Raw genomic sequence first — 53,701 nt, 5'->3', positions numbered from 1 at the left:
GCCTCGCACCCGCCGCGCAGGGCAGCGACGGCGCCGGCTCCATCCGCATCCCCGCCTCCGTCTGCGGCCTGTACGGCATCAAGCCGACGCGCGGGCGCATCAGCTTCGCGCCGATCATCCCGGACCTCGCGGGCCTGTCCACGAACGGGCCCATCGCGAGGACCGTCGCCGACGCCGCCGCGCTGCTCGACGTCATGGCCCACAACACGCCCGGCGACCACTACCTCCCGCCGCCGCACGAGGGCACGTTCCTGGAGGCCGCCCGCAGGGAGTCCGGCCGCCTGCGCATCGCCCGCCACGCCGACCCCGTCGTGCCCGGCGCCGTCGTGGAGCCCGAGGTGCTCGCCGCGTACGAGGAGGCCGGCGCCACGCTCGCGGCTTTGGGCCACGAGGTCGTCGACATCGTGCCGCCGTACGGGGCCGACCTGGTGCCGCACTTCGTCACCCTGTGGTGCTCCTTCGCCTGCATGCACCCGGTCGCCGACGAGCAGACCGCACTGCTGCGCCCGCTGACCGCCTGGCTGCGCGAGCGCGGCTTCGCCACCCCCGCGCCCGCCTTCCTGCAGGCGCAGGCGACGCTCCAGCTCGCCACCCGAGCGGCCCTGGCCGCCACGGCCGGCTACGACGCGATCCTCACGCCGACGGTCACGCAGCCGCCCCGGCCGGTGGGCTGGTTCGAGGACGTGGACGGGCCCGAGGAGACGTTCGAGCGGATGACCCGGTTCGCGGCGTTCCCGGCCATCTACAACGTCAGCGGGCAGCCGGCGGTCAACCTGCCGCTGCACTGGACGGACGCCGGGCTGCCGATCGGCGTCATGCTGGCCGGCCGCGTCGGCGGCGAGGACACCCTGATCTCCCTGTCGGCCCAGGTCGAGGCCGCGCGCGGCGGCTTCTGGGGAGAGCGCCGCCCGGCCGTCTGGTAGGGGTCTGGCCGGAGCCGGGAAGCCGGTCTACGTTCGTGGTGTGAACAGCGCGCTGGGAAGCATGGGCGCACTCCTCGGGGTGTCGCTGGGGCTGTTCGTCCTGATCAGCCTGATCGTGATGGCGGCGGGACGCGGCGCGCCGCGCAGGGAGGAGCCCGGGCCCGTGTGGCTCGGCGGCCCAGGGCGCGGCGAGCACGGCGTGAGCACCTCCGGCCTGGTGCTCGCCGACCGGACGCCCGCCTGGGCGCCCGGCACCGAGGCCGACTGGGTGGCGGCGGCCGAGACCGCCGAGCCGGGCAGGCGCACCGGCGGCGCCTCGGCGGGGTGGTGACGGCGATGCGCGGGCTCAGCACGGCCCAGGCCGACGACCTCAGGAAGGCCCTGCGCGCCGCCGAGCGGCGCAGCGGACTGCGCTTCGGCCTCTTCCTCGGCCCGCCCGCGGGCGGCCGGCGGCACTTCGCCGAGCGCCTCCACGCCGCTCTCGCCGACGAGGCCCCCGACGCGGTCGTCGTCCTCGTGGACGTCACCGGGCGGGCGCTGGAGATCGTCACGGGTGAACGCGCCCGGCGGCGGCTGCCCGACGGCGCCTGCCGGCTGACCGCCATGTCGATGGCCACCGCCTTCGGCGCGGGCGACCTGGTGGGCGGCCTGCTGTACGGCATCGCCGCGCTGGGGGAGCAGGCCGCGGTCCGCAGCTAGCGGCAGGTCCAGCGGTACGTCCTCAGAGGGCGTCCAGGAGCCGCCGGCCTCTCCGGTCTCCCAGACGGCTCCCTCAGGCGGCTCTCTCAGGCGGCGTCCGGGGGCAGCCGGTCGAGCAGGCCGACGACGTGCTCGCTCACCCCGGCCAGCAGCGTCGAGGGCTCGATGGGCGCCTCGGCCACGGCCGCGAACAGCGAGGGCAGCCCCGGCAGGGGGAACCCGTCGTCCTTCGAGGCGGCCGCGCCGATCGCGTTCTTGTCCAGGGCCGCGCGACTGCGCTCCCAGGCCTCCAGAACCTCCTCGGGCGACGGCACGCCGAACCCGTGGCCGACCGGGGCCGCGTGACGCAGCCGTACCAGCGGGGTGTCGGCGAACGCCAGCGCGGTGCGGGCCCGCACGGACAGGCCGGCGCGCGGCTCCGGCGGGATCCAGTGCATCGCCGTGCACGGGTTGCGGCAGGTGGCGACGCACACGGCCAGCGCGCCGGCCACCTGGCTGTGCTGCCGGTCGAAGTACGCGCGCCAGCCCTCGGCGGGCTCGACCGAGACCCGCAGGGTCCGGTTGGTGCCCGACTGCTCGGACTTGGTGTGGTCGCAGTCGCGGTCGCCGATCACACCGAACCGGCTGCCCGGGGCGCTCAGCCCGTCCGGCCAGCGCGCCGGGTCGCCCGCGTGGCCGAGGTGCGGCTCGAAGGCCAGCAGCGGGAGGTACTCGCTGGCGATGTGCACGGCGGCGATCATCGGGCTGAGCTCGCGGCGCTGCCAGCGCACGGCGATGACCTCCAGCAGCAGCCCGTACGCGGGGCGCAGCGACTCCAGCGCGCCCCGCGGCTGCTCGCGCGGGGTCTGCGGCATGTGGCAGGCCCGCGCCCGCCGCCTCAGCTCCGCCGGGACCGATCTGGCCTCGGCCGCGAAGTCCTCGGCGTCGAGGGAGAGCAGCCGGTGCCCGAACTCGCACACGTCCGCCACCTCCGCCGACGGGGCGAGCGCCCCGAGGTCGGCGAACGCGTGACGGCGGGCCAGGGTGACAAGCAGGTCGTGCGCGGACTTCACCCGATCACCCTCTCACGGGCCGGCCCGTAGCCCGGCAAAGCGGACGTCACCGTCCCGGACGTCTTCCCGTCGCGCCCTCAGGGACAGGGGGAGCGGACGCACTGGATCTCGCCCGGCTCGCGGGTCTGCGTCGGATCCGGGCTCGGCTCCTGCGGATCGGGCGTCGTCGGCTCCTGACTGGGCTCCGGCTCGCGCGTCGTGGGCGTCGCCGAGGGCGGCGTCGTGCTGGGGCTCGCCGTGGGCGTGGCCGCCGTCGGCGAGACCGTGGGCGTGACGGCCGAGTGCGTGCCGCTCGGCCGCGGGCCGGCGCTCGCCTTGACCGGGGGCGCAGAGTGCCGCCGGGTCGCGGGCGGCTCGGCGGCGCTCGTCGTACGGCTCTGCGTGGTGGGCGCCGGCAGGACCGCGCCCGGGTCGGCGGCGCTCTCCTGACGCGTCAAGACGGACCCGGCGACGGCCACGGTGACCGTGACGGCCGCGGCCACCGACGCCAGCGCGCTCAGCAGCCCGCGCCGGCGCCGCGACGAGGGCCGCGAGGACGGCTCGGCCAGCGCGCGGCGCGCCGCCGCGGCCAGCTCGGCGGCCGACCGCCAGCGCATGTCGGGCGCCTTCTCCAGCGCCCGCTGCACCACCTGCCGGGGCCCCGCGGGCACCTCCGGCGGCAGCGCGGGGACGGGCGCGTGGAGGTGCTTGTAGATGATCTGCACGGGCGTGTCGCCCTCGTACGGCAGGCGCCCGGTCAGGCACTCGTACGCCACCACGCCCAGCGCGTAGACGTCGACCGAGGGCGTGACCTCGCTCGCGGTGGCCAGCTCGGGGGCGCAGTAGCCGGCCGAGCAGAGCATCGCGCCGGTGGCGGTGAGCTGCCCGGCCGAGACGGAGTGGGCGATGCCGAAGTCGGTCAGCGCGACCCGCCCGTCGGGCCTGACCATGAGGTTGGCCGGCTTCACGTCGCGGTGGACGATGCCCTGCTCGTGGGCCGCGGCGAGGGCGTCGGCCACCTCGGCGACCAGCCGCATGGTCTCGGCCGGTGACAGCGCCCTCGCGCGCAGCATCCGGTCGAGCGACTCGCCCTCGACGAACTCCATCACCAGGAAGCTGACCCGCCGCCCGTCGACCTCGCACGTGCCGTAGTCGTAGACGTCGACCACGCCCGGATGCCGCAGCGTGGCCATGGCGCGGGCCTCGTTCTGGAACCGGCGGGCGAACGCCGGGTTCTCGGCCAGCGCGGGCATCATCACCTTGACGGCGACGGTGCGGCCGAGAACCGTGTCGGCGGCACGCCAGACCTCGCCCATGCCGCCACCGCCGACGCGGTCGGCCAGCACGTAGCGGTCGTTGAGCGTGGTCCCGGAGCCGAGCACGCCATCGAGGCTAACACCGGCAGGCCCATGACCTGGCCGGAATCCGCGACGGACAGCCCCGCCCCCAGGGGAAAGCCGAGGGCCCCGGCGCGAGACGCGCCGGGGCCTCGGACGGCCGGGAACACCACTACCTGGATGCGGCGGGGTCCGCGTCGAACGCTACGACGCCGTGTCCACGTCCTTGGCGCGGTTGCGCAGGGCGCGGCTGACGCCGTCGGCGCCCTCCAGGATCAGGCGGCGCAGCGCCTGCGGCGGCTGGTGCTCGGCGAGGTAGCGCTCGGCCGCCTCCACCGTCTCCGGCTCGATGAGCAGCGCCGGGAAGCACCCCACCGCGAACGTCGACGCCTGGTCGAAGGTCCACTCCTTGTAGATCCGCCCGACCTCGGCGAAGTACTTGTCGCGGTACGGCGCCAGCAGCTCGACGTGGTTCGCGTCCTGGAAGCCGTTGATCGTGGTGCGGGCGATGTGGTTGGCCAGCTTGCCCTCCACGATCCGCTCCCACGCGGCCGCCTTCGCCTCGGCCGTCGGCACGGCGGCCCGGCACATCGCCGCCGAGCGCTCGCCGGTGGCCGTCGGGTCGCGGCGCAGCTCGGCCTCGATGTCGGCCTCGCCCAGCACGCCGCCCGACACCAGCGCGTGGACGAGGGTCCAGCGCAGGTCGGTGTCGACGGTCACCCCCTCGGGCACCGCCGAGCCGTCCAGGATGCCCCCGAGCATGGCGAGGTCGCCCTCGGAGGTGGCCACCGGCGCGAACGCCTGCAGGAACGCGAGCTGCTGGTCCGAGCCCGGCTCGGCGCCCTCCAGCAGCGACCGCAGCTCGGTGGCGAGCACGGCCAGGCCCTTCGCCCGCCAGGCGGGGTCGGCGTACTGCTGCACGGCGAGGCGCGCCTGCCGCAGCACGGCCTGCAGGACCGTGATGTCCTTGACCGTGCCCACGCCCGACACCACGAGCCGCACGTAGTCGCGGGTGGACATCTCACCGTCGCGCGTCATGTCCCAGGCCGCCGACCAGCACAGCGCGCGCGGCAGCGACTCGGTGAAGCGGGCGATGCCGCCGTCGACCAGCGTGCGCAGCGACCGCTCGTCCAGGCGGATCTTGGCGTACGTCAGGTCGTCGTCGTTGATGAGCACCAGGTCGGGCTGCTCCTCGCCGACCAGGTCCGGGACGGCCGTGCGCGCGCCCACGACGTCGAGCTCGACCCGCTTGACCCGGGTGAGCGCGTCGCCGTCCAGCTTGTACAGGCCGATCGCGACGCGGTGGGAGCGCAGCGTCGGGTAGTCGGCCGGGGCCTCCTGGAGCACCTCGAAGCTCTCGTACCGGCCGTCCTCGGTCAGCGTGAAGGAGGGGCGCAGGGTGTTGACCCACGCCGTCTCCAGCCACTCCTTCGACCAGGACGACAGGTCACGGCCGGAGGTCCGCTCCAGGGCGTTGAGCAGGTCCTTCAGCTCGGTGTTGCCCCAGGCGTGCTCGTTGAAGTAGTCGCGCACGCCGGCCAGGAAGTTGTCCAGCCCCACGTAGGCGACGAGCTGCTTGAGCACCGAGGCGCCCTTGGCGTACGTGATGCCGTCGAAGTTGACCTCGACCGCCTGCATGTCGGGGATGTCGGCGGAGATGGGGTGCGTGGAGGGGAGCTGGTCCTGGCGGTAGGCCCAGGACTTCTCCACGTTGGCGAACGTGGTCCACGCGCCCTTGCCCCAGCGCGTGGCCTCGGCCTGCGCGAGCACCGACATGTACGTGGCGAACGACTCGTTCAGCCACAGGTCGTCCCACCAGCGCATGGTGACGAGGTCGCCGAACCACATGTGCGCCATCTCGTGCAGGATCGTCTCGGCGCGCCGCTCGACCACCGCGTCGGTGACGCGGGAACGGAAGACGTAGTCCTCCAGGAAGGTGACGCATCCGGCGTTCTCCATCGCGCCGGCGTTGAACTCCGGCACGAAGAGCTGGTCGTACTTGCCGAACGGGTAGCGGACGCCGAACACCTTGTGGAAGAAGTCGAAGCCCTGCCGGGTGACCTCCAGGATGTTGTCGGCGTCGAGGTGCTCGGCGAGCGAGGCGCGGCAGTAGACGCCGAGCGGGATGCCGTCGTGCTCGGAGGTCACCTTGTGGTACGGCCCGGCCACGAGCGCGGTGATGTACGTGGACATGACCGGCGTGGGCGGGAACTCCCACCGCTTGGCGGCCTGCACGTGGCCGTGCCTGCCGTGCTCCTCCGCCAGGTCCTCCACGGTGGAGGCGGCGGCGTTGGAGACGACCTCCCAGTCGGCCGGGGCCAGCACGGTGAGCTGGAAGGTGGCCTTGAGGTCGGGCTGGTCGAAGCACGCGTACATGCGGTGCGCGTCGGCCGTCTCGAACTGGCTGTGCAGGTAGACCTTCTGGTCGACCGGGTCGACGAAGCGGTGCAGGCCCTCGCCGGTGCGCATGTAGGCGCAGTCGGCGTCGACGCGCAGCTCGTTGGAGGCGGCCAGGGAGGGCAGCGGGAAGCGGCCCTTCTCGGCGTCGTAGGTGGATACGTCGAGGTCCTCGCCGTTGAGGGTGACGCGGCGTACCCGGGCGCCGTGCAGGTCGATGAAGGTGGACGCGCCAGGTTGCGTGCCGGCGAAACGGACGGTGGTGATGCTCTCGAACCGCTCGTCGCCCTCGGTCAGGTCGAGGGCGACCTCGTATGACTCGACATTCAGCAGCCGGGCGCGCTCGCGAGCCTCGTCCCGAGTCAGGTTGCCTGCCAAGTTGTGCTCCTTTTCACCACTCCGTCGGGGTCGTCGGTACCCAGTCGCACTGGAATAGGCACCGACTCACCCAGGTTATGGCCCCACATGACTACCAGGACTCCTGTCGATCTGTGGTTCGATCCTTCCTGTCCGTTCGCCTGGGCCACGTCGCGCTGGCTGATCGAGGTCGAGCACGTCCGCTCGATCGAGCCGCGCTGGCGCCTCATGAGCCTGAAGCTGCTCAATCAGGACAAGGACGTCCCCCAGGACTACAAGGACCGCACCGTCCGCGCCATGGGCCTGGTCCGCGTGATCGCCGCCGCCCAGGAGAAGTACGGCGACCACGTCACCGGCACGCTCTACACCGAGATGGGCACTCGGCTGCACAACCAGGGCCGCTCCAAGCAGCCCGACTCCTACCGTGAGATCGCCGAGGAGTCCCTGGTGGCCGCCGGTCTCGACGCGGAGCTCGTCTCCGCGATGGACTCCGAGGAGCACGACGAGGCCATCGCCGTCTCGCACGACGAGGGCCTCACCCTGGTCGGCGACGACGTCGGCACCCCGATCATCCGCGTCGGCGCCAACGCCTTCTTCGGCCCCGTCATCACCCGCGTCCCGCGCGGCGAGGAGGCGGGCCGGCTGTGGGACGGCGTGCTCCTGGTGACCGCGTTCGAGGACTTCTTCGAGCTCAAGCGCACCCGTACGCGCTCGCCCCGCTTCGACTGAGTCCCGCCCGACGGCATCCCCGCGTGGTGCCTGGGGCAGGGTTCTTACCTCCCGGGCACAACCCTGTACGCCTTTGACGAACCCCTGTCATGCGCGCGGCCTCGCAAAGTCGGGGCCGGCGCGCGAACATGGGGTCATGCGCAAGCTCTACATCGGCGGTGACTGGACCGCGTCGGTCTCGGGCGAGGCGATCGAGGTCGTCAACCCGGCCACGGAAGAGATCATCGACCGGGTGCCCGCGGGCGCGCCCGCCGACGTGGAGGCCGCGGTCCTGGCGGCACGCGGAGCCTTCCCCGCGTGGTCGGCCGCCGCGCCCGAGGACCGCGCCAAGCTCCTCGCCGCCGCGGCCGAGCTGCTCGAACGGCGCTCCGCGGACATCGCCCAGGCCATCGCGACCGACATGGGCGCCCCGCTGCGCTTCGCGCTCAAGGTGCAGACGCTGATGCCCGCCGGCGTGCTCGCCTCCTACGCCCGGATGGCCGCGAGCCACCCGCGCGAGTCGCGCGTCGGCAACTCCCTGGTGCTCAGGGAACCGGTCGGGGTCGTGGCCGCGATCACCCCGTGGAACTACCCGCTGCACCAGATCGTCTGCAAGGTCGCCCCGGCGCTCGCGGCGGGCTGCACGGTCGTGCTCAAGCCGAGCGAGGTGGCGCCGCTGGCCGCGTACGCGCTGGCCGAGATCTTCGACGAGGTCGGGCTGCCGCCCGGGGTGTTCAACCTGGTCAGCGGGCGCGGTCCGGTCGTGGGCGAGGCCATGGCGGCGCACCCCGAGGTGGACATGGTGTCGTTCACCGGCTCGACCGCCGCGGGCCGCAGGGTCGCCGCCCTCGCGGCGGAGGGCGTCAAGCGCGTCGCGCTGGAACTGGGCGGCAAGTCGGCCAACATCATCCTGCCCGACGCCGACCTGCCCAAGGCCGTCACCGCGGGCGTCGCCCACTGCTTCGTCAACTCCGGCCAGACCTGCACCGCCTGGACCCGCATGATCGTCCACCGCGACCAGTACGACGAGGCGGTCGGCCTGGCCGTCGAGGCGGCCCGTACGTACACGGTCGGCGACCCCTTCGACGACGCCACGCGCCTCGGCCCGCTCGTCTCGGCCGCCCAGCGCGACCGCGTCATCCGCTACATCAACCGCGGCCAGGAGGAGGGCGCCCGGCTCGTCACGGGCGGCACCGACCGGCCGCTGCCCCGCGGCTACTACGTCGAGCCGACCGTCTTCGCCGGGGTCGAGCCGGGCATGGCCATCGAGCAGGAGGAGATCTTCGGCCCGGTGCTGTCGGTCATCCCGTACACCACCGAGGACCAGGCCGTCCGCATCGCCGACGGCACCCCCTACGGCCTGTCGGGGGCGGTGTGGGCGGGCACGGAGGAGCGCGCCGTCGCCGTCGCCCGCCGCCTGCGCACGGGCCAGGTCACGATCAACGGCGGCCGCTTCAACCCCGGTGCCCCCTTCGGCGGCTACAAGCAGTCCGGCCTCGGCCGCGAGCTGGGCGAGGCCGGGCTCGAGGAGTACTTCGAACTCAAGAGCCTCCAGCTCTGACCCGTGCGTGAAAGGTGGAGGCGCCCGTGGTGGGGGTGCCGTGGTGGGTGCCCGTGGGGTGACCGTCAGAGCATCAGGCCGCCGGTGGCCAGGAGGTTCTGGCCGGTGATCCAGCCGCCGTCCGGCCCGGCCAGGAACGCGACCACCGAGGCGATGTCCTGCGGCCGGCCCAGCCGTCCCAGCGCCGTGAACGCCGTCGCCCGGGACAGCGCCTCCGGCGGGTTGCTCGCGCGGAGCAGGTCGGTGTCGGTGGCGCCGGGCGAGACGGTGTTGGCGGTGATCCCGCGCGGGCCCAGCTCGCGCGCGGCCACCTTGGCGAACTGCTCGACCGCCGCCTTGCTGGCCGCGTAGAGGCCGACGCCGGGGGCGGCCATCGCGGTGTTGAGGGTGGAGATGTTGATGATCCGGCCGCCGTCGCGCATGACCCGGGCGGCCCACCGGACGGCCAGGAACGTGGCGCGGGTGTTGACGGCGAACACCCGCTCGTACGTCTCGTCCGTCACCTCCGCGAGGAGTCCCTGACCGGTCCCGGCCGCGTTGTTGACGACGATGTCCACGCCGGGCAGCAGCTTCTCGGCCTCGGCGAACAGCCTCTCCAGGTCGGCGCCGCTGCCCTGGTCGGCCCGTACGGCGTGCGCCCCCGTCTCCTCGGCGACCCGGGCCGCCGCCTCCACGTTGCTGTGGTAGATGAAGACCACCTCGGCGCCGTCGGCGCGCAGCCGCTCGACGATCGCCCTGCCGATGCCACGGGAACCACCCGTGACCAGTGCGCCCTTACCGGAAAGCAGGCTCATGCCGCCAATCTATGCCTTCGACATGATCTTGCGTGCCTCGTTCTTCGGCAGCCGGTCGACGTACAGCCTGCCGTCGAGGTGGTCGGTCTCGTGCTGGAAGCAGCGGGCCAGCGAACCCCGGGCCTTGACCTTCAGCGGGCGGCCGAGCCGGTCGAGACCCTCGACCGTGACCCCGGCGGCCCGGGGGACCGGCGCGTAGATGGGCTTGCCGCTCTGCCGGTCGGGCACCGACAGGCAGCCCTCCTGGTCGAGGATCTCCTCGGCGTCGTCCACGGTCAGCACCGGGTTGATCACGTGCCCCTTGCGCCCGCTGATGTCGTAGACGAACAACCGCCGCGACACGCCGATCTGGGGGCCGGCCAGGCCGACGCCGTCCACCGCGTACATCGCCTGGAACATCTCGTCGATCAGGCGGCGCAGCTCCTTGTCGAAGCCCTCGACGGTCTCGGCGGGCGTACGCAGGACCGGGTCGCCGATCGCGCGGATCTCACGCATGGATGCTCAACTTCCGTAAGGGGCGGTCATGGTTGGCAGTCCTTACTGTAGCGAGTGGCCGCGCCGCCCACATCTCCTCGCGGTGGCCTGTGGAAGACTGTTCGCGTGCGTGTCTACATCGGTGCCGACCATGCCGGCTATGAGCTCAAGAACCATCTCGTGTCGTGGCTGAAGGACCATGGTCACGAGGTGACCGACTGCGGTCCCTTCGTCTACGACGCCGAGGACGACTATCCGGCGTTCTGCCTGCGGGCGGCCGAGGGCGTCGCGGGCGACCCGGCGAGCCTCGGCGTGGTGATCGGCGGATCGGGCAACGGTGAGCAGATCGCCGCCAACAAGGTGCGCGGCATCCGCGCGGCGCTCGCGTGGAGCGAGGAGACGGCCAGGCTCGCCCGCGAGCACAACGACGCCAACGTGGTCAGCGTCGGCGCCCGCATGCACTCCACCGAGGAGGCGACCAGGTTCGTCGAGGTCTTCCTGGCCACGCCGTTCTCCGGCGCCGAGCGGCACAGCCGCCGCATCGCCCAGGTCGAGAGCTACGAGACGATCGGCCAGCTCCCCTCGCTGCCGTAGCGCTCATCCGGCGGTCCGGGCGCAGCCCCCGACGGCTACGTCCGGCGCCGGGGCTCGCGCCTCGGCATCTCGTCACGCAGGGGCCGCCGGTCGGCGGTCTCCTGCTGCTCCTTCGACGGCCGCGACACGTCGCGGGCGCGCATCGCGGTGACCGCCGTGATCTGCAAGCTCTGCAGTGCCATGCCGTCGAGCCTACGTCAGAAGGTCAGCCCCGCCCACGGCCTAGGGCTCCAGGACATGGCCGTGGCCAGCTCCCGCACCGCGCCGGGCGTGCGCTCCTTCAGCAGCCCGGCGTCGAGCTGCGCCATGAGCAGCCCGTCGCCCAGGTACGCCGAGCCCAGCGCCGCGACCGGCAGCGACACGTCCGGCTCCTCCTCGACCGGCTTGCACTCCGCGCCGGCCGGGTCGGCGGTGAGCCGCCAGCGGCGCGCGTTCCAGGGGCACACCTCGTCCTCGACCTCGACGACGAGGTCGACCGGCGCAGCGTAGGAGCGCGCCGACAGCGCCTTGTCCACCTCGACCACGCGTACCCACAGCTCGTCGCTCCAGCGGGCGCGGAGCTGACGCGCGTTGGCGAGCAGCGCGACGATCGGGTCGTCCACCGGACGGCCCTCGGTCTCGACGCGGGTGACCAGGTCGCGGTCGAGCACGCCCCGCCACAGCAGCGCGTACGCGGCCGGGTCGGCGGCGAACAGCTCCCGCAGCAGCAGCTCGCCGTCGGGCACCCCGTCCTCGTCCCACGACGGCTTCAGCCGGAACAGCGCGTACCCGCGCACGCCCCCGTCGTCCTCGGCCACGATCGCGCGCAGCGGCCCGGAGCCGCGCTGGTCGGCGTCGGTGTCGGCCAGCACGTTGTCCCAGGTCTGCTTCCTGCGCGCGTACAACCCGGGGCGCCGGGTCACGACGGTGGCGAAAACCCGCTCGAAGTCGGCGCGGCGCGCCTCCGGCGTCACCACCCGCATCCGGAGCGACGGGTCGTACGGCGCCCCCGGGACGAAGGCCGTGTCGTGGGTGCGGATGCGGAACCTCAGCTCGCTCGCGGCCCTGCCGTACCCGTACCGGCCGTAGATCGCGGCCTCGGAGGCGTAAAGAGCGGCGACGCTCTCCCCGCGCTCGCGCACGTCGGCGAGCTGGCGGCGCATCAGCGAGGACAGGATCCCGCGCCGGCGATGGGAGGGCAGCACGCTCACGGCGGTGACGCCGGCGACAGGGAGCTGCCGGCCGCCCGGGACCGTCATGGCGAGGCTGAAGACGGCGGTGATGCCGGCGATGGCGTCGCCGTCGAAGGCGGCCAGTGTCCGGTCGAACTCCGTCTCGGCCCGGAACCGCTCCTGCTGCGGAGGGGCGGGCCTCCAGCCGAACGCCTCCTCCAGCACCGCGGCGGCCTTGGCCCACTCGGCTTCGCCGATCGGACGGATGGGGTAGGTCATCTTTCCACGGTAGGAGCGGCCGGAGGGGACGGCCACCCAATATCCGCTGGCTGATGATCAAGGCGTTGGTCAAGTGGGCTGCCCAAACCGGGGTCAGACCGATACAGTCACACGCATCATGAGTTCCCGACCGGCGCCGCTGATCCCGCCACGGCTCCGCGCGCTCCTGGTGCGGGTGCCGCTTCTGGTGCCTGCCGTCCGGTTCGTTCGCCGAAGCCTGTCCCGTGACCGCAACCTGCTGGTCACGCTCATCATGCTGACGCTCCTCGTCGGCCTGCTGGCGGCGCGCGTGTCCACCGAGTGGTTCTCACCGTCGCTGCTCATCCTCATCACCCTCGTCGGCGGTCTCCAGCTGCGGCTGGCGAGCCTGGCCAAGCTGCTGGGCGCCGTCGCGGTCGCCCTCGGCTACATCGCCCTCACCCTGGGCGTGGGCCGCATCGGGCTCGGGCTCATGGTGACGATCGGGTTCACGACCGTTCTGGCCGTTCTCATGGCGCGCACCCGCGGCAAGCTCGGCGTGCAGGGGCTGCGCGGCGACGCGATGCTGCTGGAGCTGCGCGACCGGCTGCGCGGCCAGGGCGAGCTGCCGCCCCTGCCCAAGGACTGGGGCGCCCGGGTGGTGCTCAAGCAGGCGGGCGGCTCCTCCTTCGGGGGCGACTTCCTCGTCTCCAAGCGCGACGGCGACCAGGTCGACATCGCCCTGGTCGACGTCTCCGGCAAGGGCGTCGACGCGGGCACCAGAGCGCTGCTGCTGTCCGGAACGTTCGGCGGCCTGCTCGGCTCGGCCGACGACTTCCTGCCCGCCTGCAACGCCTACCTGCACCGGCAGCGTGGCGACGAGGGCTTCGTGACCGCCGTCCACGTACGCCTCGACCTCGCCACGGGCGACTACACGATCACCTCGGCCGGGCACCCGCCCGTGGTGAAGTTCGACGCGGGCACCGGCAACTGGCAGGTCGCCTCGGCCAAGGGCGTGGTCCTCGGCGTGGTGCCCGACCTGCACTGCGAACCCGACAGCGGCACGCTGCGCAAGGGCGACGCCCTGATGTTCTTCACCGACGGGCTGATCGAGCAGCCCGGGCGCGACATCGACGCGGGCCTGGACAAGCTGCTCGGCGAGGCGGAGCGGCTGCTCACCTCCGGCTTCCACGACGGAGCGCGGGCGCTGGTCAACGCCATGGCCTCCGGTCACAACGACGACTGCGCGCTGGTGCTCATCTGGCGGCCGTGACCGCCGCGACCCCGGCTCCGCGACCGCCCGACCATGACGAACCACATGGGTGAATGGTGAACGCCGTCACTGGCCGCCGGATCTCCGTCCTGAGATCGTCGTACTGCTTGCCCATGAGCCCGGACCCCGGGGGAGCGGCGCGGCTTCTTCCGGGGTCCGGCTTCCCCTCCCGAGGATGGCTCCAGGGGGACGGGCGCCGGGTCAGAGCCAGCCGGAGTCGCTGGCGATGCGGATGGCGTCGACGCGGTTGCGGGCCCCGGTCTTGCAGATGACCCGCGACAGGTGGTTGCGGACGGTTCCGACCGACAGGCAGAGCTGATCGGCGATCTCCGCCGAGGGGGCTCCGCCGGCCGCGGCGCGCAGCACGTCCAGCTCGCGCCGGGTCAGCGGGTTGGCCGCCGACTGCAGCGCGGCGGCGGCCAGTTCGGAGTCGACCGCCCGCCGGCCCGCCGCGACCTGCCGCAGCCCGTCGGCCAGCCGCTCGGGCGCCACGTCCAGGCTCATGAACCCGAGCGCGTGCGCGGCGAACGCCCGGCGCACCTGCCCGGGACTGGGCTGGGCGGACAGCACCAGCGCCCGGCAGCCGGGGGCCTTGTCGTGCAGCGCCGCCACCACTGGGAGGCCGCCCGCGCCGGGCAGGTCCAGGTCGACGACCGCCGTGTCGGCCCCGGACGCCAGCGCCGCCGGCACCACGTCCTCGGCGCCGCAGACCTCGGCCACGACCCGCATCCCGGGCTCGGCGCCGAGGGCGGCGACCAGGCCTCGCCGTACCAGAGGCAGATGCTCGGCGACCAGGATCCGGATCAAGGCGCTCCCTTCGTCATACCCCAGGGTGATCGTATGATCGCATACTGTCAACGAAGTCTCTCGGTTCCCCAAAGGGGGCGCAAGCCATTCAGGTGCGGAGAGTTCGACTAGTCTTGGGCTGTCGGGACCTTCCGTTTACCTGGAGAGCGCCTAGATGAACTGGCTGTTCGTGGCCGGGATCGTCATCTTCCTTCTCGGACTGATGGCCTCCATCGCGCTGCACGAGCTGGGACACCTCGTCCCGGCCAAGATCTTCGGCGTGCGGGTGCCCCAGTACATGGTCGGCTTCGGCACGACCGCCTGGTCGATCCGCCGGGGCGAGACCGAGTACGGCATCAAGTGGATCCCGCTGGGCGGCTACATCCGCATGATCGGCATGCTGCCGCCGCGGCCGGGCGACAGCCCGGGCAAGCTGCGGGGCACCTCGACCGGGCCGTTCCAGGGCCTCATCGAGACCGCCCGCGAGGCGTCCATGGAGGAGGTCCGTCCGGGCGACGAGGACCGGGTGTTCTACCGGAAGAAGTGGTGGCAGAAGGTCATCATCATGTCCGGCGGCCCGGCCATGAACTTCGTGCTGTCGTTCATCCTGTTCTCGATCCTGCTCGTCGGCATCGGTACGCCCACCGCGGCCCCGATCGTCTCCCCGAAGACCAACGCCTGCGTCATCCCGGCCAGCGAGAAGCGCGCCGACTGCCGTCCCACCGACCAGCAGACCCCCGCCGCCAAGGCCGGTCTCAAGGCGGGCGACAAGATCGTCTCCCTCGACGGCCAGAAGATCGTCACCTGGGACGACGCCACCCGCCTCATCCGGGGGCACGGCGCCGGCACCGTCGCGCTGGGCATCGTACGCGACGGCAAGCCGATGACGCTGCCCGTCACGCTCATCGCCCAGGACCGGCCGTCGCTGACCGACCCGAAGAAGGTCGAGAAGAACGTCGGCTTCCTCGGCGTGCTGCCCGCCCAGGTGATGGAGAAGCAGAGCTTCGGCATGGTCGTCGGCTACATGGGAGAGCTGACCGGCCGGGTCGCAGGGTCGCTGCTCAACCTGCCGGAGAAGATGGTCGGCGTCTGGCACGCCGCCTTCTCCGGGCAGGAACGCGACCCGGAGGGTCCCGTCGGCGTCGTGGGCGCCGGGCGGCTGGGCGGCGAGATCTTCTCCTCGGACATGACCATCGAGCAGAAGGTCTACGACCTGGTGAACCTGCTGGCCGGGTTCAACCTGGCGATCGGCATGTTCAACCTCATCCCGCTGCTGCCGCTCGACGGCGGCCACATCGCGGGCGGCCTGTGGGAGGGCATCAAGCGGGCCTTCGCCCGGATCACCCGCCGGCCGGAGCCCGCGTACGTGGACATCGCCAAGGTGCTGCCGCTCACCTACACACTGGCCCTGGTGATGATCGTCATGGCCGGGCTGCTCGTCTACGCCGACCTGTTCAACCCGCTCAAGCTCACCGGCTAGCGCGGCCGGCCCGCCTGGCCCGCGGGCGGCGGAACAGGAAGAACGCGCCCACCCCGCACAGCAGGCCGACGCCGACGGCCGCGCCGCCCACCCAGATCAGGCTCTGGTCGATCGGCGGGTGGGCGATGGGCGAGGCGACCGGCCCGTTCCCGAAGTACTCCTTGCCCTTGTACGGCACGGCCGCCGTCTTCGCCGCCGTGGCCGTGGACGCGGCCTTGACCGCCGCCCCCGCGTTCACCAGCCCGAACCCGAGGAACGGGGTGTAGCCGGCCGGCCGCCTGCCGGCCGTCCTCACGAGGATGTCGCGCACCTGCCGGGGCGTCAGCTTCGGGTTGGCCGACAGCATCAGCGCCGCCGTGCCCGCCACCAGCGCGCAGGCCGGCGAGGTGCCGTCGCCCGCGTCGTAGCCGCCGGTGTTGCCGGCGGCGTAGATGTCGACGCCCGGCGCGGCGATCGTGTTGTACGTGTGCACCTGCGAGAAGTCCGCCCGCACGCCGTCCGGCCCCATCGCCGCCACCGCGATCACGCCCGGATAGCCGGCCGGGTACGACATGGTGTTGTTCGCGTCCACCTCCAGCGGATCGGTGGAGCCGCCGTTGCCGGCGCTGGCCAAGAGGATCGCGCCCTTGCCGACGGCGTAGTCCACGGCCGCGGCCGTGTCCTCCTCGTAGCCGCCCCAGCCCCACTCGGCGGTGCCGAGCGACATGGAGACGACCCTGGCCCCGTGGTCGACGGCGTAGCGGATGCCCTTGGCCAGGGCGTTGCCGGCGCGCTCGCTCTCCTTGTCGGCTCCGATCCCCCCGTCCTTGGCCGCCTTCTCCGCCCGCTTGCGCGCCGGGTCCTCGCGGTCCCAGATCACCCGTACGGACAGCACCCGCGAGGCGGGCGCCACGCGCAGCACGCTGGAGGCCATGGACGTGCCGTGCTTGCCCCAGTAGCTCTGGCCGGGACGGGCGCCGCCGCCGATGAAGTCGGGGCCGCCGGTCACTCTGCCCTTGAACTCCGGATGGTTCTTCACCACCCCCGTGTCGAGGACCGCGACCGTGACGCCTTTGCCCCGGGCGAGCCGCTGGGCGTCCGGCACGCGCATGGCCGTCCGCTCCCAGCCGCGCGGCGCATCGGCCACGCCCGGGGCCGCCGCGCCGGCGACGAGCCCCGTGGTCAGGACGGCCGCGGCCGCCACTCTCCTGATCATGCGCCCACCTTCGGGATCTGGTTGCTCAGCCGGGCCGCCAGGTTCTCGGCCAGTCCCTCGGCCGTGGAGGTCCAGGCCGAACGGTCGTCCTTCTGCTCCAGCGGCTGGTTGCCCCAGGGGTCGGGCAGCCTCCCGGGGCGCCTGCCGTCGGCCGGGCCCGCGGTGACCGCCACGAACAGCGGCGTGTAGACGTCGAGCACGGCCTTGCCGGCGTCACCCGTGCGGGCCGCGTCCTTCCACTGCGTGCCGGGGGCCGCGAGGGCGCGCACCACGTGGTCCTGCCGGTCCTGCCCGTCGCGGACGTGGTCGCCCAGGTCCTCCTTGGCGGAGACGTCGCGGAAGGCGACGATCGCGACGGTCGCGGCCGTGCCCCCGGTGTCGTCGAGGTACGTGGCGCGCATGGCCGCCACGCAACCGCGCTGGGCGGCGAGCTTGGCCAGGCCGCCGGACAGGGCCGCGTCGCACGAGGTGCCGGAGGAGACGGCGACCCTGGTCCAGCCCCGCTCGGTGTCCGGGGCGTCGCCCTTCTTCTCCGGGTCCTGCCGGCCGATCGCGCCGGGGAACAGCTTCTCGACCGGGAGGTTGCGCCACAGCTCCATGGAGAACTGCTTGCTGCGGATCTCCTGCTGGCTGTTGCGAACGGCGTGCTGGATGAGCAGGCCGCCGCCGAGTGTGGACAGCAGGCCGAACCCGGCCACGAGCACCCCGGCGATGATCCGTCCCGCCCCGCGCCTGGGCGGCCCGGAGTCCGGCGCCTGCGGCGGCGGCCCGTACGATCCGGGCTCGCCCTGCGGCGGCGGCGCGTACGGTCCCGGTCCGCCCTGCGGCGGCGGCGCGTACGGTCCCGGCGCGCCCGGGGGCCCGTACGGGCCGGAAGCGCCCGGCGGCGGGTACGCCGGCGGCTGGTGTGGGGCGGGATGCCCGCCAGGGGGCTGCGGGGCGGGATACCCCGGCCCCGGACCGGGCGGGGGGTACGTCATCGTCTCTCCAGTCCTGCGTCACATGCGCCCCTCAGGCCACAAGAGGCGCTTTACAGCTTCTTGACCCTATCGGTCACCTGCGACATTCCGGCTGAGGGGCTCCCGGAGCCCGTGACGCCGCCCCCGAAACCGGTACAGGCGCGGGCAAACGCCATGCAACCGCTGCGCAAGCGCTTCCGTGTCTCCTGTGATCGAACAAGTCGTACAGGCGAGTGAGGATGACGCAGATGGCACTCAAGGGAAAGCTGCTCCCGCTCGGGGCGGCGGTCGTGGTGATCGGGCTCGTCCTGCTGGGGGCCGGGGTCGTGGGGATGATGATGTGGCCCATGCCCGGATGGTCCGGCATGGCCTTCTCCGTCGGCATGACGGTGACGATCCCCGGCGCCTTCCTGGTCGTGTTCGGCATGATCAACCGCTCGATGGGCGCGGCCATGTCGTCCATGGACGGCGCTCTCCGGCCGGCCGGCTCGGGCGGCATGTTCGGCCTGATCAAGGACCTGGCCGGGGGAAACCGTGACCTCCTGCTCAACGGGGTGCCGGCGAGCGCCGTGGTCCTGTCCATGCGCGACACGGGTGTGACGGTCAACGACCTGCCCATGGCCGTGTTCGAACTGGAGATCCACCAGCCCGGCTCGATGCCGTACCGCGTCGCGCACCGTGAGCCGATCCCGCGCCTGCTCGTGGGCGCCGTCCTGCCCGGCTCCCAGCTCGCCGTCCGCGTCGACCCGAACGACGCCGGCCGCCTGGCCGTCGACTGGTCCCAGGCCACGGGCCGGACCTCCCGGCCGGCGGCGGCCGGTCAGCAGGTGTCGGCCGCCGACATCCTGGCCCGTGGTGTGCCCGCCACCGTCACCATCCTCGGGACGTTCTCGATGAACGGCATGACCACCGACGACGGCGACCCGGTCGTGGGCTTCGACCTCGAGGTGACCGGGCCGTACCGGCCGTACGAGGTGCGCCTGGCCCACCGGGTCCCCCGGCCCCACCTGACCCGCCTCGTCCCGGGCACCCGGCTCCCCGCCAAGATCGCCCCCGAGGACCCCCAGAAGGTCGCCATCGACTGGGAGGCGGACAGCCCCGTCGGCGAGCCGCAGGCCTTCTGAACCGAGGCCACGGGGGAGGGGCCGGGGCCGGGTACACCTCCGGGGAGGACGGCCGGGCCTCACAGCCGGGAGGGGGTGACCGGGCATGACGGCGCTTCTGGTCACCGCTGTGGCGATCTACCTGTGGGGTGTCGTGTCGGGGCGCCTCCAGCGCGCGGACCTCACCGCGCCGATCGTCTTCGTCGCCGTCGGCTGGCTGGTCGCCGAGGCAGGCCTGGTCACCCCACCGTCCGTGACCGCGCGAACGCTGAAGCCCCTGGTCGAGATCACCCTGGTGTGGGTGCTGTTCTCCGACGCCGCGGGAGTCCCGCTCAGCCAGGTGCGCCGCGACCTCGGCCGGTACGTGCGCCTGCTGGCCGTCGGGCTGCCCCTCACCGTCCTGGCCGGATGGGCGCTGGCGGACTGGCTCTTCCCGGCCCTCGGTATCTGGCTCGCCCTCCTGGTGGGGGCCGCGCTCGCGCCGACCGACGTCGCTCTGGGGCTTCCGGTGGTCACCAACCCCGCGGTGCCGGTGGACGTCCGGCGGCTGATCACCGTCGAGAGCGGCCTGAACGACGGCGTCGTCACGCCCGTGGTCATCCTGGCGATCGCCGGCGCCGCCTCGGCGGAAGGACTCGCCGGCGCGCACGGCTGGGCGGCGCTCGCCGAGCTCGGCATCGGTGTGCTGGTGGGCGCCGGTACCGGTCTGGCCGGTGGCGGGCTGCTGCGGTGGGCGCGCCTTCGGCGCGGCGGCCGGTCCGCGCGGCCCCGCCGAACTGGTGTTCCTGGAGCTGGCCGGCGGCCTGGTGTCGCTGCTCGTCTGGCTCGCGTTCGGCGCGATCGCCGTCCCGATCGTGGCCGGCCGGGTCCATCTCGCCGTCGTGGCGTACGCGATCCTGAGCCTCACCCTGTTGCGGCTGGCTCCTGTCGCGCTTGCCTGCGCCGGCGCGGGGCTCGACCGCGCGACGGTGCTGTTCGTCGGCTGGTTCGGACCCCGGGGGCTCGCCTCGCTGGTCTTCGCCCTGCTCGCGGTCGAGGAGCTCGGGGCCGCCGCGGGCGACGCCGCCGCCGTCATCGGCCTGACCGTGCTCATGAGCGTCCTGCTGCACGGCCTCAGTGCGAGGCCCCTGGCTCCCGGTATGTCCGGGCTGTCACGCGGACCGGCGACGGCCATGACCGCAAAGGCTGACGAACTGTCTGGTACACCATTAATCATTTGAAACGCCGCACAAGCCAATTACCCTCCCTTTTGTCGATGTGTGTCGATCATCGCCTCAAGCTCCTTCCAAGTCAGCGGCAAGTGGTGTCACGGATGCTGGGGGACGGTCCTGATCATATGGGGGCACAGGGGACCACATGGCCGTATTCCCGCGTCGACCGAGCCTCCACGCAAATTGCGGTTGATTAGGCAATTCACCCGAATGTGCAGTCAAACGCAAACAGAACGTGCGGAGAGAGAACGATGACCATTGACGTGAGATGCGTCCACGAGGCCATAGAGGCGCAGAGCCGGAGAACTCCCGATCGCGTCGCCGTCGTGGCGGGCACGACCCGGCTGAGCTACGCGGACCTCGACCGCAGGGCCAACGGCGTCGCACGCGCCCTGACCGGACGGGGCGTCGGACGCGGCGACCTGGTCGGGGTCTGCCTGGAGCGCGACGACTGGCTGATCCCGGCGCTGATCGGGGTGTGGAAGGCGGGGGCGGCCTATGTGCCGCTGGACCCCGAGTACCCGGCCGAGCGGTTACGGTTCATGGCCGAGGACGCCGCCGTGAGCGCGGTGCTCACCTCGGCCGCGCTGCGCCGGACCGCCACGCTGACCGGGGCCGAGACCGTCCTGGTCGACGACGTGGTGCCGGGCGGCACAGCGCCTGACGTGGCGGGTGATCCCGGCGACGCGGCGTACGTCATCTACACCTCCGGCTCCACCGGAAGGCCCAAGGGCGTGGTGGTGGAGCACCGCAACACCCTGAACCTGGTGCGCTGGGAGGCGTCGGCGTACACCGCCGAGGAGCTGAGCGGCATGCTGGCCGGCTCCTCGATCTGCTTCGACGCGTCCATAACGCAGATCTTCGTGCCGCTGGTCGCAGGCGGGACGGTGATCCTCGCCGACAACGTGCTGGCGCTGCCGGCCCTGCCCGCCCGCGACGAGGTGGTCACGGTCTACGGGGTTCCGTCCGCGCTGTCGGTGCTGCTGCGCGAGCCGCTGCCGAGCGGGGTGCGCGCGGTGTTCTCCGGCGGTGAGCCGCTGACCGCGGCGCTGGTGCGGCAGATGTACGCCAACCCGGGGGTGCGCCGCGTGCTGAACCTGTACGGACCGACGGAGTGCACCACCGCCTGCGCCGCCGTCGAGGTGGGCCGGGACGAGGCGGGCGAGCCGCCCCTGGGGGAGCCCATGGCCGGCGCCGTGCTCTCGGTGCGCGACGCCGACGGCGCTCCCGTCCCGGACGGAGAGCTGGGCGAGCTGTGGATCGGCGGCCCGGGGGTGACCCGCGGCTATCTGGGGCACGAGTCGCCCGCGTTCCGTACCGAACCGGACGGCAGCCGGGTCTACCGGAGCGGGGACCTGGTCCGCCGGGTGGGCGGCGTACTGCGTTTCGCCGGCCGGGCCGACGACCAGGTCAAGATCCGTGGCTACCGGGTGGAGCTGGGCGAGGTGGAGGCCGCGCTGGGCCGGCATCCCGCGATACGCCGCGCCGTCGTGCTGGCGGCCACCGGCGACGACGGGATCGCCTGTCTGGTCGGCCACGTGGCCGCCGACGGGGTGAGCGAGCCGGAGCTGCGGGACTGGCTGCGCGCCCGGTTGCCCGAGCACCTGGTGCCGACGCGGATCGGGGTGGCGCAGAACCTTCCCGTGGGCCCCACCGGCAAGGTGGACCGCGCGGCCCTGCCCAGGCTCGCCGCCGCCCGGCCGGCCGGCGCGGCGCCGGTCGCGCCCCGGACCGGCGACGAGCGCCTGGTGGCCGAGGTGATCGCCGGCGTGCTCGGCCTCGCGGAGGTGGGCGTGCACGATCGATTCACCGACCTGGGCGGGCACTCCCTGGCCGCGGCCAGGGTGGTGACGGAGCTGTCCCACAGGCTGGGGCGCACCGTGCCCCTGGCGGCGTTCCTGACCGAACCCACCGCGGCCGGGCTGGCGGCCCGGCTGCACCAAAGGGGATCGGGGCCGCTGAGGCCGGGGGGCCGGGCCCGGCATCCCCTCACGGGCATGCAGCGCGAGTTCTGGACCCTGCGGCAGCTCCATCCGCACAGCCCGGTCACCACGGTGACGGTCCGGCTGCGCGTGAGCGGCCTGCGCGAGGCCGGACCGCTGAGGTCGGCACTGGACGCGGTCGTCCGCCGGCACGAGGTGCTGCGCAGCACGGTCGCCGTCGGCGAGGACGGTGTGCCGTATGCCGTGGTGCACCCGCCGGCGGTCGTCCCCCTGGCCGAGCACGCGGTGGGGGCGGACCCGGAGAAGGTGGCCAGAGCCGCGGGGGAGCACCTTTTCGACGTGGCGAGTGAGGTGCCGCTGCTCCGGGCCGACCTGTGCCGGCTCGGCGACGCCGAGGCCGAGCTGGTGATCGCCGTGGATCACCTCGCCTTCGACGGCGGCTCGGTCGGGGTGCTGCTGGGCGAGCTCGCCGCCGAGCTGGCCGGCGAGCCCGTCCCCGGACCGGCGGTCCAGGTCGGCGACGTGGCCGTGCAGGAGCAGGAGCAGCGGGACGAGACGGAGCTCGCGCGGCTGCGGGAGTTCTGGCGGTCGGAGCTGGCCGGCGCGCCGGTGGCCCGCCCGGCGCCCGCCGACCTGACCGCGGGCCGGGTGATCCGGCCGCTCAGTGAGGAGTTCGTGACAGGCGTGACCGCCCTGGCCCGGGACTGCGGCGCCACTCCGTTCGCGGTGTACCTGGCCGGCCTCGCCCTGGCCGGCGGCGAGCCCGACACGCTGGTCGGCGTGGTCGCGGCGCGCCGCGCCCGGCCGGAGCTGAGCGGGGTCATCGGCCCGCTGGTGGACACGGTGCCGGTGCGACTGCGGCCGACCGGCGGGCTGACCTTCCGCGACCTGGTCCGGCAGGCCGCCGGCGCCACCACCCGGGCCCTGGTCCACCAGGAGATCCCGCCCGCGGACCTGCCCCGCACCCCGGTGCTGCTGGCCATGCAGCACAGCGAGGTGCCGGTGCGCGTGGGAGACCTGGAACTGCTCACCGAACTCGGCTCGGGCGCCACGGTCCACGAGCTCAGCGTGCTCGTCAACCGGACCGCGTCCGGCGGCGAACTGCAGCTGGAGTACGGCACCGCCCTCCTCGGCCCGGAACAGGCCGAGGCGTACCTGGACCGGCTGATGGGGGTGCTGCGGAGCGCCGTGGCCGGCCCGGACCGGGAGGTGCGGGCGTTCGAGCTGGTCACCCCGCGAGAGCGCGCCGCCCTGCTGGCCCTCGCGGCCGGACCGCGGCTGCCCGAGGACCTGCCGACCGTGCCGCGGGCGGTGGCCGTCCACACCGGCGGGACCGCCGTGGTCGGCCCGGACGGCACGTCGCTGGACTACGCCGAGCTGGACGACTGGTCCTCCCGGGCCGCGGCGGCGCTGGTCGGGCAAGGGGCGGCGCGGGGCGACGTCGTCGCGGTCTGCCTGCCACGGGATCACCTGCTGCCGGCGGCGCTGCTGGCGGTTTGGCGGGCCGGCGCCGCGTACCTGCCGCTGGATCCGGAGGACCCGCCCGAGCGGCTGCGCCGGCTGGCCGAGGACGCCGGGGCGCGCCTGGCGCTCACCCGGGGTGGCCTGACCATCCCGGGGGTCGCGACCCTCGACCTGAACGACCTGAACGACCTGAACGACCTGAACGACCTGGACGGGCTGGACGGGCTGGACGGGCTGCGGACCGGCGCGCGCGCGGAGCTGCCGGAGGTGCGGCCCGAGGACCTGGCGTACGTGATGTACACCTCCGGCTCCACCGGCCGGCCCAAGGGCGTGGAGGTCTCCCACGGCAACCTGGCGTGCTACGTGGCCGGGCTGGTGTCCGAGCTGGCGCTGGGCCCCCGCGACGTGCAGCCGGTCGTGGCCCCCCTGACCTTCGACACCTCCGCCTCCGAGCTCTGGAGCATCCTGAGCGCCGGCGGCACCTGTGTGATGGTGGACCGGGCCACGGCCGTGGACGGGCACGCGCTGGCCGAGCGGATCGCGACCAGCAACGCCACGGTGGTCGACCTGGTGCCCACCACGTACCGGATGCTGCTGGCCGCGGGCTGGGCCGGCCACCCGGAACTGCTCGCCATCAGCGGCGGTGAGCCGCTCGACGCGGCCCTGGCCGGGCAGATCCTGCCCCGCGTCCGCGAGCTGTGGAACACCTACGGCCCCACCGAGGCCACGGTGGCCTCCGTTCAGCACCGGCTGCGCGCGTACGAACCGGACCCGGTGCCGATCGGGCTGCCGATGCCGGGCGAACGGGCCTACGTGGTCGACGCCGAGCTCCGCCTGGTGCCGCCGGGCGCGGTCGGCGAGCTGCTGCTGGGCGGCGCCGGCGTGTCCCGGGGCTACCGGGGCCGGCCCGACCTGACCTCGGCCACCTTCGTCGACGATCCGTTCGTCCCAGGCGGCCGGTGCTACCGGACCGGGGACCTCGTGCGGTGGCGGCCGGACGGGACGCTGGAGTTCCACGGCCGTCGCGACCACCAGGTGAAGGTCCGCGGATACCGGATCGAGCTGGGCGAGATCGAGGCGGTGCTGCGTGAGGTGGCCGACGGGGTGGTGACCGTGGCCGGGTCCGGCGCGCAGGCGCACCTGGTCGGCCACGTCGCGCCGGAGACGGCCGACGTGGCCGCGATCGAAGGACACGTCAGGTCGCGGCTGCCCAGCCACATGGTCCCCCGGCGCTGGATCGCGCTGCCGGCCCTGCCCACCCTGCCGAACGGCAAGGTGGACCGCTCGGCGCTGCCCGAGCCGGCCGACGTCCCGGAGGCCGAGCGGGTCGCGCCCGCCACCGAGCCGGAGCGCCTGGTGGCCACCGTCTGGGCCGCGGTGCTGGAGCGGCCGGCCGTCTGGGCCGACGACGACTTCTTCGCCCTGGGCGGGCACTCCTTCGCGGCGACCCGCGTGACCGGGCGGCTCAGGGAGACGCTCGGGCTGGAGGTCCCGGTGCGATTGCTGTTCGAGCGGCCGGTGCTCTCCGACTTCGCCGCCGGACTCGAAGAACTGCTGGTGGCCGAGCTGATGGGCGGAAACGACGCATGACCGATGTCACTGAGGACCGGATCGCCGAGCTCGTCCGGTCCCGCTTCGCCGCGGCCCGAGCCGCCGCCGAGGCCCCCGGCCCCGCCGGGATCCCGGCGCTGTCCGCGCGGGACATGCCGCTGTCCCCGGCCCAGGAGCGGCTGTGGTTCCTGGCCCAGATGGAGCCGGACACCCCGGCGTACAACGTGCCGCTCGCGCTGCGGCTGAGCGGACCGGTCGACGTCGCCGCCCTCACCGCCGCGGTGGCGGCGCTGGCCGAGCGGCACTGGATCCTGCGCGGCGTGATCGACGGGGAGAGGATACGGCCGGTCGACGGCGTGCCCGTCCACGTGGCCGACGTGGACCCGGCGGCGCTGACGCGGGAGCTGGCCGATCACGCCTGGCGGCCGTTCCGGCTGGACGCGGAGCCGCCCATGCGGGCCACGCTGTTCCGGCTCGGCGGCGACGAGTACGTCCTCGCGCTGACCCTGCACCACATCGCCACCGACGCCTGGTCGGAACGGCTGCTGCTCCAGGATCTCTCGGCCCTGTACGCCGCCCGCCTCGGCCTGGCGCCCCAGCCGGAGCCTCCGGCCCTGCAGTACGCCGACGCGGCCGCATGGGAGGCCGAGCAGCCCGAGACCGATCTGGACTGGTGGACGCGGCGGCTGGCCGGTCTGCCGCCGGTGCTGGACCTGCCCGTCGCCCGGCCCCGCCCGCCCGTCCCCACCTGGCGGGGGGCGGCGATCGGCGTCGAGGTGCCCGGGGCGCTGTCCGCCAAGGTCCGCGCGGTGGCGGGCGCGACGCCGTTCATGGTGTTCCTGGCCGGTCTGCAGGCGCTGTTGAGCCGCCTGTCCGGTTGCGACGACATCGCCGTCGGCGTGCCGCATGCCGGTCGGCACCATCCGGACGCCGAACAGGTGGTGGGCTGTTTCATCAACACCCTGGTGGTGCGCGGGGACACCTCCGGCGACCCCACCGGCGCCGAACTGCTGACCCGGGCCCGTGCGGCCGCGCTGGACGCGTTCTCCCACGCCCGCACGCCGTTCGAGCGGATCGTGGAGCGGCTGCAACCCGAGCGGAACCTCTCGGTCACCCCGCTGTTCCAGGTGATGCTGAACGTGTACGACACCGGCGCGCCGGTGGACCTGCCCGGGATCGAGGTCCGGACAGAACCGCTGCCCTCGCCGACGGCCAAGTACGACCTGAACCTGGAGCTCGGTGACGACGGCACCCGGTTCGCCGGCGAGCTGCGCTACCGGGCCGACCTCCTGGACGAGGCCACCGCCCGGCACCTGGTGGACTGGTACCTGGCGCTGCTGGACGGGATGCTCACCGATCCGGAAGCGCCGGTGCGGCTGCCCGCCGGCCCCGACCTGCACGGCCCCGCCCGCGATCTGCCGGCGGACGTGCCGCTGCACGTGCTGGTCGAGCGGGCGAGCGACACCCACCCCGACGCGATCGCGGTCGGCACCCTCGGTTACGCGGAGCTCGACCGCCGGGCCAACCAGGTGGCGCACTGGCTGCTCGCCCGCGGCGTACGGCGGCAGGAGCCGGTCGGAGTGCTGCTGGAGCGGCGGCCGGAGCTGGTGGCCGCCATGCTCGGGGTGCTCAAGGCGGGCGCGGCCTACCTGCCGCTGGACCCCGTCCATCCGGCGGGGCGGACCGAGGCGATCCTCGCCGACGCCGGGGCGCGCATCGTGCTCACCGAGGCGGAGATCGCCGCCGCCGCGGGCGAGCCCGAAGAGCGCCCGGACGTCGCCGTGCGGCCGGAACACCTGGCGTACGTGATCTACACCTCCGGCTCCACCGGACAGCCCAAGGGGGTGGCCGTCGAACACCGGCAGATCACCCACTATCTGGGCGCGGTGGCCGAGCGCGTCCCCGCGGGGATCACCTCCTACGCCCTGGTGTCCACCGCCGCCGCCGACCTGGGGCTGACCAACGTGCTGTGTGCGCTGACCTCGGGCGCCAGGCTGCACCTGATCGACCATGAGACGGCCACCGACCCGGCCGCGTACGCCGCCTTCCTGGCCGCGCATCCGGTGGACGCGGTCAAGATGGTGCCGAGCCAGCTCGAACTGCTGGGCATGGCCGCGCTGCCCGGGAAACTCCTGATCCTGGCCGGTGAGGCCGTCCCGGCGGACCTGCTGGAGCGTATCCGGGCGGCGCGGCCGGACCTGGAGGTGCAGATCCACTACGGGCCCACCGAGACCACGGTGTCGGTGCTCGCCTGCGACGCCGGCGATGCCTACGACGCCGGCGAGGCGCTCACCGGTGGGGCGCCGCTGGGCCGGCCGCTGGCCGACGTGGTGTGCCGGGTGGTGGACGCCGCCGGGAGGCCGCTGCCGAACGGCGTGGCCGGCGAGCTGTGGATCGGCGGGCCCAGCCTGGCCCGCGGCTATCTGGGCCGGCCCGACCTCACCGCGCAGCGGTTCGCCGACGGCTGGTACCGCACCGGGGACCGGGTCCGGGTGAACCGGGCAGGGCTGGTGGAGTTCCTGGGGCGGATCGACGACCAGGTGAAGGTGCGCGGCTTCCGGGTGGAGCTCGGCGAGGTCACCGCGGCGCTGCGGGCCCTTCCGCAGGTGGCGGAGGCTTTCGTGCAGCCGGTGGGGGAGGGGGCGCGGCGGCGCCTGGCCGCCTGGGTGACGCCGTCCATGGTGGACGCGGCGCAGGTCCGCGCGGCACTGCGCGAGCGGCTTCCCGACTACATGGTGCCGGCCGCGATCGGCACGCTCGACGCCCTGCCGCTCACCCCGAACGGCAAGGTGGACCGGGCGGCGCTGCCCGTCCCCGAGGCCGGCCCGGCGGTGCGGGTGCCGCTGGGAACCCCGCAGGAGCACCTGGTCGCCGAGATCTGGGCCGAGGTGCTCGACCTGCCGCGCGTGTGGGCCGACGACGACTTCTTCGTCCTGGGCGGGCATTCCTTCGCCGCGACCCGGGTGGCCGGCCGGCTGCGGGAACGGCTGGGCGCGCCGGTCCCGGTACGGCTGCTGTTCGAGCATCCGGTGCTCGCCGAGCTGGCCGCAGCCCTCCCCCGCCCCGTCGCGCCGGAGCGGGCGCGGCGCGGGCGCGCGGGCGGGCCGGTCACGCTGTCCGGGGTGCAGGCCAGGTTGTGGTTCCTGGCACAGCTCGAACCGGGGAGCACGGCGTACAACGTGCCGATCGCGCTGCGGCTGCGCGGGCCGCTCGATGCGCCGGCGTTGCTGGGCGCGGTACGCGACCTGGCCGAGCGGCACCACGTGCTGCGCAGCGTCGTCGACGACTCCGGCGCCGAGCCGGTCATGGTGACGAGGGACGCCGATCAGGTGCCCGTGTCCACCGCGCGCATCGGCCGGGCGGAGGTCGAGGACGCCCTGGCCGCGCACCTGGCCACACCGTTCGCGCTGGACCGCGAGCCGCCGATGAGGGCGGTGCTGCTCGTCGTCGACGAGACCGAGCACGTGCTCTCGCTCACCTTCCACCACATCGCCACCGACGCCTGGACCCGTGGACTGCTGCTGTCGGAGCTGTCCGCGCTGTACGCCGCCCGGCTCGGGCTGCGCCCGCCGCCGGAGCCGCCACCGGCCCAGTACGCCGACGTGTCCCCGGTCCCCGAGCCGGTCGACCTGGAGTGGTGGGCCGAGCACCTGAACGGCCTGCCACCGGTGCTCGACCTGCCCACTGACCGGCCCCGGCCCGCGGTGGCCGACCCGGGCGGCGCGTCGGTGGAGCTGGAGCTGCCGGCGGAGCTCAGCGAGCGGGTCAGGGCGGCGGCCGCCGCCTACCGGGCCACGCCGTTCATCGTGCTGCTGGCCGCCCTGCAGGCCCTGCTGGGCCGGCTTTCGGCCGGAGCCGACATCGCGGTCGGCGTGCCGGTCTCCGGCCGGGACCACCCCGACACCGAAGGCGTGGTGGGGTGCTTCCTCAACACCGTGGTGGTGCGGACCGACGTGGGCGGCGAGCCGACCGGGCGCGACCTGCTGGCCCGGGTCCGGGAGTCGGCGCTGGGCGCGCTCGCCCACGCGGGCACGCCGTTCGACCGCGTGGTGGACCGCCTGCGGCCGGAGCGGAACCTGGCCGCGACCCCGCTGTTCCAGGTGATGCTGAACTACGTCCCGGACGCGGGCCGGCCGGAGCTGCCCGGCCTGGACGTGGCCGAGATCCACCTGCCGGAGGACACGACGAAGTTCGACCTGAACTGGCACATGATCGACAGCGGCCCCGGCATGCCGCTCCACGGCGGGCTCGGCTACCGCACCGACCTGTTCGAGCAGGCCACCGCGGCCAGACTCACCCGCTGGTACACGACTCTGCTCGACGGCATGCTGGCCGATCTGGACGCGCCCGTGGGCGCGGTGCCGCTGGAGCCGGTGACCGGCCCGGTCGTGACCGGCGAGCACCTGCCGCCCGCGGCGGGCACCGCGGTGCACCACCTGATCGAGCGCTGGGTGGACGCCGCCCCGGACGCGCCCGCCGTGGTGGGCGCGGACCGCGGCCTGACCTACGCCGAACTGGAGACGGCCGCCAACCGGATCGCCCACTGGCTGCTGGCCGCCGGCGTGAGCGCCGACGAACCGGTCGGCGTCCTCCTGGAACCGGGCGCCGGCCTGGCCTGCGCCCTGTTCGGGATCCAGAAGTCCGGCGGCGGCTACCTGCCGATGGACCCGGCCTATCCGGCCGCGCGCATCACCGCGATGCTCGACGCCGCCGGCGTGCGGGCCGTGGTCACCACGACCGAGTTCGCCGACCGGATCGGACCTGACCGCCGCGTCCTGGAGCTGGACCGGCTCCCGTCCCTGCCGGAGACCCGTCCGCGGGTCGACGTGCGGCCCGAACACCTACACCACGTGATCTTCACCTCCGGCTCCACCGGCACGCCCAAGGCCGTGGCCGCCGAGCACCGCGGCGTCCTGAGCTACCTGGACGGCATGCTGCCGCGGGTGGACGTGCCCGGCGGGTCGTACGCCGTGGTGTCCACGCCCGCCGCCGACTTCGGCCTCACCTGCGTCTTCGGCGCCCTGACCACAGGCGGCACGGTCCACCTGGTGCCGCGCGAGACCGCGATGGACCCCGCCGCCTTCGCCGGCTACCTGAACACCCACCACGTCGACGTGGTCAAATGCGTCCCCAGCCACCTGGAGCTTCTGGCCTCCGGCGGCGACCTCGCCGCCGTGCTGCCGGGCGAGCTGCTGATCCTGGCCGGCGAGGCATGCCCGTGGGACCTGGTCGAACGCGCCCGGGCCGCGCGGCCCGGACTACGCATCCAGAGCCACTACGGCCACACCGAATCCACCATGATCTGCCTGGTCTGCGACACCGAACAGATCCCCGCCCAGGACCGGACCGGGATCGTGCCCCTGGGCCGGCCGCTGCCCGGCGTGTACGGGCACCTGGTGGACGCGAGCCTGCGGCCGGTCCCGCCCGGCGTTCCCGGCGAACTCGTCGTCGGCGGCCCCGGCGTCACCCGCGGCTACATCGGCCTGCCCGAGCTGACCGCCGAACGGTTCGTGCCCGACCCGCTGACCGGACAAGGCCGCTGCTACCGCAGCGGCGACCTGCTCCGGATCACGGCCGACGGCCAGATCGAGTTCCGCGGCCGGGTCGACGACCAGGTCAAGGTACGCGGCTACCGCGTCGAACCGGGCGAGGTCACCACCGCCCTGCGCGCCCTGCCCCAGGTCGCCGAGGCCGTGGTGCTGCCGGTGGGCGAAGGGAAGGCCAGGCAGCTCGCCGCCTGGGTGACACCGTCCACCGTGGACACGCCGGCGGTCCGGGCCGCGCTGCGGGAGCGGCTGCCCGACTACATGGTGCCGGCGCACATCGTCGCCCTCGACCGGCTCCCGCTCAACCCCAACGGGAAGATCGACCGGGCCGCCCTGCCCGAGCCGAAGGCGGAGGTCTCCGCGTTCGTGCCGCCGGCCACGGCGAGCGAGGAACTCGTCGCCCGGGCCTGGGCGCAGGTCCTCGGCGTGGAGCGGGTGGGGGCGGGCGACGACTTCTTCGCCCTGGGCGGCGACTCCTTCGCCGCGGTGCGCGCGGTCAAGGAGATCGGTCGCGGCCTGCGGGTGATCGACCTGTTCACCCGGCCCACCGTGAGCGAGCTGGCCGCGTTCCTGGACCGCTCTTCGGCGGACGACCGGGGGAACGGCGGGCTGCTGCATCGCCTGGGCGGCGGCCGTACCAGCGAGTTCACCCTGGTGTGCGTCCCGTACGGCGGCGGCTCGGCGGCGGTGTACCAGCCGCTGGCCCGGGCGCTCGGCGACCGGGCCGAGGTGCTCTCGGTCGAGCTGCCCGGCCACGACCCGGCCCAGCCGGACGAGACGCCGCTGCCGCTGGAGGAACTGGTGGAGGTGCTGGCCGCGGAGGTGGCCGCCACCGCGTCCGGGAAGATCGTGATCTACGGTCACTGCGTGGGCTCCGCGCCCGCGGTGGCCCTGGCCCGCAGGCTGGAGGCCGACGGCGTCCCCGTCCTGGGCGTGATCGCGGCCGGCAGCTTCCCCTCCGCCCCTCTGCCCGGCCTGGCCCGGCGGATCTTCCGCGGTGACCGCTGGGTCTCCGACCGGATGTTCCGGGACGCGCTGCGGGCCTCCGGCGGTCTGCTCGACGACATGGACGAGGCCGCCAAGCGGACCGCGGTGCGCGCCATGCGTCACGACGCCGACCAGGCGCAGGAGTGGTTCAGCCGCGAACTGGCGGGCGAAGGACCGCTCCTGCGCGCCCCGATCCTGTGCGTGGTGGGCGAACGGGACCGGGCCACCCAGTTGCACGAGGAACGGTACGCCGAGTGGGCGGCCTTCGGGCCGAGGGTCGAGCGGGCCGTGCTGCCCCGCGCCGGCCACTACTTCCTGCGTCACCAGGCCGAGCCGCTGGCCGCCCTGGTGATCGAGCACCTGAGACGCTGGGCGTCCGGACGCTTACCCGACCCGGTGCGCCCACCCGGCCGGACCGGCCTGCGGCCCTTCTACACCGTCGCGGGCGGACAGATCATCTCGGCCATGGGCACGGCGCTGAGCTCGTTCGCCCTGGGCATCTGGGCCTACCAGCGCAGCGGCGACATCCTGGACCTGGGCCTGGTCACGATGCTGAGCCAGATCCCGGCCGTCCTGCTCACCCCGCTGGGAGGCGCGCTGGCCGACCGGGTGGACCGGCGGCGCATCATGCTCGCCTGCGACGCGCTCTCCGGCCTCGCCATGGCGGCGCTGGTCCTCCTGCTGGCCACCGACCGGCTGGCGCTGTGGAACGCGTGCCTCATCGTCGGCGTCACCTCGATCGTCACCGCGTTCCAGCAGCCCGCCTACCTGGCCGCGATCGCGCAACTGGTGCCCAAGCCGTACCTGCCGCAGGCCAACGCCCTGGCCAACCTCGGCTTCGGAGCCGGCAACGTCGTGGCCCCGCTCGCCGGCGGCGCGTTGATCGGCATGTTCGGGCTGTCCGCGGTGGTCGCCGTCGACGTGGCCACGTTCGCGGTCGGAGTGGTGACCCTGCTGGCGGTCAGGTTCCCCGACCGCCTGTTCCACCGCCGGGAGGAGACGTTCCAGGAGGCTCTGAGCGGCGGCTGGCGGTTCATCCGGCGGCGCCGGCCGCTGCTGGTGATGGCGGTCTACTTCGCGGTGGTCAACTTCTGCACCGCGCTGATGTGGGTGCTCGTCACCCCGGTCGTGCTGGCCATCGGCTCCTCGGCGGACCTGGGCGCGGTGACCGCGGCCGGGGGGCTCGGCGCCGCCGTGGGCACCGCGGTGATCCTGGTGTGGGGCGGCAGCAGGCGCCGGGCCACCGGAATGGTCGGCTTCGTGGTCGGCTCGGGGATCGGCGTGGTCCTGATGGGCGTATGGCCGGCGGTATGGCTGGTCGCGGCCGGCCTGTTCGTCCGGCTGGCCTGCATGAGCATCGGCAACGCCCACTGGCTGTCGATCATCCAGGTCAAGGTGGGGCCGGAGCTGCAGGGCCGGGTGCTGGCCGTCAACGTCATGCTGGCCACGGCCATGCAGCCGCTGGGCTTCCTGGCGGCCGGCCCGCTGGCCGACTGGGCCGGCCGGCACGTCTCCCGCCCGGGCGGAGGCGCCGCGCTGGTGCTGCTGGCCAGCGGTGTCCTGCTCGTGCTCTGGGGCCTGGCCGGGCTGCGCTACCGCACCCTGCACCACCTGGAGGACCTGGTTCCCGACGCCGCGCCGCCGGCCGAGGCCGAGGCCGACCTGAACGCCGTCCAGGAGAGGGTGCTGGTCGGATGTGCCTGGTGAAAGCGGCCGACGTGAGCGCCGCGACCGCCCGCATCGCGCCGTTCGTCCGGCGCACTCCGCTGCTGCCGCTGCCCGGCGAACGGCTCCTGCTCAAACCCGAGAACCGGCAGCCCACCCGCTCGTTCAAGGTGCGGGGGGCGGTGAACGCCCTGGGACGGCTGGCCGAGGAGGGAGTCCGGCACGTCGTCGCCCAGTCCTCCGGGAACCACGCCCAGGCCATCGCCTACGCCGCCGCGACGTACGGCCTGCGGGCGACCGTGGTGCTGCCCGACACCGCGCCGGAGCTGAAGGTGACGGCCGCCCGCAGGCTGGGCGCCGAGGTGGTCATCGCGCCGCCCGCCCTGCGGGAGGTCACCTGCCTGGCCCTGGCGGACCGGCTCGGGGCCACGGTGGTCGGCTCCGACGACTTCGACGTCATCGCCGGGCACGGCAGCGCCGGCGCGGAGATCTGCCGGGACCTGCCGGAGGCGGGCACCATCCTGGTCCCGGTCTGCAACGGCGGCCTGCTGGCCGGAGTGGCGGTCGCGGCCAAGGAGACCGATCCGGCGATCACAGTGATCGGCGTCGAGCCCGAGCTGGCCGCGGACGGCGCGGCCAGCTTCCGCTCCGGCACGCGTACGGCGTGGCCGGTGGAGCAGACCTACCGCACCCGGGCCGACGGCCTGCGCGCTCCGACCCTGGGCGCCCTGGCCTGGGAGCACATCCGCCGGTACGTGGACGACATGGTGACCGTGAGCGAGGACAGCATCGGCGCCGCCGCCGGCGTGTTGTGGGGGAAGCTCGGGGAACACGCCGAGCCCAGCGGCGCGGTGGCCACCGCGGCCTACCTCACGCACCACACCGAGCTGCCGGCCGGGCCTGTGGTGGCCGTCATCTCCGGAGGCAACGCGGCGGCCCGCCAGGAGTGACCTGCCTGCCCCCCGGCCGGAGCGGCGGGCCGGACGGCAGGGCACGGCCGCTTGGCCGCTCTTTGGAGAGGGCGACTATGTTGACCGTATGGCGTCTGACTTCGAGGCGCGGTCGCGAGCGGTCTCGTCGCGCGTGCCCCGGCTGCGGCCGGCAGTGCCGGCCGCGCGGTTCGATCATGCGCACGCCGGCGACGACACGGTACGAGTCGCGGGTGAGGGACAACCACCCCCATGTCGTGTGCCGCCGTGCGGTGCCATCGCGGACGTCGACTAGACGCATTGCCCAGTGATCCGGCAGTTCGGAGGAAGCAGATGAGCGACACTCAGAACAACGGCCCCGCCAGCGCGCAGGGCGTGGACCAGAAGGCGGCGGGCGGCTGCCCGGTCGCCGATGACTCGGTGACCGCGCATGGCAGCGAGAGCGAGAACCCGGCCATCGACTCGCCGACTCCGAAGACCGGCGTTCGTCCGCGCACGAACCGCGACTGGTGGCCCAACCAGCTCGACCTCTCGGTGTTGCGCGCGCACTCGTCGAAGGGCAACCCGCTGGCGGAGGGCTTCAGCTACGCCAAGGAGTTCGAGAAGCTCGACGTCGAGGCACTCAAGCAGGACATCATCGAGGTGCTCACCACCTCGCAGGACTGGTGGCCGGCCGACTTCGGCCACTACGGCGGACTCATGATCCGGATGAGCTGGCACGCCGCGGGCACCTATCGGATCCACGACGGTCGCGGCGGGGCCGGCGACGGCGCCCAGCGTTTCGCCCCGCTGAACAGCTGGCCCGACAACGCCAACCTCGACAAGGCCCGCCGGCTGCTGTGGCCGGTCAAGCAGAAGTACGGTCAGAAGATCTCGTGGGCCGACCTGCTCGTGCTGGCCGGCAACGTCGCCCTGGAGTCGATGGGTTTCGAGACCTTCGGATTCGGCTTCGGCCGCGAGGACGTCTGGGAGCCGGAGGAGATCTTCTGGGGGCCGGAGGACGCCTGGCTCGGTGACGAGCGCTACGTCACCGACAAGGAGATGGCGCCGAACTTCGGCGCGACCGAGATGGGTCTCATCTACGTCAACCCGGAGGGGCCCCGCGGCAACGCGGACCCGGCCGCGGCGGCGCATTTCATCCGCGAGACCTTCGGACGGATGGCGATGAACGACGAGGAGACCGTCGCTCTCATCGCCGGCGGGCACACGTTCGGCAAGACCCACGGCGCCGGCATCGCGGACGACCATGTGGGGCCGGAGCCCGAGGCCGCGCCGCTGGAGGCGCAGGGGCTGGGCTGGCTGAGCAGATACGGCACCGGCAAGGGCGCTGACACGATCACCAGCGGTCTCGAGGTGACGTGGACCGATCGGCCGACGCAGTGGAGCAGCCGGTTCTTCGAGATCCTCTTCGGCTACGAGTGGGAGCTCACCACGAGCCCCGGCGGCGCCAAGCAGTGGGTCGCGAAGGACGCCGAGGCGATCATCCCGGACGCCCACGACCCGTCGAAGAAGCACAAGCCGACGATGCTCACGACCGACTTGTCGCTGCGCGTCGACCCGACGTACCAGAAGATCTCTCTCCGCTTCATGGAGAACCCCGACGAGTTCGCGTTGGCCTTCGCCAAGGCCTGGTACAAGCTGCTGCACCGCGACATGGGTCCGGTCAGCCGCTTCCTCGGGCCGTGGGTCGCCGAGCCCCAGCTGTGGCAGGACCCGGTGCCGGCCGTCGACCACGAACTCGTGGGTGACGCCGACGTCGCCTCTCTCAAGGCGAAGGTCCTGGAGTCCGGCCTCACGACCGCTCAGCTGGTCTCCACCGCCTGGGCCTCCGCCGCGAGCTTCCGGTCCACCGACAAGCGCGGCGGCGCCAACGGCGCCCGGATCCGTCTCGAGCCGCAGCGCGGCTGGGAGGTCAACCAGCCCGAGCAGCTCGCGCCGGTCCTGGACACGCTCGAGAGCATCCAGCGCGAGTTCAACGAGGCCGGCGGCGCGAAGATCTCGCTCGCCGACCTGATCGTGCTGGCCGGCTCGGCCGCCGTCGAGAAGGCGGCGGGCGAGGCCGGCGTGGCGGTGACGGTGCCGTTCCGCCCGGGCCGCACCGACGCCACTCAGGAGCAGACCGACGTCGAGTCCTTCCGGGTGCTCGAGCCGCGGGCCGACGGGTTCCGCAACTACCTGCGTTCCGGCGAGAAGACCCAGCCGGAGGTGCTGCTCGTCGATCGTGCCTACATGCTCAACCTGACCCCGCCGGAGATGACCGTCCTGATCGGCGGCCTGCGTTCCCTCGGGGCCAACGTCGGCGGCACCAAGCACGGCGTCCTCACCGACCGGCCCGGCGTGCTGACCAACGACTTCTTCACCAACCTGCTCTCGCCGGGCACCCGGTGGAAGGCGTCGGACTCCGAGGAGCACGTGTACGAGATCCGTGACGTGGCCACCGATGAGGTGAAGTGGACCGCTACCGCGGTCGACCTCATCTTCGGCTCCAACTCCCAGCTGCGAGCCCTCGCGGAGGTCTACGCCAGCCAGGACGCCCGCGAGAAGTTCGTGACCGACTTCGTCGCGGCCTGGACCAAGGTCATGGAACTCGACCGGTTCGACCTCGCCTGACCCTTCTCCACCCGACGAGCGCCGAGCCCGGCCGATCACGATGGATCGGCCGGGCTCGTCCGCCATGGGTCCGGTCACCGGCGGCCGCGGGTACGGCCGGGTGGTTCAGTTCATCGAGATGTGCACGTGGTCGAAGTGGTTCTCGGTGATGCTGCCGCGGTCCGACATGGCCCTCCAGCCGGAGCCCATGTTGATGCGCTGCTGCCAGATCACGTACTTCACCCCGAGCTTGGCCCTGTTCTCCAGCGCCCAGGCGGCGACGCGGTCGCCGAGGGCCTTGTTGGCCGCGCTGGGCATGGTGCCGCCCGTGCTCATCATGAAGTCGCACGCCCGGCCCAGCGGGTGCTCGCCGCTCGCCCCCGAGCGGAAGCAGCCGACGGTGAACGGCAGGGAGAAGTTCTTCTCGATCAGCTCGCGCATCGCCCGGGTGCGGGGCGTGATGTTGTCGGACCCCGAGGGCAGCTGGGGCGCCCAGGTGCCGTCGGAGCGGCGGCCGGTGCTGACCGGGACGAGGTCCTTGAGCTTCTTCTCGATGGCGTCGATGACGTCCTGGGCCTCGTCGCGCCGCTTGGCCACGTCCGCCGTCTCGGTGCGGATGCGGGCGGCCAGCGCGGTGGCCTCCTCGGCCGCCTTCCTCTTCTCGTCGCGGGCCTTGGCGACGTTCCGCACGACCGCCTGCTGCTCGGCGATCATCTGCTCCACGACGGCCGCGCCGGTGGCGTTGCCGGGGAACGCGAAGCCGAGCACGGCCGGGTCGCCGCTCTGGTAGCGCATCTGGGCGATCTGGGCGACCCGGGTCTCCGCCGAGGTGACCGCCTGCTCGGCGGCGGACAGCCGCTTGCCGGCCGTCTCGGCGGCCTGCTGGGCCTCGGCCAGCTCGACCCGCTTGAGGTTGTAGCTCTCGATGAGCTTGTCGACCTTGTCGTTCAGTTCCTTCAGCTCGGCGCGCAGCTCGGCCTCGCTGGGCTTGGGGGCCGCGGTCGCGGTGGCCGCGCCGAAGGCGACGGTGGCGATCACGAGGCCGATGACGAAATTGATGGCAAAGCGCGTGGGGGACGCGGGCGCCACTGAGGATTCCTCTCCCTCTGCCGACCGGGTTAGCTGACGGGTTCGGGATGGGAGGTCCCTACCACGGACGTGGATTCACCCCAGGTACGGTGGGTCCCCGGCTTCCGGGCGACGCGCCCGGGATTAGGCGTGTCCCGGCCGCGACGACCGGGACAAAAGGGATGCTAGTGGTAAAAACGCAGTAATGCGACTCCAAGCGGAGATCAATCAGTGATCTACCTGTGATCGGAGCAGGCGCGCCGCCTCCTCGGGCAGCACGTCGTTGACGAACGCGCCCATCGCCGACTCCGACCCCGCCAGGTACTTCAGCTTGCCCGGCGCCCGCCGGATGCTGAACAGCTCCAGATGCAGGTACCCCAGCTCGCGCTCCTGCCGTACCGGAGCCTGGTGCCAGGCCGAGACGTACGGCATGGCGACGCCGAACATCCCGTCGAGCGCCCGCAGAACCGAGGTGTAGAGCGGCGCGAAGGCGGCGCGCTCCTCCTGTGTCAGCGCGGCGAGGTCCGGGACCTGCCGGTGCGGGTAGACGTGCACCTCGTACGGCCAGCGCGCCGCGGCCGGCACGAACGCCGTCCACAGCTCGTTGGCGGCCACCACCCGCGTCCCGGCGGCGCGCTCGGCCGCCAGCACGTCCGCGAACAGGTTGCCTCCGTGCCGGGCCGCGTGCCGCGCGGCGGCGCCGAGCTGGAGCCGCGTGCGGGGCGTGACGTACGGGTAGGCGTAGATCTGGCCGTGCGGGTGGGTCAGCGTGATGCCGATCTCCTCGCCGCGGTTCTCGAAGCAGAAGACCTGCTCCACGCCGTCGATCGCGGACAGCTCCGCCGTGCGGTCGGCCCAGGCCTCCATCACCAGCTCGACCTGCGCGTCGGACAGCCGGGAGAACGACGAGGAGTGCTCCGAGGTGAAGCACACCACCTCACACCTCCCCACGCCCGGACGAACCTCGCTCAGACCCCCCACATCCCGATATGTCCCGAGATTCATGGAGAACGAGGGGAAGCGGTTCTCGAAGACCACCACGTCGTAGTCGTGCGCCGGGATCTCCGAGGCTCGCGTGTCCGAGGACGGGCACAGCGGGCACTCGTCCGCCGGCGGCATGAACGTGCGCGTCTGCCGGTGCCCCGCGACCGCGATCCACTCCTCGGTCAGCGGGTCGTAACGCAGCTCGGACGCCACCGGACGCGGATCGAGCGGCCGGCGGTCGATCGCGCTCCGGTCGGCGTCGTCCCTCCGGTCGAAGTAGATCAGCTCCCGGCCGTCGGCCAGTTGGGTGATGGTGCGCTTCACGGCTACCCCTCAGCGATGATCAGTTGCCCGGCCCGTTCGGCCAGTTCGTTACGTGCGTCCTCGGGCAGCCCCGCGTCGGTGATGACGACGTCGGCCTCGGCCAGCTCGGCGATCGTGCTGATGCCGACCGTGTTCCACTTCGTGTGGTCGGCGGGGACCACCAGCCGGTGCGCCGCGGCCACCAGCTCCCTGTCGGTCTCCGCCTCCAGCAGGTTCGGCGTGGTGAACCCCGCCCGCACGCTCATGCCGTGCACCCCGAGGAACAGCGTGTCCACGTGCAGCCTGCGGATCGCGGCCACCGCGACCGGCCCCACCAGCGCGTCGGACGGGGTGCGCACGCCCCCGGTGAGCACGACCGTGCGGTCGGGACGCGGGGTGCGGTGGAAGACGTCGGCCACGGGCACCGAGTTCGTGATGACCGTCAGCTCCGGCACGCCCGTCAGATGGTGGGCCAGCGCCCACGTCGTGGTGCCCGCCGACAGCGCCACCGCGGTGCCCGGCCGTACGAGCTCGGCCGCGGCGCGCGCGATGGCCTCCTTCTCCTGCTGCTGGCGGGCCGACTTGGCGGTGAAGCCAGGCTCCTCCGTGGAGCCCTGGTCGAGGGCCGTCGCGCCGCCGTGGACCTTGGCCAGCAGGCCGCGCTCGGCGAGGACCTCCAGGTCGCGGCGGATCGTCATGTCGGAGACGCCGAGCTCGCGCACGAGGTCGGCCACCCGGACGCCGCCGCTGCTGCGCACGCGCTCCAGGATCGTCTGCTGCCGCTGCTGTGCGAGCACGCCCGCTCCTTCCAACAGATTCCACCAAATTATGACATGGCGGTGTTGGGGAATGTTGACCAGCCTCACTCTTGTGCCGCGAGCGGCGCCGGGAGACGTTGGAGACGCACGCGCACACCGCCCCGGCACGAGGAGGCCCGCATGGCCAAGCGCGCACGCAAGAGCAAGGGACGCAAGAAGAAGAAGGCCAACCACGGCAAGCGCCCCACGGCACGCTGACGCCCGCCCGGCTGGTGGGCCGCACGGGCCCCGTCAGCCGGGAAGGCGGGCCAGCGCCTCGTCGATGCGCTCCTGCGGCAACGCGAAGTCCTCCATCGCCCCCGCCAGATAACGGTCGTAGGCGGCGAGGTCGAAATGGCCGTGACCGCACAGCGCCGTGAGGATCACCTTCGCCTGGCCGCTCTCCTTGCAGCGCAGCGCCTCGGCGATGGTCTCCGCCAGCGCGTGCGTCGGCTCGGGCGCGGGGACGATCCCCTCGGTACGGGCGAAGCGGACACCGGCTTCGAAGCACTCGATCTGCGACTTGCTGACCGCCTCGAACATGCCCAGCTCGTACATGTGAGACAGCAGCGGCGACATGCCGTGATAGCGCAGGCCGCCCGCGTGGATCGGGTCCGGCACGAAGTCGTGGCCCAGCGTGTGCATCTTGAGCAGCGGGGTGAACCCGGCGGTGTCGCCGAAGTCGTAGGCGTACACGCCGCGCGTGAACGACGGGCAGGCGGCCGGTTCGACGGCCCGGATCACCGGGTCGATGCGGCCGGCCAGCTTCTCCCGCAGGAACGGGAACACCAGCCCCGCGAAGTTGGAGCCGCCGCCGGTGCAGCCGATGATCACGTCGGGCGTCTCGCCGTCGAGCTGCCGCAGCGCCTCCTCCCCGATCACCGTCTGGTGCAGCAGCACGTGGTTGAGCACCGAGCCGAGCGCGTACCTGACGTCCTCGCCCGAACCGGCCACCTCGACCGCCTCGCTGATCGCGATGCCCAGGCTGCCGGTCGAGCCGGGCGCGTCGGCCAGTACCCTCGCCCCCGCCTTGGTGACGGTCGACGGGCTGGGGTGCACCGTCGCGCCGTACACCCGCATGAGCGAGCGGCGGTACGGCTTCTGGTCGTAGGAGGCCCGCACCATCCAGACCTCGCACTCCAGCCCGAACTGCGCGCACGCGAACGCCAACGCGCTGCCCCACTGGCCGGCGCCGGTCTCGGTGGTCAGCTTCCGCACGCCCTCGCGGGCGTTGTAGTACGCCTGCGGCACGGCGGTGTTCGGCTTGTGCGACCCGGCGGGGGAGCCGCCCTCGTACTTGTAGTAGATCCGGGCCGGGGTGCCGAGCGACTTCTCCAGCCGGCGCGCCCGCAGCAGCGGTGTCGGCCGCCACAGCCGGTAGACGTCCAGCACCTCCTGGGGGACGGCGACGAACCGCTCGCCGCTCACCTCCTGGCCGATCAGCTCCATCGGGAACAGCGGCGCGAGATCGCCGGGACCCACGGGCCGCCGGGTCGCCGGATGCAGCGGCGGCGGAGGCGGCGCGGGCAGGTCCGGCACGATGTTGTACCAGTGGCTCGGGATCACCCCTCCAGTCTGCGCCGGTGCGGCCCGTCGTACCAGGCCACGCGCCGTGCCGGTCCCGGTGTGTCCCTCCTCAGCCGGGGTCCTCGATCGCGGGCCGTCCGGGGCGGTCCGCCCGGACGACGACGTCGGCGCTCTCCCGGGGCCGCGCCTCGCGCTCGTAGCGCGCGTAGGCGGGCAGCCGCCACCGCTCGTCCTCGCCGATGCCGCGCGCCAGCGCCGCCTCCGACAACCACAGATGGACGCTCAGCTCGGCCGGCAGCCCCCGCCCCAGCAGCAGCGTCCCGTCGAGCAGCAGCACCCCGCCCTCGGGCAGGCTCTCGTACGGCAGGCGGTACGCACGGTCGGCCCGGCTGTCCCACAGCGCCGGCAGCACCTTGCCCGTGCCGCCCGGCTCCAGCGGCCCCAGCACCTCCCGGACCAGCGCCCCGATGTCGAGCCAGTCGTCGTAGAACACGTCGGGATCGGTCCTGCCGTACTCGAGCCGCAGCGACGCGGGCCGCAGGAAGTCGCCGGCGGACACCCGCACCACCGCCCGGCCGCGCACCCTGAGCGGCGCGACGAGCGCGTCGGCCAGCCGTCCCGGCTCGCTCGGCGGGGCCCCGTCGAGCAGCACCCGCACCCGGCGCCCGCGCGGGAGGCCGTCGATCCGCTCGGCCAGCTCCTCCGCCAGCGCCTCCGGCGAGATCGGTCGCACACGCATCGCCCCGAGCCTACGCGCCCCCGCCCCGCGCCGATCAAACGTTCGGAAAGATCGTCCCGCTGTCGCGAGGCGCGGAGAAAGCGGAAGGCCAGGCCCCGGATGCCCGGTGACCTGGCCTTTCGCGCTGAGAGCGGACGACGGGAATCGAACCCGCGTAGCTAGTTTGGAAGACTAGGGCTCTACCATTGAGCTACGTCCGCACGAACCGGTCGTGGTCTGGTCTAGACTTCAACCGGTCGTCAGGGCGTAAGCGTACCGGAGTCCCGGAGCGTGTGCGTACCCGGCGCGAACGGGGCGTGGCGCAGCTTGGTAGCGCGCTTGCTTTGGGAGCAAGAAGTCGCAGGTTCAAATCCTGTCGCCCCGACTTTGCCGCGTACGAGGCAACCCCCGAGGGGCCCATGGCCCCCTCTTGAGGGGGCGACCCCGAAGCTTTCAGGGGTGAGCAGACCCCGCGATTCAGGAGTCGGCGCGAAACAGCGCCCAGACGGCCTTGCCGCCCCGCGCCAGCGGGTCCCAGCCCCAGCACTGGCTGTAGGTCTCCACGATGTAGAGCCCCCGCCCGTTCTCCGAGACGAAGTCGGGCTCCTTGGGCGTCGGCACCTCGTCGCTCGGGTCCGCCACAGCCAGCAGCACGTGCGGCGCCACCCTCATCAGCAACAGCTGGATGCCCTGCGGCGCGCTGGAGTACATCGCGTACCTGACCGCGTTCGTCACCAGCTCCGACACCACCAGCGCCGCGTCGTCGCTCAGCTCGGACAGCCCCCAGTTCCGCAGCGTCGAACGGGTGACGTCGCGCGCGGTCTTCACCGAGTCGGCCTGGAAGGGGAGGGGACACGAGGTCGTGTACGGCTTGCCGGCCGTCAGCAGGCTGTCGAAGCCCACCTCGCGGGTTATCTGCAGGCAATCGGCAGTGGCCAAGGAATCCTCCACCATCCCGCCGATACCTCCCGCAGCCCTCGATTTGGTGCATGTCTGGCCAAAATGCACTAGACCATCATGGGTTACGGATCCGGGAACCTGCAAGACCCAAATGCACGTGCATGTGCAATGTGCAACAGCATGAGCGGTTACTGGTAGGGGTATCCGAATCGGACACCAGGTTGGGACCTTGTCATACCCGTCGATGTGGTGTCACTGTGTGTGCGGACCTTGATAGGAGGCAGAGTGACGCAGAACCAGCCGGGTTCCGGCCCTACGGCGCTGCGCATTCTCCTGGGCTCCCAACTACGCCGGCTCAGGGAGGCGAAGGGCGTGACCCGCGAAGAGGCGGGTCATCTGATCAGGGGTTCCGAGTCCAAGATCAGCCGCATGGAGCTGGGCCGCGTCGGGTTCAAGGAACGCGACGTCGCCGACCTGCTCACCCTGTACGGCGTGACGGACGCCGAGGCCCGCGCCGCCGTCCTCGACCTGGTGACCAAGGCGAACGAGCCCGGCTGGTGGCACCGCTTCAACGACGTCCTGCCCACCTGGTTCCAGGCGTACGTCGGCCTTGAGGAGGCCGCCGAGCGGATCAGGACGTACGAGGTGCAGTTCGTGCCCGGCCTGCTGCAGACCAAGGAGTACGCCCGGGCGGTCGTCACCGCCGGAGCGGCCGGCGTCGGCCCCGACGAGATCGCCCGCCGCGTCGACCTGCGGCTCGAACGCCAGCGCATCCTCGACCGGCCCGACGGCCCGGTCTTCTGGGCGGTCATCGACGAGGCGGCGCTGCGGCGCCCCATCGGCGGCGCCGAGGTGATGCGCGCCCAGCTGGAGCACCTGGCCGACCTGATGCGCCAGCCCAACATCACGATCCAGATCATGCCGTTCAGCTTCGGCGGTCACAGCGCCGAGGGCGGCGCGTTCAGCATCCTGCGCTTCCCCGACCGCGAGCTGCCGGACGTCGTGTACGTCGAGCAGCTCGCCAGCGCCCTCTACCTCGACAAACGCGAGGACGTCGACCGCTACACCGAGGTGATGGAGCGGCTGTGCGCGGTCAGCACCACACCCGACGAGACGGCCGACTTGCTGCGGACCATCGCCGAGGAGTTCTGAGGCCTGTTCCGGGGCCCGTCACGTCGCTGTCGGGTGCGCACCTGCCCTAGACTGGCCATCGGCGCTCGTATCCCGCCGAGGCGGAGCATGCCTCAGCGCCGCTCATGTGGGCGCGGCGCGTGAGCCGTACCGAATGGACGCGCCCGCGATCACTCGAAGCTTGATCAAGGAGACCACCCCGTGAAGACCGCTGTCGAGGAGCTCAGCCCGACTCGGGTGAAGCTCACTGTCGAGGTGCCGTTCGACGAGCTGCGCCCCAGCCTGGATGCGGCGTACAAGAAGGTCGCGCAGCAGGTGCGGGTCCCCGGGTTCCGTCCCGGCAAGGTCCCCGCTCGCATCATCGAGCAGCGCTTCGGCCGCGCGGTCGTGCTGGAGGAGACCCTCAACGACGCGGTGCCCAAGCTGTACGGCCAGGCCGTCGACGAGGTCGACGTGTTCCCGGTCAGCCAGCCCGACATCGAGGTCACGAAGATCGAGGACGGTGAGCAGATCGAGTTCACCGCCGAGGTCGACATCCGGCCCAACTTCGACGTCCCCGACTACAAGGGCGTCGAGGTGACCGTCGACTCCGCCGAGGTCAGCGACGCCGACGTCGACGCCCAGCTCGACGCGCTGCGCCAGCGCTTCGCCACGCTGACCGGCGTCGAGCGCCCGGCCACCGGGGGCGACTTCGTCGTCATGGACCTGCGGGCCGAGATCGACGGCAAGAACATCGAGGAGCAGCAGGCCAGCGAGGTCTCCTACGAGGTCGGCGCCGGCTCGGTGCTCCAGGGCCTCGACGACGCGCTCGAGGGCATGTCCGCGGGCGAGGAGAAGACCTTCCGCACCGAGCTCGTCGGCGGTGAGAACGCCGGCGAGGAGGCCGACGTCATCATCAACGTCAAGTCGGTCAAGGAGAAGGTCCTGCCCGAGCTCGACGACGAGTTCGCGCAGCTCGCCAGCGAGTTCGACACGCTGGAGGAGCTCAAGCAGAGCATCCGCGAGCAGTCCCGCCGCAACAAGCTGATCGACCAGGTCGTCCAGGCCCGCGACAAGGCCCTCGACGCGCTGCTGGAGCAGATCGACATCCCGATCCCCGACAGCGCCCTCAAGGCCGAGGTCGACGCCCGCAAGCACAACCTCGAGCACCAGGTCGCCGAGAGCGGTCTGAGCCGTGACGCGTTCTTCCGTCTCTACCAGACGAGCGAGGACGAGCGCTTCACCGAGTTCGAGACCAACTCCCGCAAGGCGATCAAGGTCGGCTTCGTCCTCGACAAGATCGTCAAGGCCGAGGAGCTGGGCGTCTCCGAGCAGGAGCTGACCAACTTCGTCGTCCGCCGCGCCATGGAGATGGGCGTCCAGCCCAACCAGCTCGCCCAGCACCTCGCCGACAACGACCAGCTCACGCTGGCCATGGTCGAGATCGTCCGCGACAAGGCCAAGGCCGTGATCGGTGACGCCGCCAAGGTCGTCGACAGCGACGGCAACGAGGTCGACCTCAAGGCCATCTACACCGAGATCAACGGTGAGCCGGTCGTCGAGGAGGACGCCGAGGGCGAGAGCGCCGAGGCCGCCGACGAGACCGAGGACAAGCCGCAGGCCTGACGCCGTCCGGCGCGCGTCCGAGGAGCGACGCCGCACGGTCCCGGCATGCCGGAGGCCGTACGGCTCCTGGCCGCGTCTGAGGCCGCGCGGTTCCGGCCGTGGCAGCACGCGCGCGGAGAGCTCGCAGCCGCCACACCGAGGGCACGTCAGCGCACGCTGAGGCCCGCGGCGGCACGCTGCACACTCGCATACGCGATGAAGCCCCCAAATCCTGTGATTTGGGGGCTTCGTCGTTTTATTGGGCAAAAAAGGCTTTTCTTGGGCAGAACAGGGCCCATGGGAGAGCACCCGTTCATCGCGATCCTGGCCTTCGGCGTCGCGCTGCTCGTTCCCGGCGTGCTGTCCAAACGCCTGAACGTGCCGGGACCGATCCTGCTCGTGCCGTTCGGCGCCCTGGTGGGCCTCCTGCCCGCCATGCGGGGACTGCACGTGCAGCCCGAGGTGGTCCTCAACGTCTTCCTGCCGCCGCTGATCTACCGGGCGGCGTTCCTGACCGCCCCCCGCGAGAGCCGCCAGGACGCCGTCCCCATCACCGTCCTCGCCGTCGGCCTCACCACCGCCACGGCCCTGTGCGTCATGGCCGCCGCCGGGCTGGCCGTCCCCGGCCTTCCGTGGGCCGCCGCGCTCGCCCTGGGGGCCGCCATCGCCCCCACCGACCCCGTCGCCGCCACCTCGGTGCTGCAGCGCATCGGCGCCCCCCGACGCCTCGTCACCATCCTGGAGGGCGAGAGCCTGCTCAACGACGGCGTCGCCCTCACCCTGTTCGGCCTGGCGCTGTCCGGGCTCTCCGGCTCCGTCACGGTCACCGACGGCGTCGTCGAGCTGCTGCGCGTCGTCTGCGGCGGCATCCTGTACGGGCTGGCGGTCGCCTGGGTCATCGGCAAGGTGCGCCGCGTCTTCCACGACCCCGGAAGCCAGATCACGCTGTCGCTGCTGACCCCGTTCATCGCGTACCTGCCGGCCGAGCAGCTCCACGTGTCCGGCGTGCTCGCCACCATCGTCACCGGCTTCACGCTCGGCATCAGCCCCCAGGGCGTGCTCCAGCCCGCCTCCCGGCTCTCCGGCCAGGTGTTCTGGCGGGTGCTGTCCCATCTGCTGGAGTCGACCCTGTTCGTGCTGCTCGGCGTGCAGGTCATGGACGTGTTCCACGAGGTACGCGACCGGCCCTGGACCCAGCTCGTCCTGACCGCCGTGGTCGTCGTGGCCGTTGTGATCGTGCTGCGCCTCGCCTGGACGACGCTGGTCCTGGCTCTCGTACGGGTGGGGCGGCCGATCGAACGGCGCCAGCGCGTGGCCCTCGGCTGGGCCGGGATGCGCGGGGCCATCACGCTGGCCATCGCCCTGTCCATCCCGCTGGACGCCCCCAACCGGGCCCTGCTGATCTTCCTGGCGGCCTGCGTGGTCCTGGTGACCCTCGGCGGGCAGGCCACGACGCTCGCCCCGCTGCTGCGCCGGCTCGGCGTCGGAGAGCCCGAGGAGGAGGTCCAGGAGGACGCCACGGCCCGCGAGGCGATCCTGGAGGCCGCCCTGGCGCGCCTGGACGAGCTCGCTTCCGAGGGCCGCGTGGACGACCGTACGGCCGAGGTGTTCCGGCAACTGTTCGAACTCCGCCTCGACCGGGTCAGGGAGATCCTCGGCGAGACGGACGGCGGCGAGGGGGAGGAGGTGGCCCCCGAGTCGCGCCACACGGAGCTGCGAAGGGAGCTCATCCGGGCCCAGCGCGATAAATTGCAGCACCTTTACCGCAAGGGCGTGATCGGCGCCGACATCATGCGCAAGCTCGACCATGAGCTGGACGTCGAGGAGCGCCGCAGGGTCTCCGGAGGGCCCTGACCCAACCTGCGCCGTCAGCGAACAGTCCATGGACCGGGCATGAGCTGTGGGCGCCGCGCGTTAAGGTCACAAGCAAAGCCAATCGATTACGACGCATCGGAAGGTGACGCTGTGACCAGCCCGCCGACCTTCTATCAGCCTGAGTCGCGAGGCCGTGAGAACGGCTCGTCCTTCCGGCTTGAGGACCAGCTTTACCAGCGCCTGCTGCGCGAGCGCATCATCGTGCTCGGCCAGGAGGTCAACGACGAGATCGCCAACCGGATCTGCGCCGAGCTGCTCCTGCTCGCCGCGGACGATCCCACCCGCGACATCACGCTGTACATCAACTCGCCGGGCGGCTCGGTCAGCGCCGGCATGGCGATCTACGACATGATGGAGTACGTGCCGAACGACGTCTCCACCGTCGTCATGGGCATGGCGGCCTCGATGGGCCAGTTCCTGCTCACCGCCGGCACCAAGGGCAAGCGCTACGCCCTTCCGCACGCCCGCGTCATGATGCACCAGCCGTCCGGCGGCATCGGCGGCACCGCCGCCGACATCGCCATCCAGGCCGAGCAGATGCTGTACGTGAAGAAGACGCTGGCCGAGCGGATCGCCTTCCACACCGGTCAGCCGCTGGAGCAGATCGAGTCCGACTCCGACCGCGACCGCTGGTTCACGGCCGACGAGGCCAAGGACTACGGCTTCATCGACCACGTCGTGCGCAGCGCCCGGCAAGTGCCCTCGCAGGGCCCGGTTTCCTAGGGGGAGCTGAAGTGAACATCGAAAGCCGCTACGTCCTCCCCTCGTTCGTCGAGCGCACGTCCTACGGCGTGAAGGAGATGAACCCCTACAACAAGCTCTTCGAGGACCGCATCATCTTCCTCGGGGTGCAGATCGACGACGCGTCGGCCAACGACGTGATGGCCCAGCTGCTGACGCTGGAGTCGCTCGACCCCGACCGTGACATCAGCATCTACATCAACTCGCCCGGCGGCTCCTTCACGGCCATGACGGCGATCTACGACACGATGCAGTTCGTCCGGCCGGAGATCCAGACCGTCTGCCTCGGCCAGGCCGCCTCCGCGGCGGCCGTGCTGCTGGCCGGCGGCACCCCGGGCAAGCGCTTCGCGCTGCCCAACGCCCGGGTCCTGATCCACCAGCCCTCCACCGAGGGCGGCGGCCAGGGAAGCGACATCGAGATCCAGGCCAGGGAGATCCTTCGCATGCGATCCCTCCTCGAGGAGATCGTGGCGAGGCACTCCGGAAAGTCTCCTGCCGACGTCCGTAAGGACATCGAACGCGACAAAATTCTCAACGCGGACGAGGCAAAGGCGTATGGTCTGATCGACGACATCATCCCGTCACGGAAGAAGCGAGCTCAGGCGGTTGCTTCCTGACGAGATGTGACGCACCGGGGCGCTGCCCAAGAGGGCACGTTCCGGTGCGACTCGCCGCCAGGGGGCTCACTGAGGGCCCAGAAGACGGTAACGTCGAAACCTGAGCGGTTCGGACCGGGTCCGGAGGACACGGATCGCGGAAGCAGGGCGGTCCCACGCAAAGGAGTATCTGGGGTGGCACGCATCGGCGACGGGGGAGACCTGCTGAAGTGCTCTTTCTGCGGGAAGAGCCAGAAGCAAGTCAAGAAGCTCATTGCCGGTCCAGGCGTCTACATCTGCGATGAGTGCATCGATCTCTGCAACGAGATCATCGAGGAGGAGCTCTCCGAGTCCTCCGAGCTCAAGTGGGACAACCTGCCCAAGCCGAGGGAGATCTACGAGTTCCTCGACGCCTACGTCATCGGTCAGGACAAGGCGAAGAAGGCGCTCTCGGTGGCGGTCTACAACCACTACAAGCGGGTGCAGTCCGGTGACCGGGGCAGAGACGACGGCCTGGAGCTGGCCAAGAGCAACATCCTGCTCCTCGGGCCCACGGGCTCCGGCAAGACGTTGCTCGCGCAGACGCTGGCCAAGATGCTCAACGTGCCGTTCGCCATCGCCGACGCCACCGCGCTGACGGAGGCCGGCTACGTGGGCGAGGACGTCGAGAACATCCTGCTCAAGCTCATCCAGGCCGCCGACTACGACGTCAAGAAGGCCGAGACCGGCATCATCTACATCGACGAGGTCGACAAGATCGCCCGCAAGAGCGAGAACCCGTCGATCACGCGCGACGTCTCCGGCGAAGGCGTCCAGCAGGCGCTGCTGAAGATCCTGGAAGGCACCACCGCCTCGGTGCCGCCGCAGGGCGGCCGCAAGCACCCGCACCAGGAGTTCATCCAGATCGACACCACCAACGTCCTGTTCATCTGCGGCGGGGCGTTCGCGGGCCTGGAAAAGATCATCGAGTCGCGGGTCGGCAAGAAGGGCATCGGCTTCAACGCCGTCATCCGCTCCAAGGAGGAGATCGACACCGTCGACATCTTCTCCGACGTCATGCCGGAGGACCTCCTCAAGTTCGGCATGATCCCCGAGTTCGTCGGCCGTCTGCCGGTGATCACCTCGGTGCACAACCTCGACCGCGAGGCGCTCGTGCAGATCCTCACCGAGCCCCGCAACGCGCTCGTCAAGCAGTACCGCAAGCTGCTGGAGCTCGACGGCGTGGAGCTCGAGTTCACCGACGACGCGCTGGAGGCCATCGCCGACCAGGCGATCCTGCGCGGCACCGGCGCCCGCGGCCTGCGCGCCATCCTGGAGGAGGTGCTCCAGTCCGTGATGTACGAGGTGCCCTCCCGCAAGGACGTGGCCCGCGTCGTCATCACCCGCGAGTCGGTGCTGGAGCACGCCATCCCCACGCTCGTACCTCGCGACCAGCTCGCCGCCAAGCAGCAGCGCGCGCCGCGCGAGAAGTCGGCCTGAGCCATCGGGCCACCGGCCCGAGCTCTCGCCCCGCGTACGCCCCATGGTGGACAACCATGGGGCGTCTCCCTTTTCCGCCTCCCTAGAATGGGGCACTGTGACAACGCCAGAGCTGCCTACCCAGTACACCCCGGCCGACGTCGAGACCCGCAGCTACGAGCGGTGGGTATCCGAAGGCTACTTCCACGCCGACGCCGGCAGCTCGCGCGCGCCGTTCAGCATCGTCCTCCCGCCGCCCAACGTGACGGGGGTGCTGCACATCGGTCACGCCCTCGACCACTCCATCCAGGACACGCTCACCCGCCGCGCCCGCATGCAGGGCCGCGAGACGCTGTGGCTGCCCGGCATGGACCACGCCGGCATCGCCACCCAGAACGTCGTGGAGCGCGAGCTGGCCAAGCAGGGCCTGTCCCGCCACGACCTCGGACGCGAGGCGTTCGTGGAGCGCGTCTGGGAGTGGAAGGAGGAGTCCGGCGGCCGGATCCTCGGCCAGATGCGCAAGCTCGGCGACGGCGTCGACTGGGAGCGCGAGCGCTTCACCATGGACGAGGGGCTGTCACGGGCGGTCCACAGCATCTTCAAGCGGCTCTTCGACGACGGCCTCATCTACCGCGCCGAGCGCATCATCAACTGGTGCCCGCGCTGCCTGACCGCGCTGTCCGACATCGAGGTCGAGCACAGCGAGGACGAGGGCGAGCTCGTCTCCATCCGCTACTCCGACGAGATCGTGGTCGCCACCACCCGGGCCGAGACGATGCTCGGCGACACCGCGGTGGCCGTCCACCCCTCCGACGAGCGCTACACGCACCTCATCGGCACGATGGTGGAGGTGCCGCTGACCGGCCGGATGATCCCGGTCGTCGCCGACGAGCACGTCGACCCCGCGTTCGGCACCGGCGCGGTCAAGGTCACCCCGGCCCACGACCCCAACGACTTCGAGATCGGCCGCCGCCACTCCCTGCCGTCGCTGACGGTCATGGACGAGCGGGGCGTCATCACGGCCCACGGGCCGTTCCAGGGGCTCGACCGGTTCGAGGCGCGCCCCGCGGTCGTCGCCGCGCTGCGCGCCGAGGGGCGGATCGTCGCGGAGAAGCGGCCGTACGTCCACTCGGTCGGCCACTGCTCGCGCTGCAAGACCGTGGTCGAGCCGCGGCTGTCGCTGCAGTGGTTCGTCAACGTCGCGCCGCTGGCCAAGGCCGCGGGTGACGCCGTGCGCGACGGACGCACCCGCATCCACCCGCCGGAGCTGGCCAAGCGCTACTTCGACTGGGTCGACGACATGCACGACTGGTGCATCTCTCGCCAGCTGTGGTGGGGCCACCGCATCCCGGTCTGGTACGGCCCGGACGGCGAGGTCGTGTGCGTGGGCCCGGACGAGGCTCCGCCCGAGGGCTACACCCAGGACGCCGACGTGCTCGACACGTGGTTCTCCTCGGGCCTGTGGCCGTTCTCCACGCTCGGCTGGCCCGACGCGACGCCCGCGCTGGCCCGCTTCTACCCGACGTCGGTGCTGGTGACGGGCTACGACATCCTGTTCTTCTGGGTGGCCCGGATGATGATGTTCGGGTTGTACGCGATGGACGGCGAGCCGCCGTTCCGCGTCGTGGCCCTGCACGGCATGGTCCGCGACCAGTACGGCAAGAAGATGTCGAAGTCGTTCGGCAACGTCGTCGACCCGCTCGACTGGATCGAGCGCTTCGGCGCCGACGCCACCCGCTTCACGCTGCTGCGCGGCGCCAACCCCGGTGCCGACGTCGCGGTCAGCGAGGAGTGGGCGGCCGGCTCGCGCAACTTCTGCAACAAGATCTGGAACGCCACCCGGTTCGCGCTCATGAACGGGGCGACCACCGGGTCCCTCGACGGGCTCGACCTCACCCCGGCCGACCGATGGATCCTGTCGCGCCTTCAGAGCGTCATCTCCTCGGCCGACGCGGCCTTCGAGGAGTTCGAGTTCGCCAAGGCGTCCGACCTGCTCTACCACTTCGCGTGGGACGAGGTCTGCGACTGGTACCTGGAGCTGGCCAAGATCCAGCTCGGTGAGGGGCTGGAGCACACCCGACTCGTGCTCGGGCACGTCTTCGACGCCCTGCTGCGGTTGCTGCATCCGCTGGTGCCGTTCGTCACCGAGGAGCTGTGGCGGGCCGTCACGGGCGGCGAGTCCGTCGTGGTGGCGCCCTGGCCGGTGGTGGAGTCCACCTACGTCGCTCCCGAGGCCGAGAAGGAGATCGGGGCGCTGCAGGAGCTCGTGACCGAGGTCCGCAGGTTCCGCTCCGACCAGGGGCTGAAGCCGGGGCAGAAGGTCGCGGCGCGCCTCGGGCTGGCCGGCACGGCTCTGGCCGGGCAGGAGGTGGCGATCCGCTCCCTGCTGCGGCTGACGGAGCCGGACGACGGATTCTCCGCCACCGCGCGCCTCGCCGTGGGCGAGGTGATGGTCGAGATCGACACGGCCGGGGCCATCGACGTGGCCGCCGAGCGCAAGCGGCTGGAGAAGGACCTGGCCGCCGCCCGCAAGGAGGCCGCGCAGGTGGCGGCCAAGCTGGGCAACGAGCAGTTCATGGCCAAGGCGCCCGAGGACGTGGTGGCCAAGGTCAGGGGGCGCGCCGAGCAGGCCCAGGCCGACATCGCACGTCTTGAGGCACAACTCGCCGGCTTGGGTGTTTGAGACCTCCCGACTGGGGGAAGGCTCTCTTCTTACCGAAGTTGGGTCTTGGGACCCCGCGCGGGCTGGTAGAGTTTTCCGCGCGGGGCCGGTTGGCCCTGATCTCCCTCTGACTGCTCCGAGCTTCAGGCTGCGTTCACCTCAGTTTGGACAAAGGCTGAATGTTCGGGTAAGTTAGGGGAGTTGCCCCAAAGCGGGGTAGGTCCGGAATCTACCGGATCGGGCGGTTTGACAAAACCACTCGAATCTGATAGACTACCGACAGACGGAATGTGCGCCTCTCGCAGGACCGGGGAGTACGCGTCCGTTTCTTGAGAACTCAACAGTGTGTTAAAAGCCAGTGCATGAATACATGCATGACCCCGTCGCATCGGCTCAGGTCGATGGACGGATTC

At 72.2% G+C, this 53,701-nt stretch carries 37 protein-coding genes, 2 tRNA genes, 1 pseudogene and 1 riboswitch; of the genes and pseudogenes, 23 read left to right on the top strand and 17 right to left on the bottom strand.

What is annotated here, in order from left to right:
* The 3 genes from AB0H81_RS16710 to AB0H81_RS16700 all read left to right on the top strand — a co-directional run.
* Positions 1 to 923 (top strand): amidase (locus AB0H81_RS16710; protein WP_358375115.1); only part of this gene is annotated, 923 nt, incomplete at its 5' end.
* A 40-nt stretch (positions 924 to 963) separates the two neighbouring features.
* Positions 964 to 1,254 carry a hypothetical protein gene (locus tag AB0H81_RS16705; protein ID WP_358375112.1) on the top strand — a complete coding sequence of 97 codons (291 nt, stop codon included), beginning with the start codon at positions 964 to 966 and terminating at the stop codon, positions 1,252 to 1,254.
* Positions 1,255 to 1,259: 5 nt separating this feature from the next.
* Positions 1,260 to 1,622 carry a DUF5130 family protein gene (locus AB0H81_RS16700; RefSeq protein ID WP_358375109.1) on the top strand — a complete coding sequence of 121 codons (363 nt, stop codon included), beginning with the start codon at positions 1,260 to 1,262 and terminating at the stop codon, positions 1,620 to 1,622.
* A gap of 86 nt (positions 1,623 to 1,708) precedes the next feature.
* On the opposite strand, the gene AB0H81_RS16695 is transcribed toward AB0H81_RS16700, so the two are convergent.
* From AB0H81_RS16695 to pepN, 3 genes are all read right to left on the bottom strand, one after another.
* Positions 1,709 to 2,674 (bottom strand): hypothetical protein, encoded by a 966-nt coding sequence (locus AB0H81_RS16695; protein WP_358375106.1) that lies wholly within the window; start codon positions 2,672 to 2,674, stop codon positions 1,709 to 1,711.
* 77 nt (positions 2,675 to 2,751) lie between these two features.
* Positions 2,752 to 4,035: a protein kinase gene (locus AB0H81_RS16690; RefSeq protein WP_358375103.1), complete on the bottom strand. Its 1,284-nt coding sequence runs from the start codon at positions 4,033 to 4,035 to the stop codon at positions 2,752 to 2,754.
* 159 nt (positions 4,036 to 4,194) lie between these two features.
* Positions 4,195 to 6,765, bottom strand: coding sequence for an aminopeptidase N (pepN, locus tag AB0H81_RS16685; RefSeq protein WP_358375100.1), 2,571 nt, complete (start codon positions 6,763 to 6,765; stop codon positions 4,195 to 4,197).
* 87 nt (positions 6,766 to 6,852) lie between these two features.
* Here pepN and AB0H81_RS16680 point away from each other — a divergent pair, with 87 nt between their 5' ends.
* Both AB0H81_RS16680 and AB0H81_RS16675 read left to right on the top strand, forming a co-directional pair.
* A complete protein-coding gene (locus tag AB0H81_RS16680; protein ID WP_358375098.1) occupies positions 6,853 to 7,473 on the top strand; it encodes a disulfide bond formation protein DsbA in 621 nt (206 codons plus the stop codon).
* A 136-nt stretch (positions 7,474 to 7,609) separates the two neighbouring features.
* Complete coding sequence (locus AB0H81_RS16675; protein WP_358375096.1) at positions 7,610 to 9,013, top strand: aldehyde dehydrogenase family protein; 1,404 nt, start codon at positions 7,610 to 7,612, stop codon at positions 9,011 to 9,013.
* A gap of 65 nt (positions 9,014 to 9,078) precedes the next feature.
* On the opposite strand, the gene AB0H81_RS16670 is transcribed toward AB0H81_RS16675, so the two are convergent.
* Both AB0H81_RS16670 and def read right to left on the bottom strand, forming a co-directional pair.
* Positions 9,079 to 9,807, bottom strand: coding sequence for an SDR family oxidoreductase (locus AB0H81_RS16670; protein WP_358375093.1), 729 nt, complete (start codon positions 9,805 to 9,807; stop codon positions 9,079 to 9,081).
* A gap of 9 nt (positions 9,808 to 9,816) precedes the next feature.
* A complete protein-coding gene (def, locus tag AB0H81_RS16665) occupies positions 9,817 to 10,302 on the bottom strand; it encodes a peptide deformylase (RefSeq protein ID WP_358375090.1) in 486 nt (161 codons plus the stop codon).
* A 105-nt stretch (positions 10,303 to 10,407) separates the two neighbouring features.
* On the opposite strand from def, the gene AB0H81_RS16660 reads away from it, so the two are divergent.
* Entirely contained in the window at positions 10,408 to 10,875 is a 468-nt protein-coding gene (locus AB0H81_RS16660; protein WP_175602172.1) for a ribose-5-phosphate isomerase, read from the top strand.
* Between the two features lie 35 nt (positions 10,876 to 10,910).
* On the opposite strand, the gene AB0H81_RS16655 is transcribed toward AB0H81_RS16660, so the two are convergent.
* Both AB0H81_RS16655 and AB0H81_RS16650 read right to left on the bottom strand, forming a co-directional pair.
* Positions 10,911 to 11,057 (bottom strand): hypothetical protein, encoded by a 147-nt coding sequence (locus AB0H81_RS16655; protein WP_358375087.1) that lies wholly within the window; start codon positions 11,055 to 11,057, stop codon positions 10,911 to 10,913.
* 15 nt (positions 11,058 to 11,072) lie between these two features.
* Complete coding sequence (locus AB0H81_RS16650; RefSeq protein ID WP_358375084.1) at positions 11,073 to 12,305, bottom strand: GNAT family N-acetyltransferase; 1,233 nt, start codon at positions 12,303 to 12,305, stop codon at positions 11,073 to 11,075.
* Positions 12,306 to 12,423: 118 nt separating this feature from the next.
* Here AB0H81_RS16650 and AB0H81_RS16645 point away from each other — a divergent pair, with 118 nt between their 5' ends.
* Positions 12,424 to 13,536: a PP2C family protein-serine/threonine phosphatase gene (locus tag AB0H81_RS16645; protein WP_358375081.1), complete on the top strand. Its 1,113-nt coding sequence runs from the start codon at positions 12,424 to 12,426 to the stop codon at positions 13,534 to 13,536.
* Positions 13,537 to 13,737: 201 nt separating this feature from the next.
* Here the strand turns inward: AB0H81_RS16645 and AB0H81_RS16640 are convergent, their stop codons facing one another.
* Entirely contained in the window at positions 13,738 to 14,343 is a 606-nt protein-coding gene (locus tag AB0H81_RS16640) for a response regulator transcription factor (RefSeq protein ID WP_358375078.1), read from the bottom strand.
* Positions 14,344 to 14,497: 154 nt separating this feature from the next.
* Between AB0H81_RS16640 and AB0H81_RS16635 the strand changes: the two genes are divergently transcribed.
* On the top strand, positions 14,498 to 15,802 hold the full coding sequence (locus AB0H81_RS16635) for a site-2 protease family protein (protein ID WP_358375075.1): 1,305 nt from the start codon (positions 14,498 to 14,500) through the stop codon (positions 15,800 to 15,802).
* Here the strand turns inward: AB0H81_RS16635 and AB0H81_RS16630 are convergent.
* Positions 15,792 to 16,997, bottom strand: a complete 1,206-nt coding sequence (locus AB0H81_RS16630; RefSeq protein ID WP_358375073.1) for a S8 family serine peptidase — start codon at positions 16,995 to 16,997, stop codon at positions 15,792 to 15,794. The genes AB0H81_RS16635 and AB0H81_RS16630 overlap by 11 nt on opposite strands.
* Positions 16,994 to 17,977: a hypothetical protein gene (locus AB0H81_RS16625; RefSeq protein ID WP_358375070.1), complete on the bottom strand. Its 984-nt coding sequence runs from the start codon at positions 17,975 to 17,977 to the stop codon at positions 16,994 to 16,996. The genes AB0H81_RS16630 and AB0H81_RS16625 overlap by 4 nt, the downstream gene beginning before the upstream one ends.
* 227 nt (positions 17,978 to 18,204) lie before the next feature.
* Between AB0H81_RS16625 and AB0H81_RS16620 the strand changes: the two genes are divergently transcribed.
* From AB0H81_RS16620 to katG, 7 genes and pseudogenes are all read left to right on the top strand, one after another.
* Positions 18,205 to 19,080, top strand: coding sequence for a hypothetical protein (locus tag AB0H81_RS16620; protein WP_358375068.1), 876 nt, complete (start codon positions 18,205 to 18,207; stop codon positions 19,078 to 19,080).
* Between the two features lie 85 nt (positions 19,081 to 19,165).
* Positions 19,166 to 19,732: pseudogene (locus tag AB0H81_RS16615) on the top strand (cation:proton antiporter); the annotation flags it as partial.
* A gap of 40 nt (positions 19,733 to 19,772) precedes the next feature.
* Positions 19,773 to 20,279: a cation:proton antiporter gene (locus AB0H81_RS16610; protein WP_358375067.1), complete on the top strand. Its 507-nt coding sequence runs from the start codon at positions 19,773 to 19,775 to the stop codon at positions 20,277 to 20,279.
* Between the two features lie 242 nt (positions 20,280 to 20,521).
* Entirely contained in the window at positions 20,522 to 25,267 is a 4,746-nt protein-coding gene (locus AB0H81_RS16605; protein ID WP_358375064.1) for an amino acid adenylation domain-containing protein, read from the top strand.
* Positions 25,264 to 33,468, top strand: coding sequence for an amino acid adenylation domain-containing protein (locus AB0H81_RS16600; protein ID WP_358375061.1), 8,205 nt, complete (start codon positions 25,264 to 25,266; stop codon positions 33,466 to 33,468). Before AB0H81_RS16605 ends, AB0H81_RS16600 begins: the two co-directional genes overlap by 4 nt.
* The gene (locus AB0H81_RS16595) at positions 33,456 to 34,376 is read left to right on the top strand and encodes a pyridoxal-phosphate dependent enzyme (protein WP_358375058.1); all 921 of its coding nucleotides are present in this window, start codon (positions 33,456 to 33,458) and stop codon (positions 34,374 to 34,376) included. Before AB0H81_RS16600 ends, AB0H81_RS16595 begins: the two co-directional genes overlap by 13 nt.
* 312 nt (positions 34,377 to 34,688) lie before the next feature.
* Positions 34,689 to 36,965, top strand: coding sequence for a catalase/peroxidase HPI (gene katG, locus AB0H81_RS16590; RefSeq protein WP_358375055.1), 2,277 nt, complete (start codon positions 34,689 to 34,691; stop codon positions 36,963 to 36,965).
* Between the two features lie 105 nt (positions 36,966 to 37,070).
* On the opposite strand, the gene AB0H81_RS16585 is transcribed toward katG, so the two are convergent.
* The 6 genes from AB0H81_RS16585 to AB0H81_RS16560 all read right to left on the bottom strand — a co-directional run bounded on the left by AB0H81_RS16585 (position 37,071) and on the right by AB0H81_RS16560 (position 42,562).
* On the bottom strand, positions 37,071 to 37,982 hold the full coding sequence (locus tag AB0H81_RS16585) for a hypothetical protein (RefSeq protein WP_358375052.1): 912 nt from the start codon (positions 37,980 to 37,982) through the stop codon (positions 37,071 to 37,073).
* Positions 37,983 to 38,037: 55 nt separating this feature from the next.
* Positions 38,038 to 38,173: riboswitch (cyclic di-AMP (ydaO/yuaA leader) on the bottom strand.
* A gap of 67 nt (positions 38,174 to 38,240) precedes the next feature.
* The gene (gene galT, locus AB0H81_RS16580; protein WP_358375049.1) at positions 38,241 to 39,320 is read right to left on the bottom strand and encodes a galactose-1-phosphate uridylyltransferase; all 1,080 of its coding nucleotides are present in this window, start codon (positions 39,318 to 39,320) and stop codon (positions 38,241 to 38,243) included.
* Between the two features lie 2 nt (positions 39,321 to 39,322).
* Positions 39,323 to 40,096 carry a DeoR/GlpR family DNA-binding transcription regulator gene (locus tag AB0H81_RS16575; RefSeq protein WP_358375047.1) on the bottom strand — a complete coding sequence of 258 codons (774 nt, stop codon included), beginning with the start codon at positions 40,094 to 40,096 and terminating at the stop codon, positions 39,323 to 39,325.
* Between the two features lie 252 nt (positions 40,097 to 40,348).
* Positions 40,349 to 41,662, bottom strand: a complete 1,314-nt coding sequence (locus AB0H81_RS16570) for a TrpB-like pyridoxal phosphate-dependent enzyme (protein ID WP_358375044.1) — start codon at positions 41,660 to 41,662, stop codon at positions 40,349 to 40,351.
* A gap of 70 nt (positions 41,663 to 41,732) precedes the next feature.
* Positions 41,733 to 42,362 carry a uridine kinase gene (locus AB0H81_RS16565; RefSeq protein WP_358375041.1) on the bottom strand — a complete coding sequence of 210 codons (630 nt, stop codon included), beginning with the start codon at positions 42,360 to 42,362 and terminating at the stop codon, positions 41,733 to 41,735.
* A gap of 129 nt (positions 42,363 to 42,491) precedes the next feature.
* Positions 42,492 to 42,562 (bottom strand) — tRNA-Gly (locus AB0H81_RS16560).
* Positions 42,563 to 42,652: 90 nt separating this feature from the next.
* Between AB0H81_RS16560 and AB0H81_RS16555 the strand changes: the two genes are divergently transcribed.
* A tRNA-Pro gene (locus AB0H81_RS16555) sits at positions 42,653 to 42,726 on the top strand.
* 92 nt (positions 42,727 to 42,818) lie between these two features.
* Here AB0H81_RS16555 and AB0H81_RS16550 read toward each other — a convergent pair.
* Complete coding sequence (locus AB0H81_RS16550; protein ID WP_358375038.1) at positions 42,819 to 43,280, bottom strand: ATP-binding protein; 462 nt, start codon at positions 43,278 to 43,280, stop codon at positions 42,819 to 42,821.
* A 246-nt stretch (positions 43,281 to 43,526) separates the two neighbouring features.
* On the opposite strand from AB0H81_RS16550, the gene AB0H81_RS16545 reads away from it, so the two are divergent.
* The 7 genes from AB0H81_RS16545 to AB0H81_RS16515 all read left to right on the top strand — a co-directional run bounded on the left by AB0H81_RS16545 (position 43,527) and on the right by AB0H81_RS16515 (position 53,309).
* Positions 43,527 to 44,393: a helix-turn-helix transcriptional regulator gene (locus tag AB0H81_RS16545; protein WP_358375035.1), complete on the top strand. Its 867-nt coding sequence runs from the start codon at positions 43,527 to 43,529 to the stop codon at positions 44,391 to 44,393.
* A gap of 180 nt (positions 44,394 to 44,573) precedes the next feature.
* Positions 44,574 to 45,977 carry a trigger factor gene (gene tig, locus AB0H81_RS16540; RefSeq protein ID WP_358375032.1) on the top strand — a complete coding sequence of 468 codons (1,404 nt, stop codon included), beginning with the start codon at positions 44,574 to 44,576 and terminating at the stop codon, positions 45,975 to 45,977.
* Positions 45,978 to 46,253: 276 nt separating this feature from the next.
* Positions 46,254 to 47,810 (top strand): Na+/H+ antiporter, encoded by a 1,557-nt coding sequence (locus AB0H81_RS16535; RefSeq protein WP_358375029.1) that lies wholly within the window; start codon positions 46,254 to 46,256, stop codon positions 47,808 to 47,810.
* A 111-nt stretch (positions 47,811 to 47,921) separates the two neighbouring features.
* Complete coding sequence (locus tag AB0H81_RS16530; protein ID WP_175593314.1) at positions 47,922 to 48,554, top strand: ATP-dependent Clp protease proteolytic subunit; 633 nt, start codon at positions 47,922 to 47,924, stop codon at positions 48,552 to 48,554.
* A gap of 11 nt (positions 48,555 to 48,565) precedes the next feature.
* Positions 48,566 to 49,189 carry an ATP-dependent Clp protease proteolytic subunit gene (locus AB0H81_RS16525; protein ID WP_358375026.1) on the top strand — a complete coding sequence of 208 codons (624 nt, stop codon included), beginning with the start codon at positions 48,566 to 48,568 and terminating at the stop codon, positions 49,187 to 49,189.
* A gap of 174 nt (positions 49,190 to 49,363) precedes the next feature.
* Complete coding sequence (gene clpX / locus AB0H81_RS16520) at positions 49,364 to 50,647, top strand: ATP-dependent Clp protease ATP-binding subunit ClpX (RefSeq protein ID WP_175593312.1); 1,284 nt, start codon at positions 49,364 to 49,366, stop codon at positions 50,645 to 50,647.
* 43 nt (positions 50,648 to 50,690) lie between these two features.
* Positions 50,691 to 53,309, top strand: coding sequence for a valine--tRNA ligase (locus tag AB0H81_RS16515; RefSeq protein WP_358375023.1), 2,619 nt, complete (start codon positions 50,691 to 50,693; stop codon positions 53,307 to 53,309).
* Positions 53,310 to 53,701 lie beyond the last annotated feature (392 nt).

Source organism: Nonomuraea sp. NPDC050691, assembly GCF_040654455.1.
Classification (GTDB): domain Bacteria; phylum Actinomycetota; class Actinomycetes; order Streptosporangiales; family Streptosporangiaceae; genus Nonomuraea.
Note: the sequence above shows the minus strand (reverse complement) of the source record. Positions and strands in the feature narration are given on the sequence as shown.

What these genes read in the sequence shown, in the direction of transcription:
- AB0H81_RS16630 (WP_358375073.1), bottom strand. Translation starts at nt 16,997, where the DNA reads ATGATCAGGAGAGTGGCGGCCGCGGCCGTCCTGACCACGGGGCTCGTC.
- AB0H81_RS16675 (WP_358375096.1), top strand. Translation starts at nt 7,610, where the DNA reads ATGCGCAAGCTCTACATCGGCGGTGACTGGACCGCGTCGGTCTCGGGC.
- AB0H81_RS16650 (WP_358375084.1), bottom strand. Translation starts at nt 12,305, where the DNA reads ATGACCTACCCCATCCGTCCGATCGGCGAAGCCGAGTGGGCCAAGGCC.
- AB0H81_RS16625 (WP_358375070.1), bottom strand. Translation starts at nt 17,977, where the DNA reads ATGACGTACCCCCCGCCCGGTCCGGGGCCGGGGTATCCCGCCCCGCAG.
- katG (WP_358375055.1), top strand. Translation starts at nt 34,689, where the DNA reads ATGAGCGACACTCAGAACAACGGCCCCGCCAGCGCGCAGGGCGTGGAC.
- AB0H81_RS16595 (WP_358375058.1), top strand. Translation starts at nt 33,456, where the DNA reads ATGTGCCTGGTGAAAGCGGCCGACGTGAGCGCCGCGACCGCCCGCATC.
- AB0H81_RS16680 (WP_358375098.1), top strand. Translation starts at nt 6,853, where the DNA reads ATGACTACCAGGACTCCTGTCGATCTGTGGTTCGATCCTTCCTGTCCG.
- AB0H81_RS16635 (WP_358375075.1), top strand. Translation starts at nt 14,498, where the DNA reads ATGAACTGGCTGTTCGTGGCCGGGATCGTCATCTTCCTTCTCGGACTG.
- AB0H81_RS16645 (WP_358375081.1), top strand. Translation starts at nt 12,424, where the DNA reads ATGAGTTCCCGACCGGCGCCGCTGATCCCGCCACGGCTCCGCGCGCTC.
- AB0H81_RS16700 (WP_358375109.1), top strand. Translation starts at nt 1,260, where the DNA reads ATGCGCGGGCTCAGCACGGCCCAGGCCGACGACCTCAGGAAGGCCCTG.
- AB0H81_RS16535 (WP_358375029.1), top strand. Translation starts at nt 46,254, where the DNA reads ATGGGAGAGCACCCGTTCATCGCGATCCTGGCCTTCGGCGTCGCGCTG.
- AB0H81_RS16655 (WP_358375087.1), bottom strand. Translation starts at nt 11,057, where the DNA reads ATGGCACTGCAGAGCTTGCAGATCACGGCGGTCACCGCGATGCGCGCC.
- AB0H81_RS16600 (WP_358375061.1), top strand. Translation starts at nt 25,264, where the DNA reads ATGACCGATGTCACTGAGGACCGGATCGCCGAGCTCGTCCGGTCCCGC.
- AB0H81_RS16670 (WP_358375093.1), bottom strand. Translation starts at nt 9,807, where the DNA reads ATGAGCCTGCTTTCCGGTAAGGGCGCACTGGTCACGGGTGGTTCCCGT.
- AB0H81_RS16515 (WP_358375023.1), top strand. Translation starts at nt 50,691, where the DNA reads ATGGTGGACAACCATGGGGCGTCTCCCTTTTCCGCCTCCCTAGAATGG.
- AB0H81_RS16605 (WP_358375064.1), top strand. Translation starts at nt 20,522, where the DNA reads ATGACCATTGACGTGAGATGCGTCCACGAGGCCATAGAGGCGCAGAGC.
- AB0H81_RS16565 (WP_358375041.1), bottom strand. Translation starts at nt 42,362, where the DNA reads ATGCGTGTGCGACCGATCTCGCCGGAGGCGCTGGCGGAGGAGCTGGCC.
- AB0H81_RS16620 (WP_358375068.1), top strand. Translation starts at nt 18,205, where the DNA reads ATGGCACTCAAGGGAAAGCTGCTCCCGCTCGGGGCGGCGGTCGTGGTG.
- def (WP_358375090.1), bottom strand. Translation starts at nt 10,302, where the DNA reads ATGCGTGAGATCCGCGCGATCGGCGACCCGGTCCTGCGTACGCCCGCC.